At 45.8% G+C, this 57,671-nt stretch carries 38 protein-coding genes and 1 pseudogene (1 of these 39 cut by a window edge); 13 read left to right on the top strand and 26 right to left on the bottom strand.

The window, feature by feature from the left end:
• The 3 genes in view from menH to AC3CH3_RS04665 are tightly spaced (at most 9 nt apart) and all read right to left on the bottom strand, a layout consistent with a single transcriptional unit that may run on beyond the window.
• Positions 1-625, bottom strand: partial view of a 2-succinyl-6-hydroxy-2,4-cyclohexadiene-1-carboxylate synthase gene (menH, locus tag AC3CH3_RS04675; protein WP_146491723.1) — the 5' portion only. It extends 176 nt beyond the left edge of the window; 625 of the gene's 801 nt are visible here — the first part of the coding sequence; its start codon is at positions 623-625; the stop codon falls past the left edge of the window.
• Positions 626-634: 9 nt separating this feature from the next.
• Positions 635-2,359: a 2-succinyl-5-enolpyruvyl-6-hydroxy-3-cyclohexene-1-carboxylic-acid synthase gene (gene menD, locus AC3CH3_RS04670; RefSeq protein WP_486016459.1), complete on the bottom strand. Its 1,725-nt coding sequence runs from the start codon at positions 2,357-2,359 to the stop codon at positions 635-637.
• Positions 2,356-3,663, bottom strand: a complete 1,308-nt coding sequence (locus AC3CH3_RS04665) for an isochorismate synthase (RefSeq protein WP_488537835.1) — start codon at positions 3,661-3,663, stop codon at positions 2,356-2,358. The genes menD and AC3CH3_RS04665 overlap by 4 nt, the downstream gene beginning before the upstream one ends.
• A gap of 296 nt (positions 3,664-3,959) precedes the next feature.
• Between AC3CH3_RS04665 and AC3CH3_RS04660 the strand changes: the two genes are divergently transcribed.
• The 3 genes from AC3CH3_RS04660 to AC3CH3_RS04650 all read left to right on the top strand — a co-directional run bounded on the left by AC3CH3_RS04660 (position 3,960) and on the right by AC3CH3_RS04650 (position 7,344).
• Positions 3,960-5,192: a pyridoxal phosphate-dependent aminotransferase gene (locus tag AC3CH3_RS04660; protein ID WP_488537834.1), complete on the top strand. Its 1,233-nt coding sequence runs from the start codon at positions 3,960-3,962 to the stop codon at positions 5,190-5,192.
• Between the two features lie 168 nt (positions 5,193-5,360).
• Positions 5,361-5,945, top strand: coding sequence for a 5'-deoxynucleotidase (gene yfbR / locus AC3CH3_RS04655; RefSeq protein WP_019824771.1), 585 nt, complete (start codon positions 5,361-5,363; stop codon positions 5,943-5,945).
• Positions 5,946-6,000: 55 nt separating this feature from the next.
• Positions 6,001-7,344, top strand: a complete 1,344-nt coding sequence (locus AC3CH3_RS04650; protein ID WP_488537833.1) for an anti-phage deoxyguanosine triphosphatase — start codon at positions 6,001-6,003, stop codon at positions 7,342-7,344.
• Between the two features lie 32 nt (positions 7,345-7,376).
• On the opposite strand, the gene AC3CH3_RS04645 is transcribed toward AC3CH3_RS04650, so the two are convergent.
• Positions 7,377-7,976 carry a tRNA-uridine aminocarboxypropyltransferase gene (locus tag AC3CH3_RS04645; RefSeq protein WP_488537832.1) on the bottom strand — a complete coding sequence of 200 codons (600 nt, stop codon included), beginning with the start codon at positions 7,974-7,976 and terminating at the stop codon, positions 7,377-7,379.
• A gap of 9 nt (positions 7,977-7,985) precedes the next feature.
• Between AC3CH3_RS04645 and rrtA the strand changes: the two genes are divergently transcribed.
• Complete coding sequence (gene rrtA, locus AC3CH3_RS04640) at positions 7,986-8,534, top strand: rhombosortase (RefSeq protein WP_488537831.1); 549 nt, start codon at positions 7,986-7,988, stop codon at positions 8,532-8,534.
• On the opposite strand, the gene AC3CH3_RS04635 is transcribed toward rrtA, so the two are convergent.
• The 8 genes and pseudogenes from AC3CH3_RS04635 to AC3CH3_RS04600 form a co-directional block, all read right to left on the bottom strand.
• Entirely contained in the window at positions 8,525-8,824 is a 300-nt protein-coding gene (locus AC3CH3_RS04635; RefSeq protein ID WP_488537830.1) for a ComEA family DNA-binding protein, read from the bottom strand. The genes rrtA and AC3CH3_RS04635 overlap by 10 nt on opposite strands.
• 225 nt (positions 8,825-9,049) lie before the next feature.
• A complete protein-coding gene (ppiD, locus tag AC3CH3_RS04630; protein WP_488537829.1) occupies positions 9,050-10,915 on the bottom strand; it encodes a peptidylprolyl isomerase in 1,866 nt (621 codons plus the stop codon).
• 218 nt (positions 10,916-11,133) lie between these two features.
• Positions 11,134-11,406, bottom strand: coding sequence for an HU family DNA-binding protein (locus AC3CH3_RS04625; RefSeq protein WP_004736083.1), 273 nt, complete (start codon positions 11,404-11,406; stop codon positions 11,134-11,136).
• Between the two features lie 190 nt (positions 11,407-11,596).
• Entirely contained in the window at positions 11,597-13,948 is a 2,352-nt protein-coding gene (gene lon, locus AC3CH3_RS04620) for an endopeptidase La (protein WP_019824784.1), read from the bottom strand.
• 132 nt (positions 13,949-14,080) lie between these two features.
• Positions 14,081-15,361 (bottom strand): ATP-dependent protease ATP-binding subunit ClpX, encoded by a 1,281-nt coding sequence (clpX, locus tag AC3CH3_RS04615; RefSeq protein ID WP_009847283.1) that lies wholly within the window; start codon positions 15,359-15,361, stop codon positions 14,081-14,083.
• A gap of 81 nt (positions 15,362-15,442) precedes the next feature.
• On the bottom strand, positions 15,443-16,069 hold the full coding sequence (gene clpP / locus AC3CH3_RS04610) for an ATP-dependent Clp endopeptidase proteolytic subunit ClpP (RefSeq protein WP_004736080.1): 627 nt from the start codon (positions 16,067-16,069) through the stop codon (positions 15,443-15,445).
• Between the two features lie 105 nt (positions 16,070-16,174).
• Positions 16,175-17,473, bottom strand: a complete 1,299-nt coding sequence (gene tig / locus AC3CH3_RS04605) for a trigger factor (protein WP_017106221.1) — start codon at positions 17,471-17,473, stop codon at positions 16,175-16,177.
• Between the two features lie 294 nt (positions 17,474-17,767).
• Positions 17,768-17,950 (bottom strand): annotated as a pseudogene (locus tag AC3CH3_RS04600) (hypothetical protein); the annotation flags it as partial.
• A 163-nt stretch (positions 17,951-18,113) separates the two neighbouring features.
• Between AC3CH3_RS04600 and AC3CH3_RS04595 the strand changes: the two are divergent.
• From AC3CH3_RS04595 to AC3CH3_RS04585, 3 genes are all read left to right on the top strand, one after another.
• A complete protein-coding gene (locus tag AC3CH3_RS04595) occupies positions 18,114-19,952 on the top strand; it encodes a sensor histidine kinase (protein WP_488537828.1) in 1,839 nt (612 codons plus the stop codon).
• A gap of 10 nt (positions 19,953-19,962) precedes the next feature.
• Positions 19,963-21,312: a sigma-54-dependent transcriptional regulator gene (locus AC3CH3_RS04590; RefSeq protein WP_488537827.1), complete on the top strand. Its 1,350-nt coding sequence runs from the start codon at positions 19,963-19,965 to the stop codon at positions 21,310-21,312.
• Between the two features lie 79 nt (positions 21,313-21,391).
• The gene (locus tag AC3CH3_RS04585) at positions 21,392-21,565 is read left to right on the top strand and encodes a hypothetical protein (RefSeq protein WP_488537826.1); all 174 of its coding nucleotides are present in this window, start codon (positions 21,392-21,394) and stop codon (positions 21,563-21,565) included.
• Positions 21,566-21,610: 45 nt separating this feature from the next.
• On the opposite strand, the gene AC3CH3_RS04580 is transcribed toward AC3CH3_RS04585, so the two are convergent.
• The 3 genes from AC3CH3_RS04580 to AC3CH3_RS04570 form a co-directional block, all read right to left on the bottom strand.
• Positions 21,611-22,972, bottom strand: a complete 1,362-nt coding sequence (locus tag AC3CH3_RS04580) for a TRAP transporter large permease (RefSeq protein WP_017060625.1) — start codon at positions 22,970-22,972, stop codon at positions 21,611-21,613.
• 2 nt (positions 22,973-22,974) lie between these two features.
• The gene (locus AC3CH3_RS04575; protein ID WP_488537825.1) at positions 22,975-23,730 is read right to left on the bottom strand and encodes a TRAP transporter small permease; all 756 of its coding nucleotides are present in this window, start codon (positions 23,728-23,730) and stop codon (positions 22,975-22,977) included.
• A gap of 64 nt (positions 23,731-23,794) precedes the next feature.
• Entirely contained in the window at positions 23,795-24,790 is a 996-nt protein-coding gene (locus AC3CH3_RS04570) for a TRAP transporter substrate-binding protein (protein ID WP_019824797.1), read from the bottom strand.
• A 346-nt stretch (positions 24,791-25,136) separates the two neighbouring features.
• On the opposite strand from AC3CH3_RS04570, the gene AC3CH3_RS04565 reads away from it, so the two are divergent.
• A complete protein-coding gene (locus tag AC3CH3_RS04565) occupies positions 25,137-25,544 on the top strand; it encodes a thioesterase family protein (protein ID WP_488537824.1) in 408 nt (135 codons plus the stop codon).
• 20 nt (positions 25,545-25,564) lie between these two features.
• Here AC3CH3_RS04565 and AC3CH3_RS04560 read toward each other — a convergent pair whose 3' ends face one another.
• Entirely contained in the window at positions 25,565-26,398 is an 834-nt protein-coding gene (locus AC3CH3_RS04560; protein ID WP_488537823.1) for a 4'-phosphopantetheinyl transferase family protein, read from the bottom strand.
• 721 nt (positions 26,399-27,119) lie between these two features.
• On the opposite strand from AC3CH3_RS04560, the gene AC3CH3_RS04555 reads away from it, so the two are divergent.
• Genes AC3CH3_RS04555 through pfaD form a run of 4 tightly spaced genes read left to right on the top strand, consistent with a single transcriptional unit; the run spans position 27,120 to position 44,576 of the window.
• Complete coding sequence (locus AC3CH3_RS04555; RefSeq protein WP_488537822.1) at positions 27,120-34,937, top strand: phosphopantetheine-binding protein; 7,818 nt, start codon at positions 27,120-27,122, stop codon at positions 34,935-34,937.
• Positions 34,937-36,979, top strand: coding sequence for a PfaB family protein (locus AC3CH3_RS04550; protein WP_488537821.1), 2,043 nt, complete (start codon positions 34,937-34,939; stop codon positions 36,977-36,979). Before AC3CH3_RS04555 ends, AC3CH3_RS04550 begins: the two co-directional genes overlap by 1 nt.
• Positions 36,976-42,900 carry a hotdog fold thioesterase gene (locus tag AC3CH3_RS04545; RefSeq protein ID WP_488537820.1) on the top strand — a complete coding sequence of 1,975 codons (5,925 nt, stop codon included), beginning with the start codon at positions 36,976-36,978 and terminating at the stop codon, positions 42,898-42,900. Before AC3CH3_RS04550 ends, AC3CH3_RS04545 begins: the two co-directional genes overlap by 4 nt.
• A 38-nt stretch (positions 42,901-42,938) precedes the next feature.
• Positions 42,939-44,576, top strand: coding sequence for an eicosapentaenoate synthase subunit PfaD (gene pfaD, locus AC3CH3_RS04540; RefSeq protein ID WP_488537819.1), 1,638 nt, complete (start codon positions 42,939-42,941; stop codon positions 44,574-44,576).
• A 108-nt stretch (positions 44,577-44,684) separates the two neighbouring features.
• Here the strand turns inward: pfaD and hflX are convergent, their stop codons facing one another.
• From hflX to prmB, 10 genes are all read right to left on the bottom strand, one after another.
• A complete protein-coding gene (hflX, locus tag AC3CH3_RS04535; RefSeq protein WP_017056924.1) occupies positions 44,685-46,052 on the bottom strand; it encodes a GTPase HflX in 1,368 nt (455 codons plus the stop codon).
• A gap of 279 nt (positions 46,053-46,331) precedes the next feature.
• Positions 46,332-47,444 (bottom strand): ABC transporter ATP-binding protein, encoded by a 1,113-nt coding sequence (locus AC3CH3_RS04530; protein WP_488537818.1) that lies wholly within the window; start codon positions 47,442-47,444, stop codon positions 46,332-46,334.
• Positions 47,445-47,450: 6 nt separating this feature from the next.
• Entirely contained in the window at positions 47,451-48,308 is an 858-nt protein-coding gene (locus AC3CH3_RS04525; RefSeq protein WP_048613124.1) for a carbohydrate ABC transporter permease, read from the bottom strand.
• Positions 48,305-49,243: a carbohydrate ABC transporter permease gene (locus tag AC3CH3_RS04520; RefSeq protein WP_488537817.1), complete on the bottom strand. Its 939-nt coding sequence runs from the start codon at positions 49,241-49,243 to the stop codon at positions 48,305-48,307. Before AC3CH3_RS04520 ends, AC3CH3_RS04525 begins: the two co-directional genes overlap by 4 nt.
• Before the next feature lie 180 nt (positions 49,244-49,423).
• A complete protein-coding gene (locus AC3CH3_RS04515; RefSeq protein ID WP_488537816.1) occupies positions 49,424-50,671 on the bottom strand; it encodes an ABC transporter substrate-binding protein in 1,248 nt (415 codons plus the stop codon).
• 111 nt (positions 50,672-50,782) lie between these two features.
• On the bottom strand, positions 50,783-52,228 hold the full coding sequence (locus AC3CH3_RS04510) for an ATP-binding protein (RefSeq protein ID WP_488537815.1): 1,446 nt from the start codon (positions 52,226-52,228) through the stop codon (positions 50,783-50,785).
• Between the two features lie 45 nt (positions 52,229-52,273).
• The gene (locus tag AC3CH3_RS04505) at positions 52,274-53,002 is read right to left on the bottom strand and encodes a response regulator (RefSeq protein ID WP_488537814.1); all 729 of its coding nucleotides are present in this window, start codon (positions 53,000-53,002) and stop codon (positions 52,274-52,276) included.
• Positions 53,003-53,159: 157 nt separating this feature from the next.
• Positions 53,160-54,617, bottom strand: a complete 1,458-nt coding sequence (locus AC3CH3_RS04500) for a protein adenylyltransferase SelO (protein WP_019824820.1) — start codon at positions 54,615-54,617, stop codon at positions 53,160-53,162.
• Between the two features lie 555 nt (positions 54,618-55,172).
• Positions 55,173-55,814, bottom strand: coding sequence for a LysE family translocator (locus AC3CH3_RS04495; RefSeq protein WP_488537813.1), 642 nt, complete (start codon positions 55,812-55,814; stop codon positions 55,173-55,175).
• Between the two features lie 253 nt (positions 55,815-56,067).
• Positions 56,068-57,000 (bottom strand): 50S ribosomal protein L3 N(5)-glutamine methyltransferase, encoded by a 933-nt coding sequence (prmB, locus tag AC3CH3_RS04490; RefSeq protein ID WP_017060640.1) that lies wholly within the window; start codon positions 56,998-57,000, stop codon positions 56,068-56,070.
• A gap of 62 nt (positions 57,001-57,062) precedes the next feature.
• Here prmB and smrB point away from each other — a divergent pair, with 62 nt between their 5' ends.
• Positions 57,063-57,593: an endonuclease SmrB gene (gene smrB / locus AC3CH3_RS04485; RefSeq protein ID WP_488537812.1), complete on the top strand. Its 531-nt coding sequence runs from the start codon at positions 57,063-57,065 to the stop codon at positions 57,591-57,593.
• Positions 57,594-57,671 lie beyond the last annotated feature (78 nt).

The raw sequence follows: 57,671 nt of genomic DNA, 5'->3' as shown, positions 1-57,671 counted from the left end.
ATTTCAATGTGGCACGTAAATCCGGTTGCTTAGCTAACGAAGTAGATAACAACATATTTGCTACGGATACACCAAGGTTACCACTACGCTTTATGACCAAAGTTTGTCTTTGCTCATGATTTAGTGAAGAAAAGACGCTTTGTTGATACCAATCGTCTAAAACATCTTCAATCGACTGCTGTGCAAAGCGAACAGCCCACTGCGTATCATGTACTAACCTTTGTGCTCTTTCTTCATCACATTCCAAGCCAAAGTTGCCACCTTCAATGATGACTTTCTCTAGATTGAGCGTCTCAAAGCAAGGGCTTGTCACCCCATACATTGCAAGCCTTCCGCCCATAGAGTACCCAATCACTACGATAGGGTAATCGGCAGGAAGATCGTTGAGCGCCAGTTGAGATGTGATGCACTGGACAATTTTCTTGCAGCAATGATCAAACCCTACTGGATCGATAAAGCGACTTTGTCCATGTCCGGGTAAATCTATGCAAAGGAGAGGAAAGTCCTCGAGGAATGGATGACATGCACTCCAATCATCCCCGCTTCCGAGTAAACCATGTAAAAAAACAAGCAAAGGTTTGTCAGAAGAATCTTGTACAGCTGGGTAATAATTGGAGTAAAGCATGTAAAGTCCTTAGGCTAATGCCTCGGTGAGCATTGAGCTGAATTGTTTCAGCAAAGTAGACGCTTGTTCGGGAGGTGTCTTAACTTCCACGAGCAAGGTACCCTGACCCTGTTCGAAATGTTGTTCGATAATGGTTTGGTAGCCGTTCAAGGTTTCTGGCGCAGCGTATCCAAGCTGGAATTGCGCAGCAGCATATTCAAAACTGAAACCATGAGGCATTTGATAAAGTGACTGTTTCTGTTGCTCAGGTACCGGCAACAAATCAAAGATCGCACCACCATCATTGTTAGTCACAACAATAACCATCGGCGTTAAATTATGAGTCAGCAAAGCCAGTGAGTTGAGGTCGTAAAGCAGAGAAGTATCACCAATCAACATCAACAGAGGGTTCTGGTTAACTTTCACTACACCCGCAGCCGTTGCCACCAAGCCATCAATGCCCGATGCACCACGATTACTGTAAACTTGATTCGCAGATATTGACGACAGCATATCCACCAGCCTTACCATCAAGCTGTTTCCCACAAACAACTCTCTGTCTTTAAGTCTAGACGACAAGTCAACTGCAACACTCAACTCTGTCAGTTGGTCATTATTGGATATTTGTGCGAGTGCGAGTTGCTGAACGGTATTTGCAACCTTGATTAATGGCGTCGCCCAACCCGAATATTTACCTAACAAAGTTGGCAGGTGTTGATCGGTGATCCATAACTCGATATTAGCAACAATATGAGTTTGCGGCAGATGGTCTTGGTTTATACGGTGCGCATCAGGTGAAACGACAACATATTGAGTGCTATCGAACAAAGCCGCTTGTGACTTAACCCATTGGTTTAATCGCTTAGAAACAATACGCTCACCAAACTGAAGAATGAAATCACACTGGTTGAGTTGCTGTTTAACGGAGTCACTCTGTAACCACAGATCATAATGCTTCCAATCACTGTTCACGCCCGATTGAGGATCACAGAAAATCGGCCAACCCAAAGCAGAAGCAAACTGCTGCGCTTTTGTCGCCGCTTTTTTATCAATCGAACCAATAATCACCGCACCTTTACGCGCTAGATAATCGCCCGGCGCTAATGGCTGTACAGTCAAATGATTGGGTAAACAAGTATTAGAATACGGGCTTGTTGACGAGATCCACCTTGCGACACTGTTAGTGTAGTCAGCATACATATCAGCGCTGTTGGCTGAATAGAGTGGCTCAGGGAACGGACAATTGATGTGAATGGCTCCGCCGACACTACGTTGCTTAGCGAGTGCGCTATCAACTGATGTCAGTAGCCAGTTCAAAGGCACTTGCGTGGTTGGACTTGGAAGGTTTAGCGCCGTTTCAACATGGGACGAAAAGATGCCCTGTTGCTGAATCGCTTGGTTAGCGCCGCAATCCACTAAATCGATTGGTCGATCAGAAGTCAGTAGGATCAGTTTCTCTCGTGTCAAACCAGATTCAGCCGTCGCAGGAAGCAAATTCGCAACAGCGGTTCCTGATGTCACAATCACCGCAACTGGTTTATCACTTGCTTTTGCTAAGCCTAAAGCTAAAAATCCAAGACCACGCTCATCAAAGTGCGTGTGTAAGGTTAACTTGGGGTTGGCTTCAGCTTCGAGAGTTAACGGTGTTGAGCGAGAGCCTGGCGCGATGCAAACATGTTCAACACCACTGCGGGCTAACTCTTCTAGTAACGTGTGACACCAAACTCTATTTAATACGGCTTGGTCGTGAATCATGACGCCACACCCAGCGGTGGGTGATCAGAAATTAGGCTGAGTAAAGTAGACATCTTCTTGTTCAATTCTTGCCACTCATGTTCGGCAACCGATCCCGGCACGATCCCCGCGCCAGCAAACAGCTGTACTTGATCATTTACAATCAAGGCGCTTCGAATCGCTACGCAGAATTCCGCTCGCTGATGGCTGATATAGCCCACAGAACCTGCATACCAACCTCGGGCAAACGGTTCGTGTTCAAGAATAAAATCCATCGCTTCTTTACGCGGCAAACCCGCTACAGCAGCAGTTGGCTGTAATGCAGCAAGTAACTGCACACCATTAACACCATTATTAAGCTGAGCATGGATATTGCGCTTCAAATGCTGCACCTTACGCAAGCGCACTAGACGGGCATCCTTTTCAACATGGACCGTTTGAGAATGAGGAGTGAGACGCTCAATGATGTCGTCGACCACATACTGGTTCTCGTTGAGGTTTTTGCTGTCTTGTGAAAGCCAGTTTGCTAGCTCCATATCTTCGGTCGCGTTCTCGCCACGACCAATGGTCCCAGCCAGTGCTTCTGTATCGAGCTCAGTGCCATGTCGGCTATATAAGCGCTCAGGCGTCGAACCAATAAAGCTGTGTTTTGAATCCAGTACCAACATAAAGTGGAAGCTGTGGTGATTTTGCAGATAACTCGCTTTAAGTAGTTGAGCCGCACATATAGGCGCATCAAGTTGCAGCGTGGTTTTACGCGCTAAAACCACTTTCTTATATTCTTCGTCACTGATGCCTTTGAGTACCTTCTCGACCAAACCGCCCCACTGTTCTCTTTCTGGAACGTGGTTAATCTGTTCAATATGAGCAGACAAGGGAGCCAGTATCGCCGCTTCCACAGAAAGCTTATTCAGAGCATTAATAGAAGAGACGCGATCAGGGGACAAGTTAACTGCCAGCGACCAAATATTGTCAAAGCGGATCAATTCAACCTGAGGAAGGAAGAAAAACGACTCCATGCAACGACGGTTCTTTGCGGTGTGCCCGTCAAACGAGCGTCCACCCCAGATTCGTTGGTCTTCACCAAGAATCGCGTAAGCGGGTGCAGGATCTGAAAACGTATGTAACTGTCCGAGCGCAACCACCTCTTCACGAGTGTCGCGTGACTGCCAGTAGAACTTAGGAAAGAGCGGTTGAGCATGAAGCCATTCAATAAATGCAAACGATGGTTTTTGCGTTAGAACTTCAACACAACGAACTTCACTTGCTTGGGCATTTTGTACTCGCTCAATCAAAGCGGAGATAGTTTGTTGGAAATGTGACAAATCGACCTCGTTCACATCTAAATTATTATTATATTAGTTTGATACTTTATGGGCAGTACCCACTTAGATCAAGAATGTACTATATCTTTTCAACATTCCTGTGATTTTAAGCGATCCCGCCCCTTTATTCATCTTAGCCAATAACCAACAAAGCTATTAATTAAAATTTAGAAAAGAGTGACAACAAAAAGGCTAAACGTGACACTGAAATGCGACATTCATCAGATTTTTATTCTATCAAACGCCATTTTGCGGTACTTTAATAAAGTATTTAAATTAATTTCAGGAAATCGGCAATGCAAAATATCGGGATGTCGTCAAAACTCAACAGCGTATGCTACGAAATCAGGGGGCCTGTACTCAAACATGCTAAGCGCATGGAAGAAGAAGGGCATAAAATACTGAAGCTTAATATTGGTAACCCCGCCCCATTTGGTTTTGACGCCCCTGATGAAATCCTTGTTGACGTAATCCGTAACCTACCGACATCTCAAGGTTACTGCGACTCAAAAGGCATCTATTCAGCCCGTAAAGCGGTTGTTCAGCACTACCAGAAAAAAGGCCTACGTAATCTTGATGTAGAAGACGTTTACATTGGTAACGGCGCATCAGAGCTTATCGTTATGTCTATGCAGGCGCTACTGGATAATGGTGATGAAATCTTAGTTCCCGCTCCGGACTACCCACTATGGACAGCGTCTGTTGCGCTTTCTGGTGGTACACCGGTTCACTACATGTGTGATGAAGATGCTGATTGGTATCCAGATCTAGATGACATGCGTGCGAAGATCTCACCAAAGACGCGCGGCATCGTTCTTATCAACCCGAACAACCCAACGGGCGCGGTATACAGCCGTGATTTCCTGCTGCAAGTGGTTGAGATTGCTCGTGAGCACGGTTTGATCATCTTCGCCGATGAAATCTACGACAAAGTACTGTACGACGGTGCGGTACACACTTCAGTGGCAACGCTTGCTGAAGACGTACTAATGGTCACGTTCAACGGCCTATCTAAAGCTTATCGCGTATGTGGTTTCCGTGGTGGTTGGATGTTCTTAACAGGCCCTAAACACCTAGCAAAAGGCTACGTTGAAGGGCTAGAAATGCTGGCCTCAATGCGTTTGTGCGCCAACGTACCAATGCAGCACGCTATCCAAACGGCACTAGGTGGCTATCAAAGTATCAATGAACTGATCCTGCCTGGCGGCCGCCTGCTTGAACAGCGCGACCGTGCATGGGAACTGATCAACAAGATCCCTGGCGTTTCTTGTGTGAAACCGAAAGGCGCAATGTACCTGTTCCCTAAAATCGACACCAAGATGTACAACATCAAAGACGATCAGAAGTTTGTACTCGACTTCCTTAAGCAAGAGAAGGTGTTATTGGTTCAAGGTACTGGCTTCAACTGGCCGAAACCGGATCACTTCCGCATCGTGACTCTGCCGCACATCGAAGATCTAGAAATCGCGATTGGTCGTCTAGAGCGCTTCTTACAGACCTACAGTCAAGACAACCTCATCGAAGGTTAATGAGCACAAAGAAAGATGGCTACAATTTGCTGTTTTAAAAGACTTTAATTTGTATTCATTCGCTTCTATGCTTAAGAGGCTCCTGTTTAGGAGCCTTTTTGTACCCGCTGTCTCGCACTATTTGTGAGAAAACTATTGCGAGTGGAGCACAGTTTAGAAAGGACGATTATGAAACAAAGCCATTTCTTTGCCCATCTAGCACGCATGAAGCTTATCCAGCGTTGGCCTCTCATGCGTTCAATCTCAAGCGAAAACATTTCAGAGCATAGCCTACAGGTTGCTTTCGTCGCCCATGCCTTGGCACTTATCAAAAACAAGAAATTTGATGGCAAACTCAATCCAGAGCACATAGCCCTGCTTGGTATGTACCATGACACCAGTGAGGTACTGACTGGAGATCTACCAACGCCGGTTAAATACTACAATCCAGACATTGCACAAGAGTATAAGAAGATAGAAGCCGCAGCAGAACAAAGACTGCTTTCGATGTTGCCAGAAGAGTTCCGAGACGACTTCGCCCCCTTCTTAATATCTGGTACTGCGAGTAAAGAAGAGCAAAGCATCGTCAAGCAAGCAGATACTATCTGTGCTTATTTGAAATGCTTGGAAGAGCTCAGTGCGGGCAACCATGAATACGAGCAAGCCAAGCGCCGATTAGAAGAAACACTCGAACAACGCAAAAGCCCTGAAATGGACTATTTTCTCACCACATTTGCGCCGAGCTTCGAATTATCACTAGACGAGATAAGCTAGCTGGGTATAAGTTGTTTTTAATTAGCTAAATAAAATCAATTTGATAGGTGCTATTTTGAATTCTCAACTCGAACCAACCTTTGTACTCGAACAAGAATGGCAGCATCGAAATGACGATGAACACAAAATAAGACGTGATGATCATCGCAGCCCGTATCAGCGTGACCGTGCACGCGTGCTTCACTCTGCTGCCTTCCGCCGCTTACAAGCGAAAACCCAGATCCATGGCACCACGGTCAACGACTTTCACCGAACGCGCCTTACTCACTCTCTTGAGGCCGCTCAGCTTAGCACCGGTATCGTCGCTCAACTGAAGAAAAAGCAGCCCGAATTTCGAGAGCTATTACCCTCAGACAGCTTGATTGATTCACTGTGTTTAGCTCACGACATCGGTCATCCTCCCTATGGACATGGCGGTGAAGTCGCACTCAACTACATGATGCGCGACCACGGCGGCTTTGAGGGCAACGCTCAAACGTTTCGCATTGTCACACAGCTAGAACCCTACACTGAGCATCACGGGATGAACCTATCTCGACGCACTTTGTTAGGTCTGATTAAGTACCCTTCTCTGCTGAGTGAGGTTCAAGCCAAATTGCAGTCTGAGCCCGTTAAGCATCAACGACAGCTCCGAGCTAAAGATTGGATGCCAGCAAAAGGCATCTACGATCATGATGAAGAGTTGTTTAACTGGGTACTGGAGCCGCTTTCAAGCAGCGACCAACAGCTTCTAAAACAGAAAAGAAAAACACACACCGAGCCACTTGAGCACAACAAGACCAAATATAAGTCGCTAGATTGTTCGATTATGGAGTTGGCTGATGACATCGCGTATGGCGTGCATGATTTAGAAGATGCGATTGTACTTGGCTCTGTGACCAAAGCTCAGTGGGTCGAATCGGCTTACCCTCAACTGAAAGAGATAGCCGACCCATGGATTTGTGAACACCTAGATTCTATTACAGAAATGCTGTTCTCTGGTGAACAGTATCGTCGAAAGGATGCGATTGGTGGGATAGTCAACGCACTGTTAACCAGTATCTCGATTAAGCGCATGGATGCTAACTTTGAGAATGTGCTTTTGGCTTATAATGCCGTACTTGAACCGAACATGGATGGCACGCTCGATAAGCTGAAACACTTTGTCAGCGAGTTCGTTATTCAAGTGCCACAAGTTCAGGTCATCGAATACAAAGGCCAACAGATCATCATGGATATGTTTGAAGCATTCAGCGCTGATCCTGAACGTTTGTTGCCACTGCCCATCAAGAAGCAATGGCTACAGCATGACGATGAATCGAGAAAGATGCGCGTGATAGCCGACTACATCTCATCAATGACCGATGATCTTGCGCAGAAAATGCATCAGCAATTGTTCTCGGCTCATACTGAGTTTTAATTTCTGACTCGTGCTAGTGAAACGGCTTAATCTTAATCTAAGTAGTTTTTCTCAAACACGCCCGGCGGCATTTGATTGATTTGAAACTGAATCATTTGGTCAAATGCCGTTAGCAAAGGGCTAAAATCGACGTCATCCTCTAACAAGCTAAGCAAATGATAGCCAGCTTCAACGGTTGAAAGGCTGTTTTCACTGGGTGCTTTGCGAATTCGGTAATTACCCTTGAGATCTTTCGGCAAGTGAACCGTGTTCAATGCATGCAAGTTACTCGATACTTGCCACATCTTGAAGGCCTTTTTCCACGTGCCATCCAATAAAATCACACGCAGCTTCTTATTAGGACATGTCGCCGACTCAACTGAAACAGAATTTTCGCTTGGGTATAAAATCACATGTTGGTACTGTTCATCGCACAACAATGCGTTGAGTTGTTCATTCTCTGAAAAGTCTTCACCAACAAGCGTCACGCTGTTATTTAGAGATAACGAGAGAATACGCGCTGTTCCCATCGGGCGATGCTCTTCTGATGGGTGCTGAAGAATGATAAGCTCAACATTCGATTCGAGTGGTGTAACCCACTGACAAATACAAGCTTTCAAAGCCTTGCTGCATTGGGGGCAATAACGAGACATGGATTTAATGTGTACCCTGTTTTAATTTTCACTTCACTTTTATGCGTCTTATTCCAATTTGAGCCAATACAAGCTTGGGTCGTTTGGGATAGCAATGCGATTGCCGAGGGGCAATGGTGGCGAATCCTAACAGGAAACTTTTCACATACCAACTACTCGCATCTTCTGATGAATCTAGCAGGCTTGTGGATCATCAACTACCTGTTTCAACCGAGTAAAAAACAGCTTGTTGTTGCTTTGCTTTTCATTAGCCTAATCACTGGACTGGCGTTGTTGCTGACGAACATTCATATCTATGTGGGGTTATCTGGGACATTACATGGGTTGTTTGGCTTATTCGCTCTCAATGAAGCGCTGAGCGGCAGGAAGTCAAGCTGGCTTCTAGTGTTGGGGTTAACAGCTAAAATAGCTTGCGAGCAGCTTGTTGGCCCTTCTAGCACGACTGGCGAACTGATTAATGCTCGTGTCGCGATTGAAGCCCACCTAGCAGGTACATTGGCTGGAGGCTTCATATCTATCGCTTCATTTCTAACAAGTAGAAAAACGGATCAAAGTTGAATTCTTTCGCGGTTCTTTTCAACCGTCGCTTCACCTATCCCTTTCACACTCACCAAATCATCAGCAGTCGTAAACGCACCGTTTTGATCTCTGTAATCGACGATCTCTTGGGCTTTCTTCTCCCCAACACCAACTAATAGCGCTGAGAGTTCTTCTGCCGTCGCAGTATTGATGTTTACCGTAATCTCAATGCCATCGTAAAGCTCAGCTTTAGTTGGGCTATCAGAAAACGCTGGGGAGCTCAGGGCCATCAGAAATGAAAGAAGTAGTGTTGAATATATCGTGCGCATAAACCGTTCCTTTGAACAAAAAACGTAACTTATGCATTTACCGCACTAGATAACACAATCACCAGACAAAAATAAAGCGGGTCACCTAAGTGACCCGCTTCGTTATACATCTTATTTTCATCAGCTTGTTTGTTGGCTCACAAATCTGAATTAGAGCCTAACAATCATGTGTTGATTCCCAGTAGTAAGCTCTAACTTGAGCTTGCTACTGAGGAAATCAAACGCTTACTGACCTTGACCCACTACGTAGTATTCAACGTCTGCGTTTTTACGCAGTACGTTTAATACGTTAGTCAAGTCTTGCTGGTTACCAACTCGCTCCAACTGTGCACCAATTTGAGTGCTGTAAGCTGGGTTGATCTCAGCCGTTACTTTAGAAAGCTCAACAACAACGATGTTACCGTCTTGGTCTTTAGATTGACCGAACACAGCTTGACCTGCTTCTGGTTTCGCTAGAGCGAATACAGATGCCGCTAATGGCGAGTTACGGTCAATCGTTTCAAGTTCAGTGAACTCAAGGTTGTTGTCCGCTAGTACTGCTTCATTGCCTTGCTCAAGTTCATTCACTAGAGAAACACCTAGCTCAACCGCTTGTTGCTCTGCTTGTACAGCAGACAGCGCAGCGACAACTTGAGCTTTCACTTCAGCTAGAGGAAGAACTGTCTCATCACGAGTCTCTTCTACACGAACAACAATTACGTGCTCAGGTGCAACTTCGATAACTTCCGAGTTCAGACCATCTTCTTTCACTTCAGGGCTCAAGATTGCCTGCATAACTGCAGGCGTCATCAGAACTTCTGGAGCGTCAACTTGAGAGGTGAAATCTGTCGTTGTGATCTTAGCGTTGATAGCTTCTGCAGAATCATCTAGAGAATCTGGGAATTCAAACGCTACTTTTTCTAACTCAGTTTGCTGCTCGTAGAACTGGTCTACAGCGTGCTGGTCTAGTAGTTCTTGCTTGATCTCTGCCGCTACTTCTGAGTAAGGCTGAGCTTGAGACGCTTTTAGTTCGTCTAGCTTGATGATGTGGTAGCCGAAATCAGATTTAACTAGGCCAGTCGTATCGCCAATATTCTCAAGAGCGAAAGCCGCGTCTTCGAATGCTGGGTCCATAACATCACGTTCAATCCAACCCAAGTCACCGCCAACGTCTGCACTACCGAAGTCGTCAGATTTCTCTTCCGCTAGCGTAGCAAAATCAGCGCCTGCATTTAGCTCGTCTAGGATTGACTGAGCTTTCGCTTCGTCATCGCCTTGAACTAGGATGTGGCTAACTTTACGTTGCTCTTCAGTTGAGTACTTGTCTAGGTGCTCTTGATAGTATTTCTGAGCTTCTTCATCACTAACTTCAAGCTGAGACTTAAGTGCTTCAGCAGAAAGCTCGATGTAAGACACCTTAGCTTGCTCTGGACGAGTGTAAGCTGCTGGGTTCTCAGTGTAGTACTGTTCGATCTGTTCGTCAGTTAGCTCGATGTCTTTCGCTAAGTCAGCAACAGAAAGAGTCACTGTGCGAATGTCACGAGTTTGAGCAATAAGCTTGCTTTGCGTATCGATCTCACCTTGAAGAACGAATTCGCTGCCTTGTAGAGCAGTAACAAGCTGGTTGCGCATTAGATCACGACGCATGTATTCAGCGAAACTTTCTGCGCTGAAACCTGCACGACGTAGTGCTGCTTGGTAAACTTCTTGGTCGAATTGACCAGCCGTTTGGAACTGAGGCATTTCTAGAATCATGGTACGGATTTGAGAATCACTGATTCGTAGGCCTAGAGACTCAGCTTGCTGCTCAAGCAGTACATCGTTGATCATGCGATCAAGAACTGATTTACGGAAAGACTCTACGTATGCAGGGTCTGCAAGCATTTGAGCAAAGTAATCGCCTAGTTGAGACTGCATGCGATTACGTTCGTTTTGGTAAGCCTGTTCGAACTCACCACGAGCAATTTCTGTGTTGCCAACTTTAGCTGCTGCGTTGTTACCGCCACCGGTGATGTAGCTGCCTACACCTGCGAATACGAATGACAGGATAATCAACCCAAGGATAATTTTTACCGCGATGCTATTCACGCCTTCGCGTAATCGATCCATCATAATTTAAGTGCTCTCCGGATATGAAGCATTGGCTTCAAAATAAAAATCTATTCACGCGATATTATCAGAAAAAGAAATGCGCATCAGTAGGATGCGCATAATTTAAATAAGTTCAATGTGCTTTGTCCACATACTGTCTGAGAATGAAACATCATTTTTCAAACAGTAAACGCATTTTACTGCCTTCCCCTCTTAAATGGAGGTTTCAGCAGTGAAAATTAGTTACATGCGTCTTTAAGTGCTTTACCCGCTTTGAAGCCAGGTACTTTAGCTTCTGCGATTTGGATCTCTTCACCAGTTTTTGGGTTACGACCTGTACGAGCAGCACGAGTACGAACACTGAAAGTACCAAAGCCAACAAGTGCAACTTGGTCGCCTGATTGTAGCGTTGTGCCAACTGCTTCGATGAATGCGTCTAGAGCGCGGCCAGCTGAAGCTTTAGAGATGTCTGCGTTTTCTGCGATTGATTCTACTAGTTGTGTTTTATTCACTGTTTTTCCCCTATGTGTCATCTGTGACTACTTCTCGATGACTGTACGTTCCATTTTGGTTTTAATTTAGCCGCAAGCCTTATTGCAAAAGGGCTGCCGCTTTGATCAATAACTTAGCGTCCAAAAAAAACGCTGACAAGCCTTTTCGAGCCTATCAGCGTAATTCTTTACTTATTTTTGCTATGCATCACTATTTCTTCACGTCAAACTCGACCCCTGACGGATCTCGTTCTAGCGCGACTTTGAGTACTTCATCAATCCACTGAACCGGGATCACCTTCAAGTCAGCGATTACGTTGTCTGGAATCTCTTCCAAATCACGCTCATTGTCTTTCGGAATCAGTACAGTTTTAATGCCGCCACGGTGTGCTGCAAGCAGTTTTTCTTTCAAGCCACCGATAGGTAAAACTTCACCACGAAGGGTAATTTCACCTGTCATACCGACCTCAGCTTTAACAGGGTTACCCGTCAAGCTAGACACTAGTGCAGTACACATTGCGATACCCGCACTCGGGCCATCTTTCGGTGTTGCACCTTCTGGTACGTGAACGTGAATATCGCGCTTTTCGTAGAAATCTGAGTTAATACCCAGTTTTTCTGCACGAGAACGAACCACAGTCATTGCCGCTTGGATCGATTCTTTCATCACATCGCCAAGTGAACCGGTTTGCGTTAGCTTACCTTTACCCGGCATAGCTTCAGTTTCGATAGTCAGTAGATCACCACCGACTTGAGTCCAAGCTAAACCAGTTACTTGACCAATACGGTTGCTTTCATCTGCTTTACCGAAGTCATGACGTTGAACGCCTAAGTACTCTTTCAGGTTATCAATGTTAACCGTTACAGACTTAAGGTCGCTGTCTAGCAAGATGTTCTTCACTGCTTTACGACAGATCTTAGAGATTTCACGCTCTAGGCTACGTACACCCGCTTCACGCGTGTAGTAACGAATGATGCCGATGATTGCAGAGTCTTCGATCTCAATCTCATGAGGCTTAAGACCGTTGCGTTGAACTTGCTTGTCCAATAGGTGGCTCTTAGCAATGTTCAGCTTTTCATCTTCTGTGTAACCAGACAGGCGAATCACTTCCATACGGTCCAGCAGTGGGCCAGGAATGTCCATTGAGTTAGACGTTGCCACGAACATCACATCAGACAGATCGTAATCGACTTCTAGATAGTGATCGTTGAATGCATTGTTTTGCTCAGGGTCTAGAACTTCTAGAAGCGCTGAAGATGGGTCGCCACGCATATCAGAAGACATCTTATCGATTTCATCTAATAGAAACAGTGGGTTCTTAACGCCAACTTTAGACATCTTCTGGATTAATTTACCCGGAAGTGAACCGATGTACGTACGACGGTGACCACGAATCTCAGCTTCATCACGAACGCCACCTAGTGCCATACGTGTGTACTTACGACCCGTTGCCGCAGCAATCGAACGACCTAGTGAGGTTTTACCTACACCAGGAGGACCTACAAGACAAAGGATTGGGCCTTTTAGCTTGTTGATACGGTTTTGTACTGCCAAGTACTCAAGAATACGTTCTTTAACACGCTCTAAGCCGTAGTGATCTTCGTTTAAGATCTCTTCCGCTTTCGCTAAATTCTTTTTAACTTTTGAACGCTTAGCCCAAGGAACGCCAACCATCCAATCAATGTAGCTACGTACTACTGTTGCTTCAGCAGACATTGGCGACATCATTTTCAGTTTTTGCAGTTCTTGCTCAGTTTTCTCACGAGCTTCTTGAGGCATCTTAGAATCTTCGATCTTCTTCTTCAGAGTCTCGAATTCATCAGGTGCGTCGTCCATCTCGCCAAGTTCTTTCTGAATCGCTTTCATTTGCTCATTCAGGTAGTACTCACGCTGAGATTTTTCCATCTGCTTCTTAACGCGGCCACGGATGCGTTTTTCAACTTGCAGGATGTCAATTTCTGACTCCATTTGGCCCATCAAGAATTCCAGACGTTCAGTTACATCTAAGATTTCTAGAACGTGCTGCTTGTCTACCAACTTAAGTGGCATGTGCGCAGCAATGGTATCAGCAAGGCGAGCTGCCTCATCAATACCGTTCAGAGACGTTAGAACCTCTGGTGGAATCTTTTTGTTCAGCTTAATAAAGCCTTCGAATTGATTGATCGCACTACGAACAACCACTTCTTGTTCTTTTTCGTCAAGTTCTGAGGTAACAACGTATTCGGCATCCGCTAGGAAGAATTCACTTTCTTTGAATTGGTGAATTTTTGCACGCTGCTGACCTTCAACAAGTACTTTAACCGTACCATCAGGGAGCTTTAGTAACTGAAGAATAGTAGCGACTGTACCTACGTTAAATAGGTCGTCGATTGAAGGCTCATCAGTGTCCGCTTCTTTCTGCGCTACAAGTAGTACTTGTTTGTTAGCTTCCATTGCCGATTCAAGGCATGTAATCGATTTTTCACGACCGACAAACAATGGAATAACCATGTGTGGGTAAACCACTACATCACGTAGAGGTAGCACGGGGATTTCGATACGCTCGGAACGTTCCAAGTTCATATATTTCTCTCTTCCGCTTTAACTTATAAAGCAGTATATGGGGCTTAAACGACTGGATTCAATGGAAGAATAAAAAAAAGGAGGTAATTGCTTACCTCCTTTTTCAATTTGAGTGACTTGTCTAAAAAAGACCTACTCTGCAACAGCTGCTTGGTTGTCTGAGTTGCTGTAAATCAACAGTGGTTCTGACTCACCATTAATTACCGACTCATCAATCACAACCTTGCTTACATCAGTTGAAGATGGCAGTTCATACATAGTTTCTAGTAGAACACCCTCCAAAATAGAGCGTAGACCACGAGCACCTGTTTTACGGTTCATTGCTTTCTTAGCAATTGCGCGTAAGGCGTCTTCACGGAATTCTAGCTCTGTATCCTCAAGCTCAAATAATGCTGCGTACTGTTTTGTCAGTGCATTCTTTGGCTCACATAGGATTTGGATTAGCGCTTCTTCATCAAGCTCTGTCAGTGTAGTTGTCACAGGTAGACGACCAATGAATTCTGGAATCAGACCATATTTCACTAGATCTTCAGGTTCTACTTGAGTGAACAATTCACCGATAGTTTTGGTTTCGTCTTTTGAACGCACTTCTGCGCCAAAGCCGATACCTGAACCTGTTTCTACACGCTGTTCAATCACTTTATCTAGGCCTGCAAACGCACCACCACAGATAAATAGGATCTTAGACGTGTCCACTTGCAAGAACTCTTGCTGTGGATGCTTACGACCACCTTGAGGTGGAACTGAAGCAACTGTACCTTCAACAAGTTTTAGTAGAGCTTGCTGTACACCTTCACCAGACACGTCACGCGTGATGGATGGGTTTTCAGCTTTACGAGAAATCTTGTCGATTTCATCGATGTAAACAATGCCGCGTTCCGCTTTCGCTACGTCGTAATCACACTTCTGAAGCAACTTCTGGATGATGTTTTCAACATCTTCGCCCACGTAACCTGCTTCGGTTAGTGTTGTTGCGTCTGCCATTGTGAAAGGAACGTCTAGGAAACGAGCCAATGTTTCAGCCAGTAGTGTTTTACCACTACCAGTAGGACCGATAAGAAGAATGTTACTCTTACCTAGCTCTACGCCTTCAGCCGTCGTATCACCATTACGTAAACGCTTGTAGTGGTTATAAACTGCAACTGCTAGCACTTTCTTCGCGTATTCTTGACCGATTACATAGTCGTCAAGATGCTCACGAATCTCACGCGGCGTTGGCAGCGATTCCGATTCTTTCTTAGGAAGAACATCTTTAATTTCTTCACGAATAATGTCGTTACAAAGATCGACACATTCATCACAAATGTAAACAGAAGGACCTGCGATTAACTTGCGAACTTCGTGTTGGCTTTTGCCACAGAAAGAGCAGTAAAGCAGTTTACCGCTACCACCCTCTTTGCTTTTATCTGTCATTCGCTAACCTCTTAGCCTTAACTCTCTATGCTTGAGTGTATATCAATTTGAATCACTTTGCGTTAAACAATTGCCCTGCAATTATTGACCGCGGTGATTAAGAACTGAATCCACTAAGCCGTATTCTACTGCTTGATCAGCAGACATGAAGTTATCACGATCTGTATCGCGCTCAACAACTTCTAAAGGCTGACCAGTGTGCTCAGCCAATAGTTTGTTTAGCTTTTGTTTGATCGTTAGGATCTCTTGCGCGTGAATTTGAATATCAGACGCTTGGCCTTGGAAGCCGCCAAGTGGCTGGTGAATCATTACACGTGAGTTTGGAAGCACGTGACGCTTACCAGGAGTACCACCCGCTAGTAAGAATGCACCCATAGAGCAAGCTTGACCCATACATACTGTGCTCACGTTTGGCTTGATGAACTGCATTGTGTCGTAGATAGACATACCTGCTGTTACGCTACCGCCAGGTGAGTTGATGTAAAGATAGATATCTTTGTCTGGGTTTTCTGATTCCAAGAAAAGCAGTTGAGCCACGACAAGATTTGCCATGTGGTCTTCCACTTGACCTGTTAAGAAAATGATACGTTCTTTTAATAGACGAGAATAAATATCGTAAGAACGTTCACCACGGGAAGTCTGTTCAACCACCATAGGAACTAGTGCGTCCATAATCGATGGCATTGTATTTTTTTCTTGGTAGCTCATATTCTTATGTCCCTAAAATAAATGGCCCGAATGATTAAATCATACGGACCATTGTTAGCAGAATTGTTGACCGTACGTCAACCTTCTACGTCAGATATTACTATATTAAGCAGGTTGCTGATTCATTAGCTCGTTGAAGCTAACTTCTTTATCAGAAACTTGAGCTTTAGCGATGATTGCATCAATAGCTTGCTCTTCTAGAGCAACATTGCGCATGTTGTTCATCATTTGCTCGTTTTGCTCGTAGTAAGCAATAACTTCTGTTGGATCTTCGTATGCTGTAGCCATCTCTTCGATGATAGCTTTAACTTTCTCGTCGTCAGCTTTTAGCTCTTCAGTCTTGATTACTTCACCAAGAAGAAGACCTACAACTACGCGACGTTTAGCTTGCTCTTCGAACAGCTCACGTGGAAGTTGGTCAGCAGCTTCAGTGTTGCCACCGAAACGTTGAGCAGCTTGTTGACGTAGAACACCGATCTCTTGATCGATAAGAGCAGAAGGTACGTCGATGTTGTTTTCGTTAACTAGACCGTCGATAGCTTGCTCTTTGATGCGGTTCTTAACAGCTTGCTTAAGCTCACGCTCCATGTTCTTACGAACTTCAGCTTTAAGACCTTCAACGCCGTCAGCTGCGCCGAACTTAGAAACGAATTCTTCGTTTAGCTCTGGAAGTTCACGAGCTTCAACTTTGTTCAGCTTGATAGAGAACTTAGCTGCTTTACCTTTTAGGTTTTCAGCGTGGTAATCTTCTGGGAAGTTTACGTCGATTTCGAATTCCATACCTGCTGTTTTACCAACGATACCGTCTTCGAAGCCAGGGATCATGCGACCAGCGCCCATCTCTAGTGGGAAGTTCTCAGCTTTGCCGCCTTCAAACTCTTCACCGTCGATAGAACCAACGAAGTCGATAGTTGCACGAGAACCAGCGTCAGCAGCAGCTTCAACTTCAGTCCAAGTTGCTTGTTGCTTACGTAGAGTTTCGATCATCTCTTCAACGTCAGCTTCTTTAACTTCTACTGCTGGTTTCTCAACAGTGATGTTTTCTAGACCTTTCAGCTCAACTTCTGGGTAAACTTCAAAAGTTGCGTTGAATACTAGGTCAGCGCCTTCGTTGTTTTCAACTGGTGCGAAAGTTGGTGCGCCAGCTGGGTTGATTTTCTCTTTAACGATCGCTTCGATGAAGTGACGTTGCATTACTTCGCCCATCACGTCTTGACGTACTGCTTTGCCGTACATTTTAGCAACCATCTTCATTGGCACTTTGCCTTTACGGAAACCATCGAAACGACGGTTTTTCGCGATGTTGCGTAGTTCAGCTGTAACTGCATCTTCGATGTTAGCAGCAGGAACAGTAATATTAAGACGGCGCTCTAGGCCTTCTAGCGTTTCAACAGTAACTTGCATTATATAAACCTCAAAACTGGCTCAGTAATCTGAGCATATGAGCCGTAACTTAGCTTTAATTCAAAAGCAGACGTTGTTGGCTGCATCCTTGTGTAGTGCTCTATCCGAACACCTAATTTAAAATCGAGCATTGATGTCTGAATTGATTATTCAACCAAACACCAGACTAATCAGCGATATCTTCGTTCTTCACGCGTCGATTAAAACGCAATAAAGCTTGTTTTCAGAAACAAGAAAGGTATCTCCGATTAGCCTCAGGACAGAAATTTTAGACGCGACATTCTAGCGATCTGTTTAATCTCTGTCGAGCCGTTCATCTCTGGTTGATGATGAATGCTCTAAATTCGTCCAACTAAATGATACAAAAACGATCAAATCATCATTTAGCACAACAGAAATGGGGACAATAGCGACTTTTTCAAGGGAATCGAGGGCTTTTTTTGCTAAAAACCTTAAAAAGAGATCTTGCTCTTGTTTTACCCCTCAGAGTCGATAACTTTTTCAACAATCCTCGTTACAAACCCTTAACCTACACCCATCTGTTCACTCTCCGCTTTCAGCAAAAACTACCGCTATTTGCTACCATAAACGAGAGAAGACAGGCTTGATTGTTTACCAAAGAAATTAGCGGAGAGCCTTCATGTTTCAAGCTTTTAGAATCCCAATACTATTAATGGCCACATACAGTTTACTGATGGTGTTTGGCGGTCATTGGGTGTGGAGCACAAGCCATGAAAGTTTGTTAAATGATCATCAATCTAAGCTGGACCGCTTTTCGGTTCATATTTCAAGCCAATTGGATAAGTTCGCGCACATTCCCGAGCTGCTTTCAAAAGACAAAGAGCTGGTCGATGCCCTGCACTCTCCAAGTAACTCTGCGCAAATCGAACTCACCAATCGTTATCTAGAGCACGTAAACTCGGTGATTCAAGCATCCGACACCTACCTACTAGACAGTATCGGCACCACCATTGCAGCCAGTAACTGGAATCAACCGCGTTCTTTTATTCGTCGTAATTTTGCTTTCCGCCCCTACTTTCAAGAGGCAATTATTGGTAATGAAAATCAATATTTTGCGCTAGGTTCAACCTCTGGAAAGCGAGGGTATTATTATTCTTACCCCGTCTCCTATGCCGCCGAGATTATTGGCGTCATTGTCGTAAAGATGGATTTATCGCTGATTGAAGCAAGTTGGAAAGGCAAACAGAGTTTTTTTGTTGCTGACGATAAAGACCAGATCGTATTCATGTCGAGTAACCCTGAATGGCTTTTCAAAAGCCTTCAGCCGCTAAGCGAAGCGCAACACACTCGAATTCAGGAAAGCAGGCAGTATCTCGATACCAAAATAGAAAGCCTGCACTTCTCTGGTGATTTAGACAGTGCCACCAGTCGTATTGAGTCGCCACACAAACTTGTCCAAGAGCAGTTCTTTAGCTCTTCGCGCTTTTTAGCCGAACCAAAACTCACCATACGGGTATTTTCTCCAACCCACTTAGTTTGGTGGGACTTGATTGCTTACCTAGTGGTTCTGAGCCTTATCTTTGCGATCATTTATCTAACGATGCAGCTCAATCACCATCGACAGCAAAGACGCGCTCAGATCGATAGGCTGCAATCCGAGGCCAAGCAAAAGCTCGAATTTCAAGTGCTTGAGCGAACATCCGAGTTACATGTCGAGATTAAGCACCGCATCGAAACCGAACATATGTTGAGACAAACACAAGATGAGCTTATCCAAGCTGCCAAGCTGGCAGTGCTAGGTCAAATGTCCGCGAGCATCAGTCATGAGCTGAATAACCCACTCGCTGCAATTCGCAGTTATGCTGACAACGGCCGACTGTTTCTTGCAAAAGAGAAGACAGATCGTGTCGATGACAACCTATCGCGAATCTCGGCACTCACTGATCGCATGGCGAAGATCAGCCACCAGCTTCGCTCTTTTGCAAAGAAATCCACCGCGGAAGAGCTACACACTTTGCAAATACTCCCAGTTTTACATTCATCCAAAGAGCTGATGAAACCACAACTCAAGAGCGAGCGAGTTAAGGTCAACGAACTCCCTGAAACCTTTGATGCTTACGTGCTTGCAAACGCCATTCAACTGGAACAAGTGATCATTAATTTGCTCACCAACGCGATTCAGGCGATGGAACAACAGGACGACAAACAATTAGCTATTCTGTTAGAGATTAGGGAATCCGACCATCAACAAGCCAAGACTTTGCTGATTCATGTCGATGACAATGGCCCCGGCTTCACCTCCCCTTCGAGCGGAAACTTTTTTGAACCCTTCCATACCACCAAGAAGAACGGACTTGGACTCGGGCTATCGATTTCTCAACAAATAATCAGCGGAATTAACGGCAAGCTAATTACCGGTAGCAGCCCTCAAGGTGGTGCTCGATTCAGCATTGAGTTGCCCCTTGTTGAACAAGAACATCAAGCAAAACTCAGCGATAACCAGAAGACAAAGAAGTAAAGGAATCACTATGTGTCACGTCTATTTCATTGATGATGAATCCGATTTAAGAATGGCCATCGAGCAGAGCTTCGAGCTCGCAAACATTGATGCCGAATTCTTTCCCGATGCGGAGTCTGCACTGCTCGCAATTCAAGAGAACGGCTTACCCCATGTAATCATCACTGACATATGCTTACCGGGTATCTCAGGGCATGACTTACTCAACACCGTGATGCACAAAGACAAAGAGATCCCCGTGATTATGATTACGGGTCACGGCGATATTTCGATGGCCGTTCAAGCAATCCAAGATGGTGCCTATGACTTCATAGAAAAGCCGTTCGCCAATGAACGCCTCATCGAAACCACCAAACGAGCGATAGAAAAACGTCAACTCACCCTAGAGAACCTTGAATTAAAGCGTTCACTCAAAGCCAGCCAAGCGCTCGGTCCTAGAATCATTGGTGATACACAATCTATGACTGAACTGCGCTCTATCATTACCCATGTTGCCGACACCAATGCCGACATATTGCTATTTGGCGAAACAGGCACCGGCAAAGAATTAGTTGCACGCTCTCTGCATGAACAAAGCAGCAGGCGGGAACAAAACTTCGTCGCGGTCAACTGTGGAGCGGTCCCTGAAAACCTAATTGAGAGTGAGCTGTATGGCCATGAAAAAGGTGCGTTCACTGGCGCAGAAAGCAAACGTGTCGGTAAATTTGAATTTGCTCAAGGCGGAACCCTATTCTTAGATGAGATAGAATCAATGCCAATGCAGGCACAAATTCGCCTGTTGCGCGTCTTGCAAGAACGCGTCATCGAAAGGGTTGGGTCTAATGGCTTAGTCCCTCTCGATATTCGAGTGATTGCGGCAACTAAAGTCGACCTAAAGAAAGCCGCTGAAGAAGGCACTTTCCGCCAAGATCTCTATTATCGACTCAATGTTGTGACCTTAGATTTACCGCCGTTAAGAAGCCGACAAGAAGATATCCCAGCACTCTTCCATCACTTCTTACTAGTCGCAGCGGCGCGTTATGGCAAGACAGCCCCAGCCCTTCCACAAAAGGAGCTGCACGCACTTTTGGCTCATGATTGGCCGGGAAATGTTCGAGAATTACGTAATACTGCAGAGCGTTTTGTACTTTTAGGTAAGCTTTCTCACTTATCAGACAGCGCCACTGAAACTACTCAAGAGCTGTCTTTGGCAGAATTGGTATCTGACTTTGAAAAAAACACGTTGAAGCAGGCACTTATTGAATGCAATGGCAGCATAAAAGAGACCATGGAGAGGCTGCAATTACCGAGGAAAACCCTCTACGATAAGATGCAAAAACACCAGCTCACGAAAGAATCTTATAAGGTAGAACCAAACTAAATTAGATTTGGGAGCAAGATCACCTATACTTATTTCACTAACAGTGATGTTATGCAATAAATATAATAAGGAAGTCGTTATGGGTGAGAAAACAAAAGTGCCATCGATTACCGATACTTTCGAGATAGATGGTATTTTTTATACTGATAATCATGTCGATCTACACACGCCAGAAATAGAGGCAAAACGCGCTCTGTATGAGCAAATAAACCCTCATTCAAATCGTGGCAGAAATATAGATGAGGAGGTCTAGTGACCTCCTCATTTCTTATGGGTTAAATTCCATGTCACCAAATAACTACTTGGTTATGATTTCCGGTCCCATCAATGTCGTCGGTAACCATGTTGATACCCAAGGCACGTAAGTGACGATAATCAGGAATAAGAACATCACGCCTACCCACGGCAGTGCAGCTTTCACGACGTTCATCATCGACATCTTGGCAACACCTGCGGTCACAAACAAATTGAGCCCGACAGGCGGCGTTATCATCCCTATCTCCATGTTCACTACCATCATGATACCTAGGTGAATTGGATCGATACCGAGTGCAATAGCGATTGGGAATACCAATGGCGCAACGATGATCAGCAAGCCTGATGGCTCCATGAACTGACCACCAATCAAGAGTAAAACGTTCACTACAATCAAGAAGGTGATCGGCCCTAAGCCCGCAGAAAGCATAGACTCAGTGATCATCTGAGGAATGCGTTCTTCGGTCAGTACATGCTTAAGAATCAGAGCGTTGGCAATGATAAACAGCAGCATAATCGTCAGCTTACCTGCATCGTAAAGCGTGTCTTTAGTATCTTTATGGAAGAAAGTTTGGAACACTTTCACCAAAGCAGGCTTTGTATTGTTCTTGTCCGCAAACGGCCCCATATCTTTATAAATAAAGTTGGCGATAAAGAAGGCATACACCGCAGCCACTGCCGCAGCTTCTGTCGGAGTAAAGATACCGCCGTAGATACCACCTAAAATGATGACAATCAGCAGCAAACCCCAGCTCGCATCTTTTGCGGCTGCGAACATCTCGCCCCAACCCACGAATGGCTGTGCCGGAATCTTCTTAATACGTGCTGCAATGTAGATAGCAATCATCAACATCACACCCGCCAACAGGCCAGGAATCACGCCACCTAAGAACATACGACCTACCGATACATCGGTCGCCGCTGCGTATACCACCATCACGATTGACGGTGGAATCAAGATCCCCAAGGTACCTGCGTTACAGATAACCCCTGCCGCGAACTCTTTTGAATAACCGTTTTTGATCATACCTGCGATAACGATACTACCGATCGCCACTACCGTTGCAGGCGATGAACCAGAAAGGGCTGCGAACATCATACATGCCACAACAGACGCCATCGCCAAGCCACCGCGGAACCAACCCACCATCGCGATAGCAAAACGGATAATACGTTTCGCTACGCCACCTGTAGACATGAAACTAGAGGCCAAGATAAAGAAAGGAATCGCTAAGAGTGTGTAGTGGCCTGCAAATGCATTAAACAGCGTTTGTGCAACCGAGGCTAGTGACGCATCAGAGTGCATCAACAAGAATATGACGCTCGATAAACCAAGGGAAATCGCAATTGGTACACCGACCAACATGAAAGCAATTACCATTAAAAATAGAAATAACATTGCCATGATTAGTCTCCCTTACCGTTAGATTTTGTACCCGACTCATTCGCCTTGTTTTGCTTAGTCGAATCCAATACCGCTGTCGCGTCTTCATCAGAACCCGCCAACACATCAGCTTTCAATGCATCCAGCTCTTCTTCGGCTTCATGGCCTGCAATCATGCGGTCAAGCTTGCCCGTCGCCACTTGATAAGCGATTTGGATGAATCGGAACGTCAGCATTGCCATACCAATAGGTAGTGCCATGTAAGGAATAAAACGTGGCAGTTTCTCGTATCGCTCACCTTCATTCATCCAGTCAGAAAGAAACTGAAGCATCTCGGGCATTGGAATATCATCGGTCTCATACCATGCACGATCGGTCGCGAACGGGTACCAATAATTCCAAGAACCGATAAGAAGTAGGATTGAAAAGGCCAGGCAGCTTGTAACGGCAATTAACGCATACATTTTACGTAGCTTTTCTGGGGCAAGGTTAATGATGACATCAACGCCAATGTGGAAGTGTTTTTTAACGCCATAAGATGCGCCCACTAACACCATCCAAGCGAACATGAACACTGTCAGTTCTAGTGCCCACAAGATATTGCCATTGAATGCGTATCTGAATACCACGTTGGCAAAAGTAAGTAGCGTCATTGCGCCAAGGAAAAATGCGATTAATGACTCTTCAATCACATCCGTAACTCTTCCGACTTTGGAAAAAAGAGAGGTTTCCAGTGCTGATTCGCTAGAATTTGGTTGTTCCATTTGAGGCTTTTCCATAATTGACTCCGCTTATAATTGTTTTAATAAGGAGTGACGAATACTCGCCACTCCCTTAGCGGTGTTATTGGTTTGAAGCTAACGCTGCATCGATAAGGTCTGAACCGATGTCTTTTTCAAACTTCTTCCATACTGGTTGAAGTGCAGCTACCCATGCTTCACGCTGTTCAGGCGTAAGTGTACGAACCTCACCACCCGCTTCAATGATGTTGTTTTTGTTCGCTAGGTTAACTTTTGAAGATTCTGCATTACGCGTCTCAGACACTTCTTGAACGATAGTGCCAAGCTGTGTGCGTACATCTTCAGGTAGGTCTTTCCAGAAGGCGTTTGACGTTACAACTAGGTAATCCAAGATACCGTGATTGGTTTCAGTCACGCCGTCTTGTACTTCAAAGAACTTCTTACCGTAGATGTTTGACCATGTGTTCTCTTGGCCATCGATAACCTTGGTTTGCAGGCCACCGTACACTTCTTTGAAAGACATCTTCTGTGGGTTAGCGCCTAGTTGTTCAAACTGAGCCACCAATACGTCTGATGCTTGTACACGGAATTTCAAACCTTTTGCATCTTCAGGGCTGATAAGAGGTTTGTTCGCCGACATCTGTTTCATGCCATTGTGCCAAAACGCGAGACCTTGCAGGCCACGACGCTTCATCGCGTTCTTCAGCTTTTCACCAGATTCTGAGTTTTGGAAACGGTCAACGGCTTCTACGTCTTCAAATAGGAAAGGAAGGTCAAAAATGCGGTATTTCTTAGTGAATTTCTCAAATTTAGACAGCGATGGCGCCGCCATTTGAACATCACCATTTAACAGGGCTTCCAGTACCTTATTATCATCGTAAAGTGTTGAGTTAGGGAAAACTTGCATACAAGCTTTGCCATTCATCTCCGTGTTTACTCGCTCTTCCAGTAAAGAAGCGGCGATGCCTTTCGGGTGCTTATCGGTATTGGTTACGTGACTGAATTTAATCACTATTTCACCAGGGTCACAGTTTGCAGCAGCATTAAAACTTGTGAGCGCCAGAGCAGATACAGACAGCAGGGTAAGAGGCTTAAACATTATTATTCTCCTTAGTAAACAAAGCAGCCCTTCAATGGGAACTGCGTGCTTTCACTAAGGCAATTAGCGCGCCACATTAACACAATTCATTAACAAGCCTTTAACCACAAGGCTTCATCAGATCTGCTTGCAGTTGTCGCTAACTCGCTACAAAAATTAATGGGTGGAAAATGACACATAGAATATTTGTAAATGGGTGGAAGCTGACCAATGTAATAGTAATGAATGAGGTCTGACCAAAAGCCACATTACCGATGATGTCTTGAAGTAATTTCGACCTATCCTGTAGAGTGCTGCACAACTTAGCCAGATTTACTGTCCCACTACTTACCAAGAGTTGCTACCCATGAGTCAGATCTACCATCACCCAGTACAAATTTACTATGAAGATACCGATCACTCTGGTGTGGTTTATCACCCTAACTTTCTTAAATACTTCGAGCGTGCACGCGAACACGTCTTGGGTAGCGATAAACTGGCGGAATTGTGGAATGAGCATGGACTAGGTTTTGCGGTCTATAAAGCCAACATGACTTTTCAAGATGGGGTTGAGTTCGCTGAGATCTGCGACATCCGAACCTCTTTTGAAATCGATGGCAAATACAAAACCTTATGGCGACAAGAGGTATGGCGTAAAGATGCGACCAAACCCGCCGTGATTGGTGATATCGAGATGGTTTGCCTAGATAAAGACAAACAACTTCAGCCTGTACCCGCTGAAGTATTAAAAGCGATGCTTGGCGAAACGAGCTAACTTCCCCTCACCAAGCTAGCTTAAAAGAGGTGAGACGACGAAAAGGTTCTCATCTCTATCTGCATGGGTAGCAAATTCCCGCCAAGCGTCACCGCAAACCGATACTGTTCATCCAACCGACCTAAGCAACACTGCCAATCTGTAGAGCTATCGTCTTGTTGAGCAGAATCCAAATTCAACCCAATCCCGCTATGTAGCCTGATTTCGCTATCCAAGCCTGATTTAGCATCCGATGAGCCGAGTTCCACTACTTGCTTGGTCAAAAATGTTCGCTTGGTCAAATTAGAGAAATCGAACGAAAAACTTTTCAATGATGTGGCCAATCCCTTTCCTGTCGCTTTGATGTAAGACTCTTTCAATGCCCACAAATCAAAAAAACGTTCTCTTTGAGATAGCTCATCCAGCTCGAGTAAATCGTTAATCTCAAACTCTGAAAAGTAATGCTTCATAATCGCCGCTATGTTGGTCGAGCTTCTTGCATGTTCAATATCCACGCCAAGCTGTAGTGATTGCCCTTTCGTTTGGCAGACAGCAATCAGTAAATGCTCTTGGCTGTGGCTAATATTGAAATTCAGTCCGGTTTTGTATTGCTGCTCTGCGATCAAGCTTGGCTTGCCTTTCTCACCGTACTCAAACCGCCACTCTTCAGCCGCTAAATCAGAGTAGAACGACAACACCTCTCGCAAATAATTACGAACATAGAGCGCTTGGATCTGAGATGAAGGCATTCGATAACGTTCAACCTTGGCGACTTCATCGTCGGTAAGTTTCTGTTTGAGGCGCGACACATGCTCAGTACCTTCATCCAAATCGCTTAGAGAACAAAGCCACAAATCAACGACTGGTGTTTCCATCTTTCTAGCACTCACTTCTTAAAAACCACTCTTCATAAAGCCATCAATAAAACATCAAAACGAACAAATTTAACTCACCTATATTTTGAGAGAAACATAGAGAATTTGGGCAGGAAACACCCTTCATATGCGGACTTAAAACTAATTTTTCAAATAATAACAAATTAAAACACAGATCACACTTAGCCTTACGGAACAGGCATCTATTAAATGTTACTTACAAAAATCTGACATAGATCTCACCAAGTCAAAATATAGAGTATAAACACTAAAAAACAAGTCATACCCATTAATTATCAACAAGTTAATTACATTAAAAATACAAAATTCAAAAACACACAAATTTCATCTGGTCTGAACAGATCATAGTGGCCTCTGGGAGCATTGTATCGGCAACTCACCTCGGGTAGCCTGCTCAACCATTAAACAAATTCACACGTTTTCATTGCGGATAACTGCTTTCCGTTAAGCAGTACTTTGGACAGGATTTAAATGGACATTACCCTCACATTCGAATACCCCCTTCACGCATGAAACACGTTCTCAACGTCTGCAAGTCAATGAACTTCGCACTCCCTATTTCAGTCAGGTGGCCAACTTTCGGCAGCCTTACTCTTCAGCTGCGTTTGCCCAAATCTGTTTCAGATTTATTTTCGATTCAATTAAAAGCGCAGCCTCAAAACACGACATCGCCCTCAGTGATTTCAAGTGGAGACTCATAATGAGCCAACCCGAAAAAAATACACCGGAATCAGTCGACGACACTCGACTCAATAAACGCCTTAAAGATATGCCAGTTGCTATCGTTGGTATGGCAAGCATGTTTGCGAACTCTCGTTACTTAAACAAGTTCTGGGATTTGATCAGCGAAAAGATCGATGCAATTACCGAAGTACCAGATACGCACTGGCGTCCAGAAGATTACTACGATGCAGATCGTACTACGCCAGACAAGTCTTACTGTAAGCGCGGTGGTTTCATCCCTGAAGTGGACTTCAACCCAATGGAGTTCGGCCTTCCGCCAAATATCCTCGAACTGACTGATACGTCACAGCTGCTTTCTCTGATCGTGGCAAAGGAAGTACTTGAAGATGCAAAACTTCCTGAAGGCTATGATCGCGATAAGATCGGTATTACGCTCGGTGTTGGTGGTGGTCAGAAGATCGCTCAAAGCTTGAATGCTCGTCTTCAATACCCTGTTTTGAAAAAAGTCTTCAAGAGCAGTGGCATCAACGACGAAGACAGCGAAATGCTAATCAAAAAATTCCAAGACCAATACATCCACTGGGAAGAGAACTCATTCCCGGGTTCATTGGGTAACGTAATTTCAGGTCGTATTGCTAACCGCTTTGACCTTGGTGGCATCAACTGTGTAGTAGACGCTGCATGTGCTGGTTCTCTGGCTGCAATGCGTATGGCTCTAAGTGAACTGGTTGAAGGCCGCAGTGAAATGATGATCACAGGTGGTGTGTGTACTGATAACTCGCCAACCATGTACATGAGCTTCTCTAAAACACCTGCGTTTACCACCAATGAAACCATTCAACCTTTCGACATCGACTCAAAAGGCATGATGATTGGTGAAGGTATTGGCATGGTTGCTCTTAAGCGCCTTGAAGATGCAGAGCGCGATGGCGACAGAATCTATTCCGTAATCAAAGGTGTCGGTTCTTCTTCAGACGGCAAGTTCAAAAGTATTTACGCGCCTCGCCCTGAAGGACAAGCAAAAGCTCTGAAACGTGCTTACGATGATGCTGGTTTCGCACCACACACACTTGGTCTTTTAGAAGCGCACGGCACAGGTACAGCAGCAGGCGATGTGGCTGAATTTGGTGGCTTAAACTCGGTATTCAGTGAGAACAATGAAGAGAAGCAACACATTGCGTTAGGCTCTGTGAAATCTCAAATTGGTCACACTAAATCAACCGCGGGTACTGCAGGTTTAATCAAAGCTGCATTAGCACTGCATCACAAAGTACTGCCGCCAACGATCAACGTATCGGCTCCAAACCCTAAGTTGGATATCGAGAACTCACCGTTCTACCTAAACACACAAACGCGTCCTTGGATGCAACGTGTTGATGGCACACCACGCCGTGCAGGTATCAGCTCATTTGGTTTTGGTGGTACTAACTTCCACGTTGTATTGGAAGAGTACACGCCAGAACACGCTCGCGGTGATAAATACCGTCAGCGCCAAGTGCCGCAAACTCTGTTCTTCAGCGCTGAATCTCGTCAAGCACTGATCAATGAGCTCAAGCAGGTTTCAACTCAAGCTGCCGATGCTGCGTTCAAACTAGAAACGCTTGCTGAGCAACACGCTCTACGCGAAGTTGACGCTAAGCATGCTCGTATTGGTTTAGTCGTGACTGACCAAGCAGACCTTCAAGCGCAACTGACTCAAGCGGTTTCTATGCTTGAGAGCCAAACCAAAGCACATTGGCAGATGCCAAACGGCACTAGCTACCGTGAATCGGCACTGATTGCAGAAAATGGTGCAGGCAAAGTGGCAGCGCTATTTGCAGGTCAAGGGTCGCAATACCTAAATATGGGTCGCGAGCTTGCTTGTCATTACCCTGAAATGCGTCAACAGCTTGCTCAAGCGGATCAAGTATTTGGTCAGCACAAGAAAACGGCTCTGTCGCAAATTATGTTCCCAATTCCAACCTTCACACCAGAAGCAACCAAAGCTCAAGAAGCGGTGTTGACCAACACAGCCAATGCTCAAAGTGCGATTGGTACTGTGTCTATGGGTCAGTTCGACATCATGACTCAAGCTGGCTTCAAAGCCGACATGGTCGCAGGACACAGCTTTGGTGAGCTAAGTGCACTATGTGCATCGGGTGTTATCTCGCAAGACGATTACTACCAGCTAGCTTTCGCTCGTGGCGATGCGATGGCAGCGACACCAGAACAAGGCGACAGCGGTACTATGTTTGCGGTCATCCTAGACGCAGGCAAACTTCCAGCCGTTGAAAGCTGCATCAGCCAATTCGAAGGCGTGAGCATTGCCAACTACAACGCTCCGACTCAACTGGTTATTGCAGGTCCAACAGCAACCGTTCAACAAGCAGCACAAGCGCTAACAGAACTAGGCTTCAAAGCGATAGCTCTGCCAGTGTCTGGTGCTTTCCACACACCGCTTGTTGCTCACGCTCAAAAACCATTTGCTTCTGCAATTGATAAAGCTTCATTCAGCGCTCCAACGCTACCGCTTTACTCGAACGCAACGGGCAAACTGCACAGCAAAGACGCTAAAGCGATCAAGAAAGCGTTCAAGCAACACATGCTGCAATCGGTTCGTTTCAGCGAGCAAATTGAAGCGATGTATGAAGCCGGTGCGCGTATATTCGTTGAGTTCGGTCCGAAGAACATTCTTCAAAAGCTGGTTGAGAAAACATTGGCTGATAAGAACGAAGAGCTTTACGCAATCAGCATCAACCCAAACCCTAAAGGCGACAGTGACCAACAGCTTCGCTTAGCTGCGGTTCAACTGTGCGTGGCAGGTATTTCATTAGACAACATTGACCCTTACCAAGCTGACATTGCTGAACCTGCGAAGGCATCACCAATGAACATCAAGCTGAATGCAACCAACTACATCAGCCCTGCTACTCGTAAGAAAATGGATCAATCATTGGCTTCGGGCAACGTCACCGAAAAGACTGAGATTGTTGAAGTGAAAGTTGAAGTCGAGAAAATCGTGGAAAAAGAAGTGATTAAAACAGAAATCGTTGAAGTACCTGTGGCTGCTCCTCAAGCTTCAAATGTACAACAGTCAGCTGCTCCAGCACCAAGCGCACAAGTAGCAACAACAGCTCAGCAGCCTCAAGTGGTTCAAACAGCCCCGTCTAACGTAACGGTTGATGAATCTTCACTGCAGTCGTTCTTCAATGCTCAACAACAAGCAGCAGAAGTACATCAGCAATTCTTGGCGATTCCTCAGCAATACGGTGACACATTCAACACCTTAATGTCTGAGCAAGCGAAAATGGCAACAGCAGGCGTAGCAATTCCTGATAACCTACAGCGTTCTATGGAAATGTTCCACCAGCACCAAGCTGAAACGCTAAAAGCGCACGCTCATTACCTAGAAATGCAAGCGCACAGCAACAACTCAGCACTTAATATGCTGACGCAAGGTTCAGTACAAACGGCACAACCAACCTTCGTTGCGTCTGTAAATGCTCAGCCAGCGATTCAAGCGACTCCAACAGCTATCGTCCAACAGCCTGTAGCTCAAGTACAAGCTGCTCCTGTACAAGCCGCGTCAGTTCAAGCTGCACCGGTTCAAAATGCAACAGCTCAACAAGCTCCGGTACAGAAAGCCGTTCCTGCTCCACAAGTAGCCGCTCAAGCGGCAGCGCCTGTTGCAACTCAACCTGTGCCAGTTAAAGCACAACCAGCTCCTGTGGCTGCACCAATAGCAGTACAATCAGCAGGTGCTGAAAAAGTGATGCTAGAAGTGGTCGCTGAGAAAACGGGTTACCCAACGGAAATGCTTGATCTAGAAATGGACATGGAAGCTGACCTTGGTATCGACTCAATCAAGCGCGTAGAGATCCTTGGTACCGTTCAAGACGAGATGCCAAACCTACCTGAACTGAACCCGGAAGATTTGGCTGAGTGTCGTACTCTTGGTGAAATCGTGACCTACATGAACAGCAAGATGCCTTCTGGAGTTTCAACTAGTGAAGCAGCACCAGTTCAAGCAGCTGCTGTAGCTAATGGCCTTGATGCGAAAGTCGTTCAACAAACCATGCTAGAAGTGGTTGCTGAGAAGACAGGTTACCCAACGGAAATGCTTGATCTAGAAATGGATATGGAAGCTGACCTTGGCATCGACTCAATCAAACGTGTTGAGATTCTTGGTACGGTTCAAGATGAACTGCCTACTCTTCCAGAGCTAAATCCTGAAGACTTAGCTGAGTGTCGTACTCTTGGCGAAATCGTTGACTACATGAACAGCAAGCTTCCAGCTTCTGCTCCCGTGTCTTCACAAGCACCAGCAGTAGTTGCTCCGGTAACATCTAACAACGGACTAGATGCGGCTGTCGTTCAGAAAACGATGTTAGAAGTGGTCGCAGAGAAGACGGGCTACCCGACTGAAATGCTAGACCTATCAATGGACATGGAAGCTGACCTTGGTATCGACTCAATCAAGCGTGTTGAAATCCTAGGTACGGTTCAAGACGAGCTACCGACTCTTCCAGAGCTAAACCCTGAAGACTTAGCTGAATGTCGCACTCTAGGCGAAATTGTTGACTACATGAACAGTAAGCTTCCGGCTTCTTCTCCAGTAGCGGCTCAAGTATCTGCACCAGTACAAGCAGTATCAAACGGTTTAAACGCAGAACAAGTTCAAAGCACAATGCTGAGCGTAGTAGCGGATAAAACGGGCTACCCAACAGAAATGCTCGACCTAGCAATGGACATGGAAGCTGACCTTGGCATCGACTCAATCAAACGTGTTGAGATCCTTGGTACAGTTCAAGACCAGCTACCAACATTGCCAGAGCTAAACCCTGAAGATCTCGCCGAGTGTCGTACTCTGGGTGAAATCGTTGACTACATGAATAGTAAGCTAGGCGCTACTGCTACTACGAGTACAGAAATCGCTGCAGCAACTGTAGAAAGCGCGAGTAACGACCTAAACCCTGCTCATGTTCAATCCACAATGATGGAAGTGGTTGCCGACAAAACAGGCTACCCAGCAGAAATGCTCGACCTAGCGATGGACATGGAAGCAGACCTTGGTATCGACTCAATCAAACGCGTTGAGATCTTGGGTACGGTTCAAGACCAGCTACCAACGCTGCCAGAGCTAAACCCTGAAGACTTAGCTGAGTGTCGGACTCTTGGTGAAATCGTTACCTACATGCAAAGCAAGCTATCCGCTGCTGCACCTGTAGCGACTGCTAAAGCTGAATCAGTAACGCCTATCGCAGAAACAGCGACAGCGGAACTTCCTCCACACAATGAGGTAGCGCTAAAAAAGCTACCAGCGGCAGATAAACTCGTCGATTGTTTCTCAAAAGACGCTTGTGTCGTGATCACAGATGATGGTCACAACGCTGGTGTTCTAGCAGAAAAGTTGACCGCTAACGGCATTCAAGTTGCTGTAGTGCGTAGTGCTCTTTCTGCCGCGTCACCTTTAAACAGTGAAATCGCAAGCTACACACTCAACAGCGTCGATGATGCTGGTGTGACAGCTGTGATTAACGACATCGAAGCAGACCTTAAAACGTCGAACAAAGTGATTGCTGGCTTCATTCATTTACAAGCTATCGTTGATGCGAAACAAAGCAACGAGCAAGCGGTTAACTTGAATGCAGACTCAAGAGCTTCACTAACCACAGCGTTCTTATTCGCGAAGCACCTAAATGGTCAGCTGAATACCGTTTCTGGTCGTAGTGTGTTCTTCACGCTAAGCCGTATCGATGGTGGCTTTGGTTACCTAGATACTAAGCAATTAGCGAATGCAGAACTCAACCAAGCCGCGTTGTCTGGTCTAACTAAGACACTGAGCCATGAATGGTCAAACGTGTTCTGCCGCGCATTGGATGCTGACGCTTCTATTGATGCTCGTCACTTAGCTGAAGCTATCACAGGTGAACTGTTCGATATCGATACCAACACGGTTGAAATCGGCCTTAGCCATGCAGAAAACGGTGAATCTGGTCGTGCAACATTGATTGCGGCAACACCAGGTGCTGCTCAAACCAAAAACACAGGTGCTCAACTCACCAAGAGCGACAAAGTTCTCGTGACAGGTGGCGCTAAAGGCGTAACGTTTGAATGTGCACTGACGCTTGCTAAGCAATGCAAATCTCACTTCATTCTTGCAGGTCGTAGTAAGCATATTACTTCAGCTGAGCTACCTCAGTGGGCACAAGGCAAACAAGAGAAAGAGCTAAAACCAGCGGCTATTGCTCACCTACAAGCAACAGGTGACAAACCAACGCCAAAGAAAGTTGATGCCTTACTAAAACCAGTATTGAGCAGCCTTGAAATCAACGCAGCACTTGCCGCTTTCAACGAGATTGGCGCGAGCGCTGAATACCTAAGCTTAGATGTATCGAACCATGAGTCTGTAGCGAAAACACTGGCGAATTTCGACGGCATCACGGGTCTTATCCACGGTGCAGGCGTACTGGCTGACAAGCACATTCAAGATAAAACACTTGATGAACTGAACATGGTTTACGGCACGAAAGTAGGCGGACTAGAAGCGGTTCTTGGTGGTCTTGATAGCAGCAAGCTAAAACTGATTGCGATGTTCTCTTCGGCGGCGGGTTTCTACGGAAACACTGGCCAAAGTGATTACTCGATGTCTAACGAGATCCTAAACAAAGCGGCTCTACAATTGTCTGCTCGCAACCCTCAAGCGAAAGTGATGAGCTTCAACTGGGGACCGTGGGACGGTGGCATGGTCAACGCAGCACTGAAACGTATGTTCACAGAGCGCGGCGTGTACGTAATTCCTCTTCAGGCAGGTGCAGAGCTGTTTAGTTCTCAACTACTGAACGAAACTGGCATTCAACTGCTGGTTGGTACGAGCATGCAAGGTTCTGACAACAAGGAAGCTGCTGTAAAAAAGCTTAATGCGGAGTCTGTGCATCTTGCAAAGAGTCCGCTGAATACAAGCATCACTGTGACACGTCATCTTGATCCTAAGGCTTTGCCTTTCATTCAAGATCACTGCATTGCCGGTAACCCAGTGTTACCGACAGTGTGTGCCATCCAATGGATGCGTGAAGTGGCAGAGCAACTGTTAGGGGTGAACGTTAGCGTTCACAACTACAAACTGCTTAAGGGTGTGATTTTTGAGACTGATGAAGTGCAAGAGCTGAAACTGGTTCTTTCTTCTGATGCTAAATCAAAAGATCAGCTAAAAGCAGTGATCAGTTGCCAAGGGCGACCACAGTATCAAGCTCAGTTGCAAGTTGCCTCTGTGCAAGTGTCTGAAGATGTTCAACAAGCATCAGAAAAACGCTTTGAAACCAACACTTCAGCACCTGTAACAACGGCACAAGTTCTATACAGTGACGGCACTCTGTTTCACGGACCAAGACTGCAAGGTATTACCTCAGTTGAACGCTTTGACGACTTAGGCTTATTGGTTCAATGCCAGTTGCCTCAGATTGAAAACAGCGACTGCGGATCATTTATTCCTAAGCAAGGTTTTGGCGATAGCCAGCCATTTGCTGAAGATTATCTGTTGCAAGCCATGTTGGTGTGGGCTCGATTGAAATACGGCGCGGCAAGCCTACCGTCTGCAATCGGTGAGTTTATTTGTTACGCACCGATGCACGATGGTGACCAAGGTTGGCTAGAGCTGAGCGTGATAAAAAGCACGGCTCGTTCGCTGCAAGCTGATATCTCGCTTTACCACCAAGATGGTCGTTTAAGCGCAGTAATGAAAGGTGCAAAAGTCACCATCAGCAAGAGCTTAAACGACGCATTTTTGCCGAAGTCTAGCTCAGCAGTATCGAAGAAAGAAGCGACTAAGAACCCAGAAAAGGAGCAATTGTCATAGTGACTGTTCCTTCTAATAAAGCGATGCCATTACGCATCGCTCTTTTAGCTCAGCCAGCAAATGCGGCTGAGCTTTCTGCCGACTTATTCCCCTCGTTCCCAGACATAATGACTGTTGTGGTTGATGGCAATTTTAATCAAGCACTTACTCAAGCGATTGAGGCAGTCAATCAAGGCAGTATGGTTAAGCTTTGTTTGGATTCTCACTCACCATCATTGTTGATGTTGAGTGCGCTGATCGCTGCTCAGAATAAGATTCACCCACACGCGAATTTAGCGGGCTTTGTCGAAGCTCTCGATCTAAATAATGGAGATAGCGTTCAGCTTGCTCTAGAGATGTCACGCCGCCCCGCTTCAGACTTAAGCCATCAACAACAATATTCTGCACTTTCTGCTTCGCAGCAGTTTGATGAGTTGTTGAATATAGTTGAGGCGATATCGAGCCGTTCATTACCTAACCATTACTGGTTCACTGAGCCGAACAAAGCACGTGTTGCTGCGTTAACCTTCAGCGAAAAAAACAAGAAATCCACCAGCCTGATATTGACTCAAGCAACCGGTTTGCAAGAACCAAAGCCACTGCTATCCAGCGAACGTTTGATGTTTGTGGTTTCTGGCAATGACCAAGTTGAATTGGTTTCTAAGTTAACCTCGTTAAGAGAAGAGCTTAAATGCATTAGCGATTCTGCGGACAGCGAACTTGCTATCGCCAACTTGATGCATTCAAACCTAAGCCACTTCCAAAGCGTTCAGCACAATGCTGGCGTTGGTGCGAACATCGTGATTCAAGCGGCTTCAATTGAGGCTGCAATACAAGAGATCACTGCGCTAGAAAATGCGTTGCCAAAAGTAATGGCTGACAATAGCCAATACAAAACGCCAGCGGGCAGTTGTTTCTCACCGAAGCCTCAAAGTAAAGGTGGCGTTACATTTGTTTACCCTGGTGTTGGCACGGTTTATCCCGGTATGTTGCGCGAATTTCACCACCATTTCCCACAGTTATTTGCTCGCTTAGAACGCGAAGGTAACTTGAAAGAGATGCTACAGGCTGAAAAAACCTACGCTGACGACGCGCAAGAAATGTCGCTCAGTGAACTGGCAATTGCCGGTGTCGGCAGTAGTTATCTGTTAACACAACTGCTATGTGATGAATTCAAAGTACAGCCAGATTTCGCTTTGGGTTACTCCAAGGGTGAAGCCTCCATGTGGGCGAGCTTAAATGTTTGGAAAAACCCACATGCGCTGATTGAGATGACTCAAACTAGCCCTATTTTCACGACGGCTATTTCTGGTGAACTCACCGCAGTGCGTCAAGATTGGCAGCTGAACGACGACGAAAGCATCCAATGGAACAGCTTTGTGGTTCGCAGTGATGCGCAAGCGATTGAGGCTCTGTTACCAGAGTTTCCGCGTGCTTATCTCGCTATCATCCAAGGTGACACTTGCGTACTGGCCGGTTGTGAAAGCACATGTCGTGCATTGCTCAAAAAGCTTGGTAAACGAGGCATTGCCGCGAATCGTGTTACCGCAATGCACACCACACCAGCACTAAGTCAGCATAACCAAGTGCGTGAGTTTTACACTCAACCACTGTTCGACGAGTTGCCAAAGCATATCCGCTTTATCAGCGCAGCAGGTCTACCGACTGGCAAACCAATCAATATAGACAGCGACAGCATCGCCCTTTCGATTGCCGATACTTTCTGTTCGACGCTGGATTTCACCGCGTTGATTCAGAGTGCGCGTCAGCAAGGTGCTCGTCTGTTTGTAGAAGTCGGTGCCGATCGTCAAACCAGCACATTGATCGACAAGATCAATCGTAGCGACAACGTAGCAGACCAATATTGCACAATCGCTTCCAATGCCAAAGGCGGTGACGATGTTGTCACGCTCATCAAATGCATTGGTCAGCTCATTACTCATCAAATTCCACTGTCTGTCGAGCCACTTATTCAAGGGCTAGAACAACAGATCACCACCGCTAAGCAATTAAGTGGTGTGTCTCAAGGCAGCGCAGTGAATCATCAAGGAGAGCTAGTATGAGTTCTCAATATCAGGCTCAAAATAAGCAGCAAGTGAAATGCAATAAGATCGCGATTGTCGGTATTGCTAACCAATACCCAGAAGCTGACACGCCAAAAGACTTCTGGCAAAACTTGCTGAATAAAAAAGATTCTCGAACCACATTAAGCGCTGAAAAGTTAGGCGCTAAACCTGAAAGCTATCAGGGTGTGCAAGGTGAGTCAGACCGCTTTTACTGTGATAAAGGCGGCTACATCGAAAACTTCAATTTCGATAGCAATGGCTACCGCTTAACAGAAGAATCGTTCAACGGTGTTGACCAGAGTTTCCTTTGGGCTTTGGATACCAGTCGTAAGGCGTTAGTCGACGCTGGCATTGATCTGAATGCCGATGTTTTAGAACGCACAGGCGTGATCATGGGTGCCCTTTCGTTCCCAACCACACGCTCAAACGATCTGTTTCTGCCGATGTATCACTCGGTGGTCGAGAAAGCACTTAAAGGTAAATTGGCTAATGACCAATTTTCATTGCTACCAACCAATGAAAACGCTCAAGACCTCAACCCGATCAACGGTGCTGCAGCACACAACGCCTCTAAGTTAGTGGCTGATGCGCTAGGTTTAGGCAACGTGCAACTTAGCCTAGATGCGGCATGTGCAAGCTCAGTGTATTCATTGAAGTTAGCCTGTGATTACTTGAACACGGGCAAGGCCGACATGATGTTGGCAGGCGCGGTATCCGGTGCTGACCCATTCTTTATCAACATGGGTTTTTCGATCTTCCACGCTTACCCTGACCACGGTGTTTCGGTTCCTTTTGATAGCAATAGTAAAGGTCTGTTTGCTGGCGAAGGTGCCGGTGTTTTAGTGCTAAAACGTTTGGCTGATGCAAAGCGTGATGGCGACAATATCTACGCAGTCGTCAGCGGTATTGGCTTGTCGAACGATGGCCGTGGCCAGTTCGTATTAAGCCCAAACAGCAAAGGACAAGTACAAGCCTTTGAACGCGCTTACGAGGCTTCAAACCTAACACCAGACAGCATTGAAGTGATTGAGTGTCACGCAACTGGCACACCATTAGGTGACAAGGTTGAGTTAACCTCAATGGAGCGATTCTTTGCTGACAAATTGAATGGTTCTAACCCGCCATTGATTGGCTCTGCGAAGTCAAACCTCGGCCACTTACTGACTGCTGCGGGTATGCCGGGGATCATGAAAATGATCTTTGCGATGAAAGAAGGCGTGCTTCCGCCAAGTATTAACTTGGACAAGCCACTATCGTCGCCAGAAGGTTTGTTTGGCTCACAGACGCTACCAACACAAGTGCAACCTTGGCCAAGTAAAGCGGGCAACTCAGAGCGCTGCGCGGGTGTTTCTGTATTTGGTTTCGGTGGTTGTAACGCTCACTTACTTCTTGAAGCGTATTCAGGCACGGGTCATGCAAACCAGGCTCTAGAGTCAGCATCTCCAAGCCTACAATCGCCTAATTTAAGCATTACTGGCCTCGCGTCTCACTTCGGTTCTCTGCAAAGTATCAATGCACTGAGCACTGCGATTGAAACCAACAACGATGCTTTCATTGCCTTGCCTAAGAAACGCTGGAAAGGCTTAGACCAACATCCAGAACTACTGAATCAGTTTGGTTTACGCGGCATTCCAAACGGCGCGTACATCGACCAATTCGATCTCGATTTCCTACGTTTTAAAGTGCCGCCAAACGAAGATGACCGTTTGATCTCTCAGCAGTTGCTACTGATGAAAGTTGCAGACGAAGCCATCAAAGATGCCAAGCTTGTTGCAGGCCAAAAGGTTGCGGTTTTAGTTGCGATGGAAACAGAGCTTGAGATGCACCAATTCCGTGGGCGCGTAAACCTGCATAGCCAATTGGCTGACAGCTTTGCCAACATGGGTATCGAACTAACTCAAGACGAATACCAAGCGCTAGAAACCATCGCGATGGACAGTGTGATGGACGCAGCCAAGCTGAACCAATACACCAGTTTCATCGGCAACATCATGGCTTCGCGTATCTCTTCATTGTGGGACTTTAACGGCCCTGCCTTTACGATTTCAGCCGCTGAACAGTCAGTTGCTCGTTGTATCGATGTCGCGCAAAACCTAATGTCGCAAGAATCGATGGATGCCGTCGTGATTGCAGCCGTCGACCTAAGCGGCAGTGCGGAACATGTGATTCTCAAGAACAGCGTGAGCCCAGTGTCACTTTCTCCAAAGTTCGGCCAACCGCAAGACGGCAATTGGAATGTGGGCGAAGGCGCAGGTGCAATTGTTCTTGTGGAAGAAGGTCAAGTAGCGAGCAACCAAGATGCGGCTTACGGCAGCATCAAAGCCTTGGCTTTTGGTTCAAGTGAGCGTAACAACGCCGTTGCTGATGAGTTAATGACTCAAGTCGGCATCAGCTCAAGCGATGTATCTCTGCTTGAGCTTAACCATGCACCAGAATCTTCATCACACGAGCTTGTATCTCTCAACTTTGGGGTTACCAAGACCACTCAAGCGAGTCAACGTGTTGGTCATTGCTCTGCAGCTTCTGGTATGGCAAGCCTGCTACACGGTCTGCTCAACCTGAACCTTGCACCTCTGAATCCAAATATCAGTTCTAAGAGTGCGATTGTTGCCAACATCAGCGAAGGACAATGTTCACAGCTGCTACTAAGCCAATCGAGTGTTGAATCTCAGTCACTATCGGTTCGTTTGAACAGTGAACTGGCGAGCGATGCTAAACGTCAATTGGTTAAGCAAGTGACTCTTGGTGGTCGCGATATTTATCAACATATTGCCCAAACCCCAGTGACCAACTTGGCAACGATTCAACAGAAAGCTTCTGGTAAAAAAGCAGCAAGAGTGGCGTCGATTCCAACGACAGCAAGCATTCAAGCAGCCCTTGCGCAAAAAGAGTTAGAGAAGAATGCATTAGCGCAGAACGCGGTAGAGCCAGTCATCGAAACTCCTACATCAGTATCCCCTACTCTGGCGCCAACTCGCCACAGTCAGCTAACAGGTAACCACAGCAATATGACTCATGTCCTATCCGCTAAAAATGGCGCGTCTCAAATCGACGCTAATACGGATGCAGCATTAAAGCCGTCTGTAACACCACACAACCAAGCTTTTGCTCAAAATCAGCAAGCAGCTCAACAGGTACACAAAGCATTCCTGCACACTCGTGCCCAAGGCATGCAAATGGCTGATGCGCTATTAAAAGCACAGTTAAACGCAATTACGTCTGGTATAGATAGCTCAACCGAAACACCAGCTCAGCCTGTTCAAGCTCAACCAGCTCAGGTTCAGTCAACGCCAGTCAACGTACTTGCGACGCCAGCACCAATAAAACCTATCCGTAAGCCATGTATCTGGGATTACGATGATCTGGTTGAATACGCTGAAGGCGATATTGCGAACGTATTTGGCCCTGATTACGCGATCATCGATAGCTACTCGCGCCGCGTTCGCTTGCCAACCACCGACTACCTACTGGTATCTCGTGTAACCAAGCTCAACGCGACCGTTAACGAGTACAAGCCAAGCACCATGACCACCGAATACGACATCCCAGTTGATGCGCCATATCTTGTTGATGGTCAGATCCCTTGGGCTGTTGCAGTTGAATCTGGTCAGTGTGACCTAATGCTGATCAGCTACTTAGGTATTGATTTCGAAAACAAAGGTGAGCGTGTTTATCGTCTGCTTGATTGCACATTAACTTTCCTTGGTGACTTGCCTCGTGGTGGCGATACGCTGCGTTACGATATCTCAATCAACAGCTTTGCTCGCAATGGCGACACGCTGCTGTTCTTCTTCTCGTACGAATGTTTCGTTGGCGACAAGATGATCCTGAAAATGGATAACGGCTGTGCGGGCTTCTTCACTGATGAAGAGCTAGCAGATGGCAAAGGTGTGATTCATACTGAAGATGAAATCAAGGCTCGTAAGCTGGCAACTAGGCAACGCTTCGATCCTATGTTGCACTGTCCTAAAACCCAGTTTAACCACCAAGAACTGCGCCACCTGCTGACTGCAAACATTACAGAGTGTTTTGGCCCAACTCACCAATCTGATCGCCACCAGCCTTCTTTGTGCTTCAGCTCAGAGAAGTTCATGATGATCGAAAAGGTTAGCCGTGTTGAACCGCAAGGCGGTACATGGGGACTTGGTCTGATTGAAGGTCACAAACAGCTAGAGCCTGAGCATTGGTACTTCCCTTGTCACTTCAAAGATGACTCAGTAATGGCTGGTTCTTTGATGGCAGAAGGTTGTGGTCAACTGCTTCAATTCTTCATGATGCACCTTGGCATGCATACGCTTGTTCAAAATGGTCGTTTCCAACCGCTTGAAAATGCCCCTCAACAAGTACGCTGTCGTGGTCAAGTTCTACCACAATCGGCAGAGCTGACGTACCGCATGGAAGTGACTGAGATTGGTCTAAGCCCTCGCCCATACGCAAAAGCTAACATCGATATTTTGCTCAACGGCAAAGTGATCGTTGATTTCCAAAACTTGGGTGTGATGATCAAAGAAGACGACGAATGTACTCGTTACCTGCCTTCTTTAGAAACAGCTGTAGCGACCCCTGCTATCGAAAACTTGGGCCATACGCCAGCAGTGAACCAACAAGCTTCAGTAAATGCGCCACTTATGGCTCAAATTGAAGACCTAGAAACTGCACCAAACAAAGGTGTCGTTCCTCTTCAACACGTTGAAGCTCCGGTGACTCCTGATTACCCGAACCGCACACCCGATACGGTTCCGTTCACTCCATACCACATGTTCGAATTCGCGACTGGCGATATCGAGAAATGTTTCGGCCCTGATTTCTCAATCTACCGTGGAATGATTCCACCACGTACTCCATGTGGCGACCTACAGCTAACCACTCGTGTTGTTGAGATCGACGGTAAACGTGGCGACTTCAAGAAACCTTCATCGTGTATCGCTGAATACGAAGTGCCAGAAAATGCATGGTACTTTGATGAAAACAGCCACCATACCTTGATGCCTTATTCGGTATTGATGGAGATTTCACTGCAGCCAAACGGCTTCATCTCTGGCTACATGGGCACCACTCTGGGCTTCCCAGGTGAAGAACTGTTTTTCCGTAACCTAGATGGTAGCGGCAAAATGCTGCGTAACGTCGACTTACGTGGCAAAACGATTACCAATGATTCTCGCTTGCTTTCAACCGTAATGATGGGCACCAACATCGTACAGAGCTTCAGCTTCGAACTGAGCACTGACGGCGTGCCTTTCTACCAAGGTACGGCGGTATTTGGTTACTTCAAAGGCGCTGCGCTGAAAGATCAACTTGGTTTGGACAACGGTAAAGTGACTCACCCTTGGCACGTTGATAACAACCGCACGCCGGATGTAAACATCAACCTGCTAGATAAAACAACGCGTTACTTCAATGCACCTGTTTCTGCTACGGGTGAAGTGCAAGAGCACTACCAATTGGCTGGCGGTCGCTTGAACTTTATCGATACGGTGCAGATCACCAGCGATGGTGGTAAAAACGGTCTGGGTTACCTATACGCTGAGCGTACGATTGATCCAAGCGATTGGTTCTTCCAGTTCCACTTCCATCAAGATCCGGTAATGCCAGGTTCTCTAGGTGTCGAAGCGATCATCGAACTAATGCAAACCTACGCGCTAAACAAAGATCTTGGCGCTGGCTTCCGTAATCCGAAGTTCGGTCAAATCCAATCTGAAGTGAAATGGAAATACCGTGGTCAGATTAACCCTCTGAACAAACAGATGTCTCTGGATGTACACATCACTGCGATTAAAGACGAAGACGGCAAACGCATCATCGTTGGTGACGCAAACCTGAGTAAAGATGGTCTACGTATTTACGAAGTGAAAGACATCGCGATTTGTATCGAAGAAGCCCCTGCTATCGATAAAGCTCCTGGTATCAAGAAAGCATAAGTCGCCATTAGAGACAGAGAATTAGGAAAGAATTTAGTATGACAACTCAAACTACAATCAATAACGAAAAGCTATCTCCGTGGCCTTGGCAGATCGAAGAGAACACAACGCGTTTCGATAACACAGCAATGTCGACAATCTTGAAAGATTTAAGCCTTGCTTGTTACGTAGTGAACCACCCAGAAAAAGGCCTAGGCGTAAGCCAACAAGCTGAGATTGCATCAGGCGATTCAGCAAGCTCTGCGAACAGCCAACCTGTTAGCGCATTTGCTCCCGCTCTTGGTACACAAAGCCTAGGCGACGAAGACTTTCGTCGCTGCCACGGCGTAAAATACGCTTACTACGCAGGAGCAATGGCAAACGGCATTTCATCTGAAGAGTTAGTGATTGCGCTTGGTCAGGCTGGCATTCTTTGTTCATTTGGCGCGGCGGGTTTAATCCCGTCTCGTGTTGAGCAAGCGATTAACCGCATTCAAGCTGCACTGCCAAACGGTCCTTACGCGTTTAACCTGATTCACAGCCCAAGCGAACCCGCACTAGAGCGCGGCAGTGTTGAGCTGTTTTTGAAACATAAAGTAAAAACGGTTGAGGCTTCTGCCTTCTTAGGTCTAACACCGCAAATCGTTCACTATCGTGCCGCTGGCCTTAGCCGCGATGCACAAGGTGAGATTCAGATTGGCAACAAGGTTATTGCTAAGGTAAGCCGTACTGAAGTCGCAAGTAAGTTCATGCAGCCTGCTCCTGTGAAAATGCTGCAAGCTTTGGTTGATGAAGGCCGAATCACAACAGAACAGATGGAACTGGCACAGCTTGTTCCTATGGCTGATGACATTACAGCAGAGGCCGATTCAGGTGGTCACACCGATAATCGTCCACTGGTTACCTTACTACCAACGATTCTGGCACTAAAAGAACAGATCCAAGCTCAGTACCAATTCAAAACTCCGCTACGTGTCGGTTGTGGTGGTGGCGTAGGTACGCCTGACGCTGCTCTAGCGACGTTTAACATGGGCGCAGCTTACATTGTTACCGGTTCAATCAACCAAGCATGTGTCGAGGCTGGCGCGAGCGAACACACACGTAAGCTGCTTTCGACAACTGAAATGGCTGACGTGACTATGGCTCCAGCGGCAGACATGTTCGAAATGGGCGTAAAACTGCAAGTGGTTAAGCGTGGCACCTTGTTCCCAATGCGTGCCAACAAACTGTATGAGCTATATACACGTTATGACTCGATTGAAGCGATTCCAGTAGAAGAGCGCCTGAAGCTTGAGAAGCAAGTCTTCCGTTCAACACTGGATGATATTTGGGCAGGGACTGTGGCGCACTTTAACGAGCGTGACCCTAAACAGATCGAACGTGCTGAAGGCAATCCTAAACGTAAAATGGCTTTGATTTTCCGTTGGTACTTAGGGCTTTCTAGCCGCTGGTCAAACACAGGTGAACAAGGTCGTGAAATGGATTACCAAGTATGGGCTGGCCCTGCACTTGGCGCATTCAACGCATGGGCGAAAGACAGCTACCTAGATGATTACCAGCAGCGTAATGCAGTCGACCTAGCAAAACACCTAATGCACGGTGCGGCTTACTTAGCACGTGTTAACCTGCTGACTTCGCAAGGTATCAAGCTTGATCCAGAGCTAGCACGTTGGAAGCCGATACAAAGAATGGCGTAAGTAACTCATGAGTTAGCTAAACTTAGATTAGCTAGGCTCAAGCAATAAAAAAAGCGACCACTTAGGTCGCTTTTTCTTTGGACGTTCTTATCTAAACTAGATAGACGATCAAGATTTCTGCATACGCTTTTTCAGTCGAGCTAAGTCAATTTCACTAGAGCGAACGGTCAACTTAATACACTCATAGTCATACTCTTCTTTCACCACACTCATGTTTGAGCGAATCTCACCAATGATGCCTTGGCCAGAATAAGGAATCGTGATCTCTTCTTCGATCATGCCTTCTTCAGCAACACCCACAATGTACTTGTGCAGTTTCGTGATATCCAGAGGATCACGAGTTGACGTTAGCATCGCATCTGGGAATTCTTCGATCAGCTCTAATTGCTGCTCTTCAGTCAATCTATCGCACTTATTCAGCACTAATAGTTTTTCGCTGCCTTCAACGCCCACTTGTGCCAATACGTCATGTACCACATCAAGTTGTGCGCGGAATGAAACGTCAGACGCATCAACGACATAAAGCAGCAATGAAGCATCATGCGCTTCTGCTAGTGTTGAGTGGAACGAAGCAACAAGATCGTGTGGCAGTTTCTTGATGAAACCCACTGTATCTGAAACAAGGATACGCGGTTGAGTGATTGGCTGAAGCGCACGAACCGTGGTGTCTAACGTTGCGAACAGTTTATCTTCACCCACCACTTCGGTTGCGGTCATTGCACGCATCATCGAAGATTTACCGGCATTGGTGTAGCCAACTAAAGCAACAGTGAAAAGCTCCGCGCGCCTTGTGCGTCGGGTCTTCATTTCATCTTGTACGCTTACTAGCTCACGCTTAAGCGCAGCAATTTGGTCACGTACGTTACGACGGTCTAACTCTAGCGAAGTTTCACCAGCGCCCTGACCCATTTGACGCTCTTTATCACCCTCAGCCGTTTCACGAAGTCGCGGCACTAAGTAGTTTAGACGAGCGATATCAACTTGCAGACGAGCAGTACGAGTACGAGCGTGACGGCTGAAGATTTCGATGATGATGCCAGTACGGTCAAATACTTCCACACCCAAACTCGCCTCAACAGTGCGCAGTTGAGATGGGCTTAAATCACAGTCAAAGACCACAACATCAGCGGCACCGTATTGGAAATTGCCCGTTGGAAGATCATCAAAATCTAGCTCGTCGATTTCTGAATCAAATAGACCTGATTCATCAAGGAAGTCTTCATCTTCTGCTTCTTCAATCGAACCTTGGTAACCGGTTAGATGAGCAATTTCCGCAAGCTTACCAGCACCCAACACGTTTTGTCGTTGAGCTGAACTGTGGTGCTGCGATTGAGTACCAACCACTTTAAACCCTAGGGTTGTTACTAAGCGAGCAAGTTCGGCAAGAGACTCTTTTGCTTCGTCACCTTTGAAGTCCGGTGTCGTAATAGAAATAAGTAAAGCGTTACTAGCTGAGGGTTTTGCTGTTAGTTTCATGTATTCTTCTGTTTATGCACCAAAGTGCAACCTAGTATTTGGTCTAAAGTTAAGTCGATCCTACGCTGTTCTACGTCAGCTTTATAGGGCTAAGAGATACTAAATCGCGATATTATTGCTGTTAAAGCATTTAACTTGGTTATCCCTCTGTTTTTGTGAGGAATAAAAAGCGGCTAAAACAACGAAAAAGGCAGCATCACCTTACTTATTACTCGTTGGTGATACTGCCTTTGGTTTTGACATGAACTTTGATTGTTAAACTAACTCAGCAACTAGAAATTAGAAATCGATTCTCGCTTCGGTTTGAGCATCGAAGAATACGGCTTTGGATAGGTCAAAATGCAGCGATGCCATTTGCCCAACTGATACCTCAAATTCCGGTGACAATCGACACGCAACTTCTTGGTCATTCACTTTGACCATAGTGATAGTATCTGGCCCTGTCGGTTCCAATACCTCCAGCTGTAAGTCTAGCTTTGTGGAGGCAGAAACATCATCACCTTCCTGTTCGGTAATGTGTTCTGGACGCAGCCCAATCACTAACTCCTTGCCATCTTGGTCACGCATACTTTGTGGCAAACGAATATGGTGTTCTTGATCTGCGGTACCGACCACTTTAATAATCGGATTCTGTTCCTCATCCAAGTCCACCATGGTTTTAATGAAGTTCATTGACGGTGAACCCATAAAGCCAGCCACGAACATATTGTTAGGTTTGGTGTAGATCTCTTGCGGTGTGCCGAGCTGCTGTAGCTCACCATCTTTCATTACTGCAATGCGATCAGCCAGTGTCATTGCCTCGATCTGATCATGGGTTACATAAACGATCGTGGTATTGAGCTTCTGGTGCAGGCGTTTTATCTGATGACGCATCTCAACACGCAGCTTGGCATCCAAGTTAGAAAGCGGTTCATCAAATAGGTAAAGCTTAGGACGACGAGCAAGAGCGCGTCCCATCGCGACACGTTGACGCTGACCACCAGAAAGCTGCGATGGCTTACGATCCAGCAACTGTTCGATTTGCAGCATTTCAGCCACTCGATTTACTTCTGCATCGATCTCATCCTGAGGCATCTTACGAATCTTCAAACCGAAAGCGATATTGCCGCGTACCGTCATGTTTGGATAAAGCGCGTAAGACTGAAATACCATCGCGATATCGCGATCTTTAGGTTCAACCTGCGCAACGTCTATACCATCAATCACTATCTCACCCGAGCTAATATTTTCGAGCCCAGCAATGGTGTTCATTAGGGTGGACTTCCCACACCCCGAAGGGCCGACAAGTATCAAAAATTCCCCCGAATCGATACTGATGTCGATGCCCTTTAACGTTTCGTTGTCCGCGTTGCGATAGGTTTTACGGATCTGTTTTAAATCTAATGTTGCCATGAGTAATTATCCTTTCACTGATCCTGCCGTTAGGCCACGAACAAAATATTTTCCTGCGAAGACATACACCAACAGCGTTGGCAGTGCGGCGATGATCGCGGCAGCCATGTCGACGTTGTATTCTTTAACGCCCGTACTGGTGTTGACTAAGTTGTTTAATGCCACTGTGATCGGCTGAGTTTCTGAGCCGGAGTAGACCACTCCGAACAAGAAATCATTCCAGATTGCGGTGAACTGCCAGATCACCGTCACCATGATGATCGGCGTTGAGATCGGTAATAAGATCTTGAAGAAGATGGTAAAGAAGCCAGCACCATCGAGCTTTGCCGCCTTGATCAATTCATCAGGAATCGAGATATAGAAGTTACGGAAAAACAGTGTGGTAAATGCCATGCCGTAGATAACGTGCACAATCACCAAGCCAATCGTAGTGTTCGCTAAACCCATCTTGCCAAGCATGGTTGCCATTGGCAGTAGTACCACTTGGAACGGAATGAAGCAGCCAAAAAGCAACAAACTAAAGAACAGGTTTGAACCTCTAAATTGCCATTTCGTCACCACATAACCATTGAATGCCCCAAGCAATGTTGAAATCGCAACCGCAGGAATCACCATTTGGAATGAGTTCCAGAAGTAGCCTTTGATGCCTTCACATTTCACGCCCGTACAAGCGGTGTCCCACGCTTTATACCAAGCATCGAACACCCACTCTTTCGGCAAGCTCATCAAGTTACCCGCCTTGATATCAGGCAGAGTTTTGAATGAGGTCAGCACCATCACGAACAATGGCATTAGATACACTAAACAGAAGAAAAGCAGTGCTGAATAGATAAAGATTCGTGCAAAATTGATGTTATTCATCATGACTTTTTCTCCCTAAGTTCAGAGTAAAGATAAGGCACGAGAATCGCTAAGATACCGGCAAGCATCATCATGGCACTGGCGGCACCAAGGCCGATTTGTCCACGAGTAAAGGAGTGTGCATACATGAATAGCGCAGGAAGATCCGATGAATAGCCCGGGCCACCCGCTGTCATTGCGGTCACAAGGTCGAAGCTCTTAATCGCAATGTGTGACGTGATGATCACCGCGCTGAAAACCACTGAGCGTAAGCAAGGCAGAATGATTTTGAGATAGATAGTAGGTAAGCTTGCCCCATCAATTTGCGCCGCTTTTATGATTGATGAATCAATACCGCGTAGCCCTGCTAAGAACATTGCCATCACAAACCCTGAAGACTGCCAAAGTGCCGCGATAACCAAGGTATACACCGACATTTCAGAGTCGACTAGCCAATCAAATTTGAAGTCAGTAAATCCCCAATCTTGCATCAGCTTTTCAATGCCAAGACCCGGATTAAGAATCCATTTCCACGCCGTACCCGTCACAATGAATGACAGCGCCATTGGGTAGAGATAGATGGTACGAATCGCCCCTTCTTGACGGATATTCTGGTCAAGCAATACCGCTAAACCAACACCAAGTAAGATGGCAATCGCCATAAATAGAAAACCAAACACACCGAGGTTGGTGATTGAGGTGATCCAGCGATCGTTATCCATCAGCTTTTCATATTGGGTTAAACCAACGAAGTTAAAGCTCGGCAGAAATCGAGAGTTGGTGAAAGACAACGCTGCCGTCCAAAAAATGTAGCCGTAGATACACACTACGGTCACTAACGCGGTGGGCGCCAGTACTATTTTAGGTAACCAATGTTGCAACCTGTCAGCAAAACTCGGTTTCGGTGCAGGCTGGCTCCTTGTGGGTTTTGGAGTCGACTCAGTCAAAACATGCTCCATAACTTATCCTTGTTGCACAATCGAGCCAATGGCTTACCTTTCGGCACCACATCAGCATCACGCATATCAGAATTGGGAGTAAAGAGTAGATAGGCTCCCTACGAGCCTACCCACCCTGGGGGTTTGTAAAGCAACACAACCCGTCACTCACGTGCGTTGTATGTTGCTTATCAAGTTAGATTAGATAGCGGCTTTCACTGCTTTAGCTAACTTGGCAGCGGCTTGTTTAGGATCGGCATCTTTCTCGTTGAAGAAGTTGGTCACCACGTCATAGATAGCGCCTTGAGCGTAGCTTGTTGTCGCTAGGCCGTGAGCCATACTCGGAACAAGATCGCCCGATTCAGCACTCGCTTTGAAGGTAGCCATTGAATCCAATGCACATTGGTCAAACTTAGACATGTCCATATCTAGACGTACAGGGATAGAACCTTTATTCAGATTGAAGACTTCTTGGAAATCTATGGTAAGAATGGTTTTCGCTAGGTCTTGCTGCGCTTTTTGGTTCTCTTTGTCACTTAACTCAAAGAACGCAAAGCTATCGATATTGAAAGTGAATTGACCGTCAGTACCTGGAGCTGGTGCACAGATGTAATCTTTACCCGGCACTTTGCCTGCTGCAGTAAATTCGCCTTTAGCCCAGTCACCCATGATTTGCATCGCGGCTTCACCATTGATAACCATTGACGTTGCTACGTTCCAATCACGACCTGGAGAGTTGCTGTCGATGTAGTCACGCATCTTTTTGAACGTGGTGAACACTTTCACCATTTTGTCGCCAGATAACACGTCCATATCCAGATCAACAAACGCTTTGTTGTAGTCTTCACTGCCTAGCACATCAAGTGCCACTGCTTCGAAGACTGTCGCGTCTTGCCAAGGTTGACCACCGTGAGCCAGTGGAATGAAGCCAGCCGCTTTAATCTTGTCTGCGGCAACAAAGAACTCATCTAATGTCGTTGGAACCGTCACACCTGATTTTTCTAAAACAACAGGGTTCGCCCAAAGCCAGTTAACACGGTGAACGTTGACAGGAACTGCGACATATTCGCCATCCCACTTCATCACTTTAGTGACAACTTCTGGCAGTAGCTCATCCCATTTTTCTTGTTTCGCCGTTGCATCGAGAGACGTTAGAAAACCTAAACCACCCCACTCTTGAATATCATGACCTTTGATCTGCGCGGCAGATGGAGGATTGCCCGACACTGCTCGAGTTTTCAAAACAGTCATCGCACTTTCACCGCCGCCACCAGCAACAGCGAAATCTTTCCAAGTATGACCTTGTTCTTCAATCATCTCTTTCAGTACCGCTGCGGATTTCGCCTCGCCACCGGCAGTCCACCAGTGAAGTACTTCCACTTCACCAGCTTGAGAAAATGTTGAGGCAGCAAGAAGAGATAGAGTAAGTAGGGTTTTATTGATTTTCATTATTATCTTCCATGTTTTAGCGGACTCGACGTCCGGTTCAATAAAGAGTCTACTTATTTTGATTTTTAGGATTGAAACAAAAGGTAAGTCCTATGTAACATAATTGTTACGTTACACTTCTAGGCCTGTTGGGATATAGACTTTGGCTTCTAAGCCACCTTGAGATGAGTTGTGAATAATGAGATCTCCGCCGTGTCCATGCAGGATATTTCGGCAGATCCCGAGGCCAAGACCATGTCCTTGATCATCCGTTGCTAACCTAAAGTAAGGTTCAAAAACCAGCTCGAGCTTATCTTCTGGAATGCCATTTCCGCTGTCTTGAATGGTCACGACCACCCAAAGATCATCACCGCTGATTTCAACAACTGCTGAGGAACCATACTTAACCGCGTTGTCGATTAGGTTGGTCAGTACACGCTTTATCGCCAGTGGCTTCGCGACCAATGGCTCAATGACGACCGGCTCGAATTCAACCTTCGTTTGGTACTGGTTATGAGATTCAATCACAGCAAGCACCATTTCATTGAGGTCAATAATGGTATTGTTCTCGTGTAAGTCAGTATCTCTTACGGCCTGAAGAGCACCTTTAACCATCATCTCAAGCTCATCGAGATCTTTGTTGAATTTGTCTTTCTTTACTTCACTCTCCAACAACTCTGCACGCAATCTAAGCCGTGTTATTGGTGTCTTTAAGTCATGGGAGATTGCCGAGAAAAGGTGCTCACGGTCGGCAACATAGCGACGAATTCGTTGCTGCATGCGATTGAAGGCTCGGGTCGCCGTCACCAGCTCCGTTGCCCCTTCTTCATTAAGTGGTGGCTGCTGAATATCCATACTCATCTCATTGGCCGCTCTTGCTAATTTTTTAAGAGGGCGTACTTGGCGACGAATCATCAAGTAAGTTAAAACCAGCAAAATAAGCGTTGAGGAAACCAAGAAAATCACCTGTTCTCTACCAAGAATCGTATCGTCGAGTTTGACGTAGGGCGCTGGTAACAACGCGGCGATATACACCCATTCATGACTGGCTAGTTCTATCTGAACAACCAGAATAGGAGGATTAAGAGGCTCTAAGGTTAATGTGTGATGTGCCCACGATCGCGGGAGATCGCTCAAGTAGATGTCATTTTTAAGCAAACGAAGATGTTCAGGGCGAGAGAAATCAACACGAACTGATTCCACTTTATTGAGCTTGCTACTCAAAACACTTTCTATCGCTTCAATCGAGGCGGTTTTTAAACGGGTATCAGGGATCGGTTCGACAATCAAAGCCTCTTTATTGAAAGAAACAAAGAAGCGCGTACCGCCCATATTGCGGATCTGATCTAATACGATATGACGATATTTGACGGGTAGAGACTGAAAGAAAGTCACCGTCGAGGCAAACATGTTCGCCATGCTTTCGGAGGCAGAACGAATCCCTTCCAACTCTTTGTGTTTGGATTCGCTATACCAAATAGACGTTGCGATCCCCTGAGCTATCACCACGGCTAACAAGGTCAGCAACAAGGTTCTTGCTACCAAGGAGTTTGGCTTTAACCGGCTCAGCCAGTTCATAGGAAATACTTCATTGGCAAGGTGTTCATTAACAGCACTTAATTATCAGTGTTCATACTGAACAGGCACAGCGAGAATATAGCCATTGCCGCGCATAGTTTTGATGTAATGAGGATATTTACCGCTGTCGCCCAATCGGCTTCTCAGGCGACTAAGCTGCACGTCAATGCCACGTTCAAAAGGCAGCGCTTCTCGGCCTCTGGTTGCGAAAGAGATAGTATCTCGGTCGAGAACTTCGTTAGGACGAGTTAATAACAGCATTAATAAAGAAAAGTCACTGCCCGACAAGTCCATCTCTTCTGCGTTTTCATTATGGGAGATCCGATGCGCTAGGGTATCAAGCGTCCAATCACCAAAAATAATCTGCTTTGGTAGTGCATCACTCGGCTTGTCATCCACCACTTGAACACGTCTTAATAACGCTTTGATTCGAGCCATTAACTGACGAGGGCTAAAAGGCTTGGCGATGTAGTCATCGGCACCAATTTCTAAGCCGATGATCTGGTCGGTTTCATCCGAGACTGCAGTCAGCATGATGATAGGCACATTCGATTGCTTACGTACTCGTTGGCACAAGGTAAAACCATCATCACCGGGTAGCATCACATCAAGCAGAATCAGATCGGGATAACCTTGGTTTTGCAGGTGGGTCTCTAGTTCAACACCGTCTCCCACAGAAGACACATCGAAACCAGATTTTGTTAGGTACTCTTCCAGCAGCTCGCGGATTTCTTGATCATCATCCACCACGAGAATTCGAGTATTTGTTGGCATCGCCCAAACCTATTAAATTTACAACTTATTCACATAGTGTATAGGCTGGCCGATTATTTGATTATTGACATGTTTGTAAAGTTAGAAGAACGAACAGATAAAGATCACATCTTAGTGACCTCTACCTGTACTTAGCGACTCAAAGAATCATCGAAGGTTAAGAGGAACAGCTGATTTCCATCGCTTTACCCCACTCAGGAGGCAACGCAGCAAGGTGTTCGTAGTCAGGGTGTTCTGCGTATGGGTCAGCCAGTACCACCATTAATGCTTCAATATCACTGCTATCACCGCGTTCCGCTTTATCTATCGCAAGCTGAGCTAGGTAGTTTCTAAGGATGTATTTAGGGTTTACTTGTCTCATCTTTTCGCAGCGCTCTGCCACTGAGCTCTCTTCCAGTTCACAGCGTTGTAAGTAGTTATCTAGCCACAGTTTTGCTGCATCTCGGTCGAGAACCAAATCAATCACTTTTTGCGCAGGCAAAGTGTCTAGGTTCGACAACGTTCGAAAAAACCTTGGGTAGTCGACTTTGCTTTGTGACATCAGCTCGAACATAGATTCGAACAAACGACTGTCGCCTTCTTGTTTCGAAAGCAGCCCCAATTTACGACGCATCATCTGACTGAAATAACCGTTCATTTGCGGTTCGTACTGCTCTAAAGCGGCCTCTAAGTCGGCCTTATCCACCAGCGGAGAAAGTGAGTGAGCCAGTGCAGATAGATTCCATAATCCAATTCTAGGCTGTTGATTAAAGGCATAACGACCTTGGTAATCCGAATGGTTACAGATCAAACGAGGGTCATATTCATCAAGAAACGCGAACGGACCATAATCGAAAGTTTGCCCAATGATCGACATGTTATCGGTGTTCATCACACCATGAGCAAAACCATTGGCTTGCCACAACGCGACCATTTCCGCAGTGCGATCGACAATCTCATTAAACATGGCAGCGTAGGGCTTCTCTTCATCGAGGCATTCTGGGAAGTGCCATTCAATCACTTTATCAGCCAGTAATTTATGTTCTGCCAACTGATTGGTATAAAACAGATGTTCAAAGTGACCAAATCGAATGTGAGATTCTGCAGCACGCACCAATAATGCGCCCCACTCTTGTTTCTCACGATAAACTGGCGTGTCACTGGTCATCATGGCTAATGCACGTGTGGTTGGGATATTGAGCCCAGCCATCGCTTCGCTACATAAGTACTCACGAACCGTTGATCGAATAACAGCGCGTCCATCACCCATACGAGAATAAGGCGTTTTACCTGCACCTTTGAGGTGTAAATCGAACGTTTCACCACTTTTTGCGACAACTTGAGCTAATAACAGCCCTCTTCCATCACCTAAATCCGGGTTATAAGAACCAAACTGGTGGCCTGCGTATTTCATTGCTACAGGCGAAAACTGCTCAGGTTCAACATTGCCAGATAACGTTTCAAGCAATTCCTCGGAAGCATCATCAAATGACGGAAAGCCGAGTTCATCCGCAAGCTTATGGTTCCATGCGAGCCATTGAACATTATTTAGCGGTGTAGGTTGAATTGGGGTATAGAACAGTCGAGGTAATGCAGTAAATCGATTGTTAAATGAAATAGAATCCCAGACAGACATGAGAGATACACTGTAGATAAAAGATAACTTAAGATTATCACAGTTTCGTAACAACTTCAGAAGTGCAATGATGCTTGTTTATAGAGATAAGGTGACAAACCAGTCCACTGAAAGCAGGTGGTGACTTAAGGCAAGAAGTGACAACGAGAAAGTGGCAACTAGGAGAAGCTTGCTAGAAGAAGATGACTAAGAAAAAATTAAGTGGCTAGCCTGATGAGAAAAGCCACATTTATAAGAGAAAGAGTTCTGACTTTGAAGACTTTTTAACAAGTGATTTCATAATAAAAACTAAAAATATAGAGCCATGAAGCTGACTACATTAGAGCAAGAATACCCACTAGAGAAAGGGTAGAGAAAATCCAAGTACGACTGATTACGCCAAAGTTACTGTGTTGAATCATTTCTTGATGCTGCATATGTCTCTCCTTGAGAACGTGATGGTGTAACTACAATATATCGGCTTTTCGCCAAAAGCAGCAAGCACATTAATATTAACATTTTATGACAGCATCAAGAATATTCTGTAATCATTCACCTCTCTGATAAAACAGAAAGTTATGCTCGACTGGTCGTCGAAAGCAGTGCACCAGCCCCAATAAAGACACCTCCAGTGACACGATTAAAGACCTTAGCTCGACCTTTCGCAAACAACCAATTTGACGACTTCGCGCCCAAGTAGGCGTACACCAGTAACCAAGAAAATTCCATGACTGCGAAGGTCAAAGCAAACACGGTAAACTGTGGTAAGAGCGCAATTGAGGGATCAATAAACTGTGGGAAAAGTGCGGTAAAAAACAGGATAGCTTTGGGGTTACTCGCGCCAACAATAAAGCCACTTAGGTAATGCTGCGCAGCACTTTCTTTGACAGATCGAGAGCCGCCTTGTTGATCCGGTAACTTGTCATAATCTTGTTGGCTAGACCGCAGAGATTTCCAGCCGAGGAAGATAAGGTAAGCCGCACCTGTCCATTTTATGACATTAAATACCACTTCAGACGAAGCAATAATTACCCCTAGCCCGGTAAACGATAAGGTTAAAATGCCAGTAATCGCAGTTAAGCTCCCCAACGCGGTAAACATCGATAATTTAAAGCCAGATTGCACACCTTTGGTCATGCACAATAGAGAACTTGGGCCAGGTGATGCCGTTAAGATCAGCACCGCTAATAAATAATAAATCCATGTATCAAAGCTCATCGTGAATCCTCCTTAACTCACTAAAACGACTAAATATTAAACACCAATATGTAATAAGCCCTCATATTAATCAACTAAATATTGCGCTGAACTTCTTCGATATAAATGCAAAAATCTTTAATCTAGGCAATAAAAAACGCCATGCATTGCTGCATGACGTTTAAATAAAAACGTTTCAAATCGAACGTCTTACTCAGTTTCAGGTTCTAAGCTTACAGCCCGATGACCGGATCATTCGCTTAATAGCTACAAACTAGTCTTTGTAGATAGAGAACTCATCAGCGCAAGCAACAAGCTGCTCACGAGTGATCATGAATACGCCATGACCACCGTTAGAGAATTCAATCCAAGTGAATGGAATCTCTGGGTACTGATCCATCATATGAACCATTGAGTTACCTACTTCACAGATAAGAATACCGTCGTCAGTTAGGTAGTCTGGTGCATTAGCTAAGATGCGACGAACCAATTTCAGACCGTCTGTACCCGCTGCTAGGCCAAGTTCTGGCTCGTGAGTAAACTCATCTGGCAGGCTGTTCATATCTTCTTCGTCCACGTAAGGTGGGTTAGATACGATCAGGTTGTATTTCTCTTTTGGCAAATCACGGAAAAGATCTGAACGGATTGGGAACACTTGCTGCTCCATGCCGTGATCTTGAACGTTCTGCTCTGCAACTTGCAATGCGTCTGTAGAGATATCAATCGCATCTACTTCAGCGTCAGGGAATGCGTGAGCACAAGCAATAGCGATACAACCACTACCCGTACACATATCCATGATGCGAGTTGGCTCTTCAGTTAACCAAGGTTGGAATTGAGCTTCGATCAGCTCACCAATTGGCGAACGAGGCACAAGAACACGTTCATCAACGAAGAACTCAAGACCACAGAACCAAGCTTTGTTGGTTAGGTAAGCCGTTGGTGTACGATCATTAATACGCTTGATTACGCGCTCAACAATACGTAGACGTTCGCTGCTCGTTAGACGAGAGTTCATCACATGCGAAGGAACATCAATCGGCAGATAAAGAGTAGGTAAGATAAGTTGTACTGCCTCATCCCACGCGTTATCAGTGCCGTGACCATAAAATAGGCCCGCTGCGTTAAAGCGGCTAACAGTCCAACGAATCACATCTTGAAGCGTGTGTAGTTCTGATACCGCTTCTTCTACAAAAATCTTATCCAAAATTGTCTCCGAAAAGCGCTACAATACTGCTAATTACGTTTCTAATTAGAATTCATAACCTGATGAGCAAAAAAGACACCGACTTCGATGACGATTTCGCCCTGTTCAACGATGCAGTAAAGGGCGTTAAAAAGTTGCAACAGGATACCATAGTCCAGCAGCCAAAAAGAAATGCCAAGCAAAAAGAAATTACTCGAACGGCAAGACAAGCCAGTGATAGCGAGTTTTATTTCTCGGATGAGTTCATTCCGCATCTTAGCGAAGACGGTCCAACACGCTATGCGCGTGATGATGTCTCTAAATATGAGGTCAAGCGCCTACGTCGTGGTGTCTACGTGCCTGACGTGTATCTCGATATGCATGGTATGACTCAACAAGAAGCCAAACGTGAGCTTGGCGCAATGATTGCGCACTGCGTGAAAGAGAGCGTGGCGTGTGCCTGTGTTCAGCACGGTATCGGTAAACACATCCTTAAACAGAAGGTGCCTTTGTGGTTAGCACAGCACCCAGATGTAATGGCTTTTCACCAAGCACCATTAGAGTTTGGCGGCAACGGCGCGCTGCTGGTTTTACTTTCCATTCCCGATAAATAACCTCTAGTTTGCTGTTTATTCAACAAAAGTTAACTAGCCAGTTATTGATTCGTACAAACAGCGTTTCAGAAATGACAA

The sequence above is a fragment of the Vibrio sp. QJM3NY_35 genome (assembly GCF_057785915.1).
This window is presented reverse-complemented; position numbering and strand designations above follow the sequence as displayed.

Excerpts from the sequence above, each read along its gene's own strand:
- menD (WP_486016459.1), bottom strand. The coding sequence starts at position 2,359 with ATGATTCACGACCAAGCCGTATTAAATAGAGTTTGGTGTCACACGTTA.
- AC3CH3_RS04660 (WP_488537834.1), top strand. The coding sequence starts at position 3,960 with ATGCAAAATATCGGGATGTCGTCAAAACTCAACAGCGTATGCTACGAA.
- yfbR (WP_019824771.1), top strand. The coding sequence starts at position 5,361 with ATGAAACAAAGCCATTTCTTTGCCCATCTAGCACGCATGAAGCTTATC.
- AC3CH3_RS04645 (WP_488537832.1), bottom strand. The coding sequence starts at position 7,976 with ATGTCTCGTTATTGCCCCCAATGCAGCAAGGCTTTGAAAGCTTGTATT.
- AC3CH3_RS04635 (WP_488537830.1), bottom strand. The coding sequence starts at position 8,824 with ATGCGCACGATATATTCAACACTACTTCTTTCATTTCTGATGGCCCTG.
- ppiD (WP_488537829.1), bottom strand. The coding sequence starts at position 10,915 with ATGATGGATCGATTACGCGAAGGCGTGAATAGCATCGCGGTAAAAATT.
- lon (WP_019824784.1), bottom strand. The coding sequence starts at position 13,948 with ATGAACTTGGAACGTTCCGAGCGTATCGAAATCCCCGTGCTACCTCTA.
- clpX (WP_009847283.1), bottom strand. The coding sequence starts at position 15,361 with ATGACAGATAAAAGCAAAGAGGGTGGTAGCGGTAAACTGCTTTACTGC.
- clpP (WP_004736080.1), bottom strand. The coding sequence starts at position 16,069 with ATGAGCTACCAAGAAAAAAATACAATGCCATCGATTATGGACGCACTA.
- tig (WP_017106221.1), bottom strand. The coding sequence starts at position 17,473 with ATGCAAGTTACTGTTGAAACGCTAGAAGGCCTAGAGCGCCGTCTTAAT.
- AC3CH3_RS04595 (WP_488537828.1), top strand. The coding sequence starts at position 18,114 with ATGTTTCAAGCTTTTAGAATCCCAATACTATTAATGGCCACATACAGT.
- AC3CH3_RS04590 (WP_488537827.1), top strand. The coding sequence starts at position 19,963 with ATGTGTCACGTCTATTTCATTGATGATGAATCCGATTTAAGAATGGCC.
- AC3CH3_RS04585 (WP_488537826.1), top strand. The coding sequence starts at position 21,392 with ATGGGTGAGAAAACAAAAGTGCCATCGATTACCGATACTTTCGAGATA.
- AC3CH3_RS04580 (WP_017060625.1), bottom strand. The coding sequence starts at position 22,972 with ATGGCAATGTTATTTCTATTTTTAATGGTAATTGCTTTCATGTTGGTC.
- AC3CH3_RS04575 (WP_488537825.1), bottom strand. The coding sequence starts at position 23,730 with ATGGAAAAGCCTCAAATGGAACAACCAAATTCTAGCGAATCAGCACTG.
- AC3CH3_RS04570 (WP_019824797.1), bottom strand. The coding sequence starts at position 24,790 with ATGTTTAAGCCTCTTACCCTGCTGTCTGTATCTGCTCTGGCGCTCACA.
- AC3CH3_RS04565 (WP_488537824.1), top strand. The coding sequence starts at position 25,137 with ATGAGTCAGATCTACCATCACCCAGTACAAATTTACTATGAAGATACC.
- AC3CH3_RS04560 (WP_488537823.1), bottom strand. The coding sequence starts at position 26,398 with ATGGAAACACCAGTCGTTGATTTGTGGCTTTGTTCTCTAAGCGATTTG.
- AC3CH3_RS04555 (WP_488537822.1), top strand. The coding sequence starts at position 27,120 with ATGAGCCAACCCGAAAAAAATACACCGGAATCAGTCGACGACACTCGA.
- AC3CH3_RS04545 (WP_488537820.1), top strand. The coding sequence starts at position 36,976 with ATGAGTTCTCAATATCAGGCTCAAAATAAGCAGCAAGTGAAATGCAAT.
- pfaD (WP_488537819.1), top strand. The coding sequence starts at position 42,939 with ATGACAACTCAAACTACAATCAATAACGAAAAGCTATCTCCGTGGCCT.
- hflX (WP_017056924.1), bottom strand. The coding sequence starts at position 46,052 with ATGAAACTAACAGCAAAACCCTCAGCTAGTAACGCTTTACTTATTTCT.
- AC3CH3_RS04530 (WP_488537818.1), bottom strand. The coding sequence starts at position 47,444 with ATGGCAACATTAGATTTAAAACAGATCCGTAAAACCTATCGCAACGCG.
- AC3CH3_RS04525 (WP_048613124.1), bottom strand. The coding sequence starts at position 48,308 with ATGATGAATAACATCAATTTTGCACGAATCTTTATCTATTCAGCACTG.
- AC3CH3_RS04520 (WP_488537817.1), bottom strand. The coding sequence starts at position 49,243 with ATGGAGCATGTTTTGACTGAGTCGACTCCAAAACCCACAAGGAGCCAG.
- AC3CH3_RS04515 (WP_488537816.1), bottom strand. The coding sequence starts at position 50,671 with ATGAAAATCAATAAAACCCTACTTACTCTATCTCTTCTTGCTGCCTCA.
- AC3CH3_RS04510 (WP_488537815.1), bottom strand. The coding sequence starts at position 52,228 with ATGAACTGGCTGAGCCGGTTAAAGCCAAACTCCTTGGTAGCAAGAACC.
- AC3CH3_RS04505 (WP_488537814.1), bottom strand. The coding sequence starts at position 53,002 with ATGCCAACAAATACTCGAATTCTCGTGGTGGATGATGATCAAGAAATC.
- AC3CH3_RS04500 (WP_019824820.1), bottom strand. The coding sequence starts at position 54,617 with ATGTCTGTCTGGGATTCTATTTCATTTAACAATCGATTTACTGCATTA.
- AC3CH3_RS04495 (WP_488537813.1), bottom strand. The coding sequence starts at position 55,814 with ATGAGCTTTGATACATGGATTTATTATTTATTAGCGGTGCTGATCTTA.
- smrB (WP_488537812.1), top strand. The coding sequence starts at position 57,063 with ATGAGCAAAAAAGACACCGACTTCGATGACGATTTCGCCCTGTTCAAC.